The sequence below is a fragment of the Baia soyae genome, assembly GCF_004341445.1.
Classification (GTDB): Bacteria; Bacillota; Bacilli; order Thermoactinomycetales; family Thermoactinomycetaceae; genus Baia; species Baia soyae.
On sequence record NZ_SLXV01000021.1, the window covers coordinates 1 to 49834 of the forward strand.

Sequence of the window (49834 nt, forward strand, 5' to 3'; positions counted from 1 at the left end):
CTAAACGCATGTATCGGTAGGAAACTGAGGGCAGAACCTCAGGTGAGATCAGAGTCTCACAGCTACTGAAGCGACTTCGTGTCGCACCCTATTTTCCCCGGTACCCCTATTGCGATTACATCCCTTGCATTCCTATTTTCTACTATTTTTTCATCCCCTATGATCAGTACCGCTATCTCTATGGTGCTTGTAGTAGCTGGATCTGTTTTACTACAAATGTCACTAAAATTATCTTTTCTGAAATACTTTATTAGTACACACCTAAGCTTCATTAACACATGGCTAGAAGCCAGCAATTTCAGAGCCAGTGACTTCTATCTATTGACTGGTTCTAATATAACAATGACTGGTAGTATCATCATTCTCCTAGCTTGGGTGCTTGTTCCGACTATCATAGCTGTTATCCATTTCCGAAAAAAAGATATATTGAACGCATAGTACTCACGAAGCATTTCCTAGTTCATAAAAGGAGATGCTTTTTTTCTTTTGCACAAAAATGATCTACTTCTCCCCTCCACTTTCTGTTACGCTAAATACATCAATAAACTGTCGGCAGATACATAGACCGGGGATTGCTGCAATAGTAGTTTTATTACATGGTTAGTTATCCTTGACCTAAACCGACCAACAACAGCATATCCATTTCATATCCATAACCTAAGGTGATCATATGCCCCCTATCTTTCGTTCCCGAAAACTACCTGAAGCAGTAAATCAACGCATCTCTCGCTTTCCCGAAGATGTACAAGAATTCTTTCATGAAATGGTCAGCGCAGATCGCTCTCCCTTGACTGTTGCTAACTATGCCTACGATTTCACTCTCTTTTTTGACTTCCTTCATGAACGAGAATTAGAGCTAAAAGACGTCGACAGCCAAACCCTAAAAAGGTTCTTTCGTCACATCGAAAACGGCTACGAACGCAGTGTCATGATAAAAGTAAATGATGAATGGATCGAGCGAAAACATTACCGAGAGAATTCCCGCAGTGGAAAGCAGCGCAAAAGAGCCTCCCTTCGCTCCCTATTTCGCTATCTAATAAGGGCCAAGCTACTAGAGCGCGATCCGATGGAAGAGTATGAAGATGCCTCGCTCAAAGCTCGCTCGAAGCAAAAAGTACCTGTATTTCTCACCCAAGAAGAAGCACTTCGCCTTGTGAAAGCCGTTCAAAGCTATCATGCCAAGAAAAAGAAAAAAAATTGGATGGAACTTAGAGACACAGCGATCCTACTCTTATTACTAAATACAGGCATGCGGGTGTCAGAGCTCATCTCGCTCAATCTGAACAGCATCCAGAGTCAAGGAAGCCAATACCGTATCGTCGTAATCGGGAAAGGCGGCAAAGAGAGAATGCTAATGCTCAACCGAACTGCTACGGAGGCTCTAATTGCTTATCTGACTCTACGACCTGTAGATCGAGTATCGCCACTCCATGTAGAGGCGCTCATCCTTAACAAGAACTTCACACGAATAAGTCGAAAAGGGATCTCGGAAATATTAAAAAAATATGTGAAAGAAGCAAAACTACCACCAAAAGCAGCTACCATCTCGCCACATAAACTAAGACATACCTTAGCAACCCTTTTGCTATCAAACGGAGAAAACCTCCGCGTTGTACAGGAGATTTTAGGACATTCCAACATTCAAACAACTCAAATCTATACCCACGTGATTAATACTGAAAAAGATGAAGCATTAGAAAGGTTAGAGAATATGTTTTAATTCAGATGAAAATAACGAACCTATGTTTGTTCTCATCGCTCTTTTCATGTATACTATGGATAATGAAATCAGGAAAAAACAAGGGGGACGAGAGTTTTGAACAAGTTATCCTCTCGCCAACAAGCTATTTTAGATTACATACAAAGAGAAGTTCGAGAAAAAGGATACCCACCCTCCGTGCGGGAAATCGGTGAAGCTGTAGGACTTGCCTCTAGTTCAACGGTTCACGGACACCTATCTAGGCTTGAGAAAAAAGGATTCATCCGGCGTGATCCCACGAAGCCACGTGCAATTGAGTTACTGGTGAAGGAAGAAGCCGAAGCAATCTCTTCTACTCCTCTACCAGATACGATTATGATTCCGCTACTGGGGAAAGTTACTGCTGGTGACCCTATTACGGCTATCGAAAACATTGAAGAATATTATCCACTACCCAAACGCCTCATGAAAAATGTGGATGATCCGTTATTCCTGTTAACCATTCAAGGAAACAGTATGATTAACGCAGGTATTCTGAGTGGTGATTACGTGGTCGTACGCCGACAGCAAACAGCCAATAATGGTGAGATCGTGGTTGCCATGACGAGTGAGGGCGAGGCAACTGTGAAAAGATTTTACAAAGAATCTGATCACATTCGACTACAACCCGAAAATGATGAGCTAGAGCCGATCCGTCTTCCTCAGGTAACAGTACTCGGGAAAGTGATTAGCTTAATCCGCGAAGTTATGTAAAAAAGCACTGGCCATTTCTGACCAGTGCTTTTTTGTATGAGAAAACTAATCTGTCAATACTCCATGGAATACCACATCAAACTCTGCTTTGTTGTTATTTACTCGATAGTTGACAAAATAAGCTGTTACCGTTTTATAGCCACTCCAAGATTGGTTATTTAGATCGACCAGAACTTGATCCACTCGCTGATTCATTGCTGCCCAGTCTTGGTATTTACCCTTTGTGTTAGATAAAGTGTAGGTCCCACGAAGAGTAAATGTATTGAGATTATAAGACTGATTGGTACGAGTGACGACATTACTCAGATTTCCGACCGATTTTATCTTATTGTACACTTGGTTCCGGTCCATGTAAGGATGCTGTCTCAAATAGATATCTGATACATGCGGTGTAGGCAGTTGGTCTGTTTGATTGATTAGTTTCTGCATGTAATTTTGGTAGTTTGTATTTAGACTTTGGTCTTGGCTCAACTGATTAATATACCGGTCGTAAGCGCTTATATCTTGTCGGAAGATTGAGTTGTTGAGGTAATCTAACATAGGCAAATACGTGGTATACATATACGATTGGAAAGCAAAAGCATAGTTATAAAAATCCCACGATCCATACTTTGCGTGCAGGGTTTGTGAAACCGTATAGCGATCTGCTGGATTCTTAGCTAACTGTTTTACAATCGTTTTCCGTGGCTGAACTCCACTGGTACGAGTAGATCCTGCGAAAAACTCAGCGCTACCTTCTTCGAACCAAGTCAATCTCTCTCCTTCGTAGAAAGGCCCATCACCGAACATGCCAGGAATGGAATATCGCGCTTGAAAATAATGTGTTACTTCATGGCGAAATAATTCTTCTAGAGAATAGATGCTTTGTGCAGGTGTTCGCTCATACGTGAAGAAAGTACCTGCTGATTCGATATAAATACCACCGTTATTTGTGCTAAATCCATACAGTAATCGGTTTATTTTATACTCATCCGGGTTGCTGTAGATCACAATGGTCAAAATATCATCCGGATTCCCCTTCTCGATTTCAACATCTCTTCCCAGTACCCGATGAAACTGCGATTTTACTTCTTTAGACGCCCAGTACAAACGGAGTACTTTTTCTACAGTTACCTGTCCACCCGTCTTAAATACAACAGAGCCATTATCAAATGTGTATGACTTGGGTAAATAGTATTGTTTGGCATTGTCTAATATTTGGTTCAGATTGAGTTTTGTACCATCTGCATCTACACTGTTATACAGATTTTTAATTTGTACAGCGGCAGTTAGGTAAGGCTCACTACTTTGTGGATATTTCTTCATGGATGCTGTAATGATTTGGTTTCCTCTGTTTGGTTGGCTATGGAATTTACCCAGTCGGCTTACATAATAAATCCCATTGTTAATCAACCAGGCACTGTCTTTATTGAGATTGTTCAATAGAGCAAAGAGTCCCTCTTCTTCGATAAATGGATTGATTCTTCCATACCAAGGGGTCTGATTAGGCGGGACATTTTCATCATACATGTAAGTGTCTAAGTCAAAATCAATGTTGCTCATTAGGCTGTAGACAGCGTTTCCTTTTGAGTACTGAGGCAGATAGGTATTGATATTAGCTCGATATTGAGAGAGAATCGGAACAGCAAAATTTACAGTCTCCACATCGCTTGATGCATTACCAATTAACATTCCATATGAAGCGATAACCTGATCTTGTGCAGTAGTCCCAAGTGTAAAGTTCGAATTATGGGCAATTGATTTTAAAGCTGGCAAGCAACGATCATGAAAAGTGCGTTGATCCAAATAGCTTAACTCTGTATGATAAAATCCTAGGAAAAAACCTGACCGTAGCACTTCTACCAAAGTAGGAATGCCGAGATTATTTTCACTTGTAAACTGTGTGCCCTTTTGTCCGAGAGCATTTATAATAGCTTGAACACGTTCTGGGTCACGATAAAACTGGTACGAGTCTTGGTTAAACTCAAATAGGTCTGGGATTTGGCTCCAAATGATGGTGCTCAACAGGTTAATTAAGTCATTGTTGTTCAGGGTAATAAGGTAAGACATTGGATAGTCAGCTTGAGTTTTGACTGCTTGAGTAGTTGGTTTTTGAGGTGGTCGTAGGGACAGGTCTTGGGATTTTTGTTGGTGAGTGGTAGTGTGGTCTAATGGTAACTCGGTTGACTCTGGTATTTTCCCCATAGGAGCCTTTTTTTGCGAGTGGCTTACTTTTACCTTTCCATTTACAAACTGCCCCCAATTGCAATACACAGGAGTAATCATCATCATAAAGGCAATGAATAGTGAGACATAAGCACGTTTCTTCATTTTGAGTCCCCCTAAAATGTATTAACCTTCATTTTCATTCTAATATTAATTTTCTGATAAGTAAATATTATTTGTATATTAAGTCTTTTGTTACTCCTATCCTTTATGTACAAACTTAGACTTTCCCTATAGGTGAATATGATAAGCACCTTGTATTCTTTGAGAATACAAATAAAGAAAACATTTTTCTGTGATTTAGAGAGATTCTCATTTCTACAAAAAAGGAAAGATGTTTATGTTGTACTTCGAACATACCATTATCGACACTCAGGAAGGTCTTTGTAATCAGTTGATGTCAGTCATTAGAACGGTAGGGGAAGCCTTATTTTATAGAGGGATTGGCTTTGATACTTGTGTTATTCTAGGGAAAGCCTATACTAGAACTTCCGTCAACTTTGATTCCCCACCCTTTTTTGCTGAGATTCCAATTGATTTATTTATTGATATGACCGACTTAACAAATGTACTTAATTCTGTAAACATTCGTCTTATACGATCAAGAGCAGAGGTTGTATCTCCGTGCCAAGGTATTATCGAGTGTTGGAGACCTCCTTTGAGGGACATGTCTGCTGTGGAACACAGAATTTTAGGTCAGTTTATAGCACATCATTTTCCTTTCGCAAAACAAGCCCTTTCCTTCGCTCATTTTCTTACTCACCTAATATCCTCTATTCATCCGAAATGGGAAGCGATTCACTATAGAGTAGAAAATGATTTGCGTGTCATGATCCCTTCAGAAGTTTTAGATCTCCATAAAAATAATCAAATGCAAAGTACTCTGACCACGATTCATAATGCTCCGGACTTGTCTGCTATTTATCTGGCTTGTGGGCTTCAAGAACAAGAGTATAATGATGTAGTAAATCAAATCAAAATGTACTATCCTAATTTAGAAGTATTTAATAAAAGACAGATTCTAAAAGGGTTCCCGGAAATAGAACAGCAATTTAACGCACTCACATTGGAAGAACAAGCACTAGTAGATTGGTTGGTTTGTCAAGCGGCTCCTTCGTTTAGCGGATGGTATAATTCCTCGTTCTCCTATTTGGCTGCTTATCTACGTCATTATCGATTCATTCACCCGACTACGACAAAGTTAGGCCCCGAAACAACTGGGGTTTGGGATGTGTGGTTTCCTCGTATATGAAGCGAATCTTACTTCTATAAAAATGCATCTCTAAATGGTTTCTTATTTTAGAGATGCATTTTTATATCAAAAGTCCATACTCGATCCATCTATAATAGATGAAAAACAATTCGAACCATCGTACCCTTCCCAGCTGTCGATTCTAGCTCTACACCATGGTGTAACTTGTTACACACCTCTTTTACCAAATACAGCCCCATCCCGGTTGATTCACGGTATTTCCGCCCATTTTCTCCAGTGAAATAGGGGTCAAATACCCTCTTCTGATCTCGAGTTGGAATCCCAATGCCGTAATCTCGAACCTCTAAGACTAGATTTTTTCCTCTACGATAAGAAGAAAACTCGATCTTTTCTCCTGTCCCTGCGGAGTAACGAATGGCGTTTATTGTTATCTGTCCGATCATGAATGAAAGCCATTTTGCGTCTGATTCCACGATGATATTCTCGTCTATCCTATTGTTAGGGTATACATCATTTCGAATGAAGGATCGTTTATTATCATGAATTACTCTACTAACCAATGAGTGTAAAGGGATTCGTTCAACATGAAAATCTTGCTCAAACACATCTAATCGGGATACATAGAGAATCGTTTCCAATCCTTTTTCCATGCGGTCTGCTTCCTCACGAATACTCTCAAAAATGGGATCGATTTTCCCCTTCAGTGTTAAGTGAATGACTGATAACGGTGTTTTCATCTGGTGAACCCACTGATTGATAAAAGTAAGGTGTTGTTCTTGCTTGCTCTCATATCGGCGGATTTTTTCCTGATAAAAGCGATATTGAGCGCGAAGAAGTGTCTGGATCGCTTTTGCGAGCGGTGACCAATTTCGGGTTAGAACAAACTCATCCCAATTATGAAAAGGATTGGATAGCCTGCGATAAATAGAACGGTTCGTGATATAGCGGAAAAAGAGATAAATCGTTAATAGGAAAAAGCCAAAAAAGACGGAATAGAGCGCTGTTAAATGGTTTCGATAACCATCTAACCAGTAGATGGAGAGTACGAAAAAGAGTTGAATGGCATTAAAAATAATGAGAGAGAGATGATCTCGTATGAATAGTCTCATGTCTCCTGCCCACTCTCCCATGTAACTTTGATCCGATAGCCTGCCCCTCTTATGGTTTCTAGGGCATTCTCTGCTCCGATTTCCTGCAACTTCTTTCGGAGTCGGTTGATCCATACGTTTAAGGTATTGCCATCAACAAACTGATGACTGTCCCAGACGGCATCCATCAGGTGTTCTCTCCCTACTATTTGATCTGGATTCTCAAGAAAAATCTCTAATAAAGCCCCTTCTTTATGACTTAAATCGATCTCCTGTTCTTTTAGCTTCAACCTTAACGTATCAGGATAATAGACCAGTCCGGATAGCTTTAGAGCCCTCCTATCCCTTTTTTCAGCAAATCCCATCCGTCGAAAATGATTTTCGATCTTGGCGACGACGATCTCAGGGTAAAAGGGTTTGGTGATGTAATCGTCTGCTCCATTTTGTAGGGCCATTAGTTGGTCCATTTTGTCTTCTCGTGCGGATATAAAGAGAATCGGACAAGTGGAGATGGCACGTATTTGACGACACCAATAAAATCCGTCAAAAAGTGGGAGATTTACATCTAATAACACCAGATCTGCTTCCGCTTCTTGAAATGATTCAAGGATTCGCTCGAAATCGATTACCACGACTACACGGTAGCCATATTTTTCGATGTAGGATTTTAATAGTGAGCTAATTTTTGGATCGTCTTCAACGATAAAAATAGTACGAATGGGTATTCCTCCTAACGCTTAGAGCACCTCAGTGTTAGTGTGTACTGAGGTGCTCGTATTTATTTTCAGTGGTTTCTGTAGTTTTGTTTTCCTTATGAATTCATGGACTCAACCATCACTTTATCCACTTGCCGTAGATAGAGCATGCGAACGATTAAAAAATAGATTAATTGCACAGCTAGGAAGCCAGCAATCGTTACCAGTGAAGCGGGAAGCATATTTTGTGCTTCGATGATATCAGCTATCTGTTTCTTCAGTATTTGCATCACTGATATCGTAACAAGTCCTGCAATGACTGTTGGAATGAAGAACAACATAGCAATCTGAATCGTACATGTGCGCCTCATCTCTAGTACGCTTAAACCAATCTTAGAAAGCATATTATAGAGTCGTTGATCCTGATTTAGATCTATATATAGCTTGAAATAAAGGAAGCTAGCAGTAGCAATTGAGAATACAGCTACCATAAATACTCCAATAAAGCTAAACATACTACGTGTCTCTTGTATTTTAAGGTAAACGCCTGCCCTTGTTTCAGTAATACCATTAATGCCATGGTCCAACTGGAAAAGCTCTTCTAGCTTCTTGCTCAATTTCCCTTCTTTCGAGTCTGAGCTTGGAAATCCCTGATGAGACCAGCTTGGAATGGAGTAAAACGTAGAAAGATGCTCTCTTCCCTTTCCCTTTGGTTTTTTAATTAGTCTTTCTTGCAAGCGTTTAAAGGTTTCATCGCTCACAACAACTAATGAAACAACACTGTTCAATCTTTTGTCGATTTGTTGTACGATTTTCAAATCGTATTGCGCTAATTCTTGCCCTAGTAATTTGAATTTGGATTGTTCTAATTTTGAATCGATAAAGATAGCTTCTCCATATTGGAGCTTAGAAGGAACCTTCTCTCCAAATAATGTAGCTACCGCACGGTATTCTGATTCTTTTACTACTTCCAAGTCTAATATGTTCAAGTCTTCCTTAGAAATATATGGCACAATCGATCGAAAGATTGTTTTCTCGTATTTGAGTCCTGCTTTTTCTAGCTCTTGATCTATTTTCTTTGTATTCGATTCCCATTTCTTGTACTCACCCTCCGTGTAAGTTTTAAAATCCTCAGGTGGATTACTACTATGGTCAATGGCTAAGGGAGTTTCTTTATATCCATCTCTAGCTTCATATCCTAAAGCATAAACAAAAGTAGCCGCAACGGAAGCCATAGTAATGACAATGGTAACCATAAAGAACATCCTAGCATTATCCTTTAGTTTGTAAGCCATCTCGGAAATCCATAACATTCTTGTCCCTCTCCAGAAGAAGGAGCGATTTCTTTTTAGTACTCGTATTACATATACACTTAGTTGGGTGAAGAAGAAATACATGCCAATGATCCCTAAAGTGGCAGGCCATAGTAATGCGTCAAATGTATTTATTTTTTTTGTTAGCAAGAAAAAAGCAGTTGTGATAAAGCCAATGGATAATAAAACGAGTAAAATATGTGCTCTTGGTTCTTTTTTTGGTTTATTGGTTCCCATTAATAATTCCAAGGCTTTTTTCTGTCGGACGAAAAACAAAGTGAAGAAAGAAATAACAAGATATAGTGCTAAGAAAACACCAACCGTAAGTCCAATGGCTGTTATAGGAAAATAAAATGGGAGCTTTACCTCTATAACTTCTGTTCCATAAAGGAGAAGGAGTTTCGCACATGCAAGCCCACAAACAATCCCTGTGACAATAGCACCAAGGCCGATTAAGATATTTTCCAAGAAGATGAGACGATTAATCTGTTTCCGTTTTGCTCCTAGGATGGTTAAGATCCCAAACTCTTTATTTCTCGATTTTAGAAAAGCGCTAATCGAGTAGAGTACGAATAAAAAGGAGAAAACGAAAATGATATAAGCAGCGCCTTTCATCATGATTTGAGTCGTTTGTCCGAGTTCGGATTTGGTTAGACTTGGATGATAGATGAGCAAGGCATAGCTAAAGAAAATCATGACGGCAAAGGCACTGCTTAAGAAGTAAGCGGAGTATGCACGTAAGTTTCGTTTGACATTATTAAACGCGAATTGACGAAAGTTCATGTGCATTTCCCCCTAAAAGCGACAACATATCAATGATTTCTTGGAAAAACGTTTGTCGATTCTCTCCCCTAACAATCTGGTTGACTAGTTTTCCATCCTTAATAAAGACGACACGATGGCAATAGCTGGCGGCTTGTGCATCATGGGTAACGAGCATGGTAGTCGTTTTATCCTCTTGATTGATTGACTCCATCATCTCCATCACCGTACGGGCTGACTTAGAGTCTAAGTTTCCTGTTGGCTCATCGGCTAGTAATAACGATGGGGAGTGAATGATTGCTCGAGCGATGGCGGCACGTTGGCGTTGTCCCCCGGATACTTCGTAAGTGCGTTTCTTTAGGATCTCGGTAATACCAAGTTTCTCAGCTACTTTCTGTAGTTTCTGATTCATCTCCCGTATTCCTTTGGTGTCTAAGGTCAACGGTAGCACTATATTCTCCGCAATCGTTAGCGTGTCTAGCAGGTTAAAATCTTGAAAGACGAAGCCTAATTCCCGGCGACGAAAGACTGCAAGATCGTTTTTCTTTAGAGAGAGTGGCTTTTTGCCGTTAATATAAATTTCTCCTGATGTCGGAGTATCAATCGTGGATACCATATTAAGCAAAGTAGTCTTCCCACTCCCAGACGGCCCCATAACTCCGACAAATTCTCCCTTTTCAATCGTTAAGTCAATCTCAGAAAGTGCTTTGTGTGTAACCTTTCCACCACTATATACTTTCGTTAACTTTTCTACTTTTAACATATCCATTTGTTTCTTCCCTTTCTGCTTGTACGTTATGAAATCAGTCTAGCAGACGAGATCAGGTGAACAAATTGAATTAGCTTACAAAAAACCTTACATTCATGTAAGATTTCCTGTAAGCTCTTTACCATTTTACCCAACTTCTAATCGATCACGTGGTTTTAAGTCTTTCCATTTGAAAGAGCGACGTTGGATTAAGATACTTCCCATTAAAGTAAGCGCTAAGAAGCCAAGTATCGCTACAAAGTAACGAAGCATTTCTTCCGGACGATTTAAAGCGATAATATTACGTAGCCCATTCACTCCGTGGGACATGGGAAGGAATCCTGAAATTTTCTGCAAGGGTCCTGGGATTAGCTCCGTTGGGAATGTGCCCCCACTTGAGACTAATTGTAAAACCAAGACCACAATCGCTAATAGTCTTCCTGGTCCATCGCCAAACGTGCCAATGAAAAAGCCAATGACGGTTATGGACATCAAGGAGATACAAATTAAAAAGAGATAGTACGAAATCCCAAGTTCAATCGGTAAGCCAAGTCCATAATGAACAATGCTTCCTGTTAGGAGTGCTTGGAAGATTCCAATCGGGTATAGGGATAGGAACTGTCCAAGAGGAACCAAGCCTAATCGATAAGGACCAAACTTCCATCGCTTTTCATTGATCGGGAGAACAAAAAACAGCATGATGGCACCAATCCATAAAGAAAGAGGTAAAAAATAAGGTGCAAGCCCGACACCGTATTCCCCTACTTGATGAGTACTCTTATCTTCGGTGTCGATTGGATCTGATACGATCTCAGCTAATAATTTGGAATCTGCCTCAGAACCAGTTGAAGCTTCATTCAGCTTTCGGGCTAGTTGTTGATTGCTATCTGCTACTTTTTGCATGTTTGATACAAACTCAGGTAGCTTTTGGTTCAGCTCGTTTAGTCCATTGGTTAACTGAGAGAGGGCATTTTCTAGATCGTCAGCCCCTTTGTGAAACCGGATTAATCCTTGGTATAGCTTATCGGTTCCATTGGCTAACTCCCTGATTTTCTCGATATCTTGCTGTAGATCTTGAAATTTTTGCGAGACCTTCCCAGCATGTAGCGGGGATAGTCTCTGTATTTCTTGCACACGGGAACCGATCTGCTCCACTTTATCTACTAGTTGCTTGGTTCCATCATTTACTTGTCTGGCGCCATCTTCTAGTTGTCCAGCAGATTGTTGGAGGGTTCGTGTACCTGATAAAATTTTGTTTGCTCCCGTTGATGCTTTTGTGATCGCTTCCTGTATACGATTGCTACTTTCATACAGCTTTTTGGTTCCATCTGCAATCTTCCCTGCTGCATCAGCCGCTTTGGTAACCCCTTCCTTTGACTCATTGATCAGGTCAAAGATATTTGATATATATTCTTGCGTAAATTTCTTACCAATCCCCGTACTAAGCTCATTTTCAATCCTTATCGCGATCTGCCCAGCCACATAGTTCTTTCCTTCATTTCGGATGAAGTCCAACTTTGCTTTTTTGGGATTGGAAGTGGAGATGGATAGGGAGAGTTCTGTGAAATCAGAGGGAATGATAATTGCTAGGAAATACTTATCTCCTTCCACTCCCACTTTTGCTTCGTTTCGATTCACCACATGCCAATTTACATCGATCTTTTCCTTTATTTCATCTACCAACTCATTGCCGAGGTTTTCCTTCTCCCCTTTGTAGACCCCGCCCTGATCTTCGTTCACAAGGGCTACAGGGAGTTGATTTAGAGAACCGTACGGATCCCAAAAGGCATAGAGATACAAACCACAATATAGCAGTGGAACGAATAAAATGGCTAGGATCGCTAATCTCCCGAGGCGATTCCTCCATATACGCTTCCACTCCGCTTGAGCAATATACCAAGAGATCATAGCCGGTCCTCCTTCTTAATGGAAAGATCAATTTTCGTCTGATGCTCATTCCATACTTCCCGTCGCAATGTGGTTAGTATCAAAATCAGTTTATCCCGCTGCACGATCGGTTGCAGGACCGATGAAAATTGACTCCATTCTTCATCAGTCAATCCAAGCTCTGGATGATCTAATAGTAAGATGGGAGGTTGATGAACCAACGCCGCAGCAATCGACGCTTTTAATTGATTGACGGGGGATAGATCTACATATCGATCCTTTCGTACACCATCTAAATCCCAATCGTCCATAACCTTTTCGAGGAGCATTTTCTTATGCTTTACTCGAAACAAGTTTGCTTGTAAAAGGAGCATCTCCTCTACTCGCAGATATGGAATAGGCTCATAAATACGGTGAATGGAAGCAATCCCGATATGCGCCGGGGAGATTTTCTCTTTTTTTTCCTCTTCCACCATCCAGACTGCACCTTGCTCCGGTTTTAGATACCCACCTAACATCAATAAGATCGATGTACTTGTGATCTGCTTTCCACTATAAATACTAATGCTCTCTCCTGGCACAAAGGAAGCGTTCCAGCTCGATATAATTTCGTCTCCATGATTATGTAAAGTTACTTCTTCTATTTGTAAGCTACACATGTCTCCAACACCTAAAGTTTTTTTTAGTGTTTGTTAAAGACATGCAAACCATACTCACAAAAAAAGAAGCATTTCCTGTTCTCTTACAACGAGGAAATGCTTCACAAGGTCCACCTATTTATTTTCTAATACAAAACGTTCAATTCGGTCTAATCCTTCTTGGAGCTGTTTTAGGGAAGTAGAATACGAAATTCGCATGTGATCGTCAGAGCCAAAACCAGCTCCCGGAACAACAGCAACCAATTCCTTTTCTAATAATGCGGTTGCCCAATCATCCGCTGTTTGGTACTTTTTAGATGCATCTAACGCTTGACGAATATTTACATAGGCGTAGAATGCTCCTGGAGGTTTTTGGCAGACAAATCCCGGGATCTTGTTTAATCGACTAACTACGTAATCTCTTCGCTCTTTAAACGCTTTTTTCATCTCTTCGACAGGTTCTAGAGATCCATTAAATGCTGCGATTGCCGCATACTGAGCGATGGAAGTAGGATTTGAAGTGCTATGACTTGCTAAATCAGTCATGGCCGTAATGATATCTGATGGGCCTGCCGCAAATCCGATCCGCCAACCGGTCATTGAGTATGTTTTGGAAACGCCGTTTATGATAACGGTTCGTTTATAGAACTCTTCTCCTAAACTAGCCATACTCACATGATGCAGACCTTCGTCATAGATGAGGTGTTCATAAATTTCGTCCGAAACAATCAAGAAATCGTGCTTGATTGCCACTTCTCCGAGTCCACGTAGCTCATCTGCCGAGTACAGCATACCTGTAGGATTGGAAGGACTATTAATGATAACAGCTTTGGTACGGGATGAGACTGCTTTCTCAAGCTCGGCAGGTGTAATCTTAAATTGATTCGCTTCTTCTCCTACGATGACAACCGGTACTCCACCTGCTAACTTGATTTGCTCCAGATAACTAACCCAATAAGGAGATGGGACAATTACTTCATCACCGGGATCTAAAATAACTTGGAACAAATCATATAAAGCATTTTTCGCACCTACGGTTACGGTTACTTGGCTGGTAGTATATGTTAATTCATTTTCTCGTTGTAGCTTTTCTACGATGGCTTTTTTTAATTCAGGAATACCACTAGAAGGCGTGTACTTGGTCAATCCTTGATCCATTGCTTCTTTTGCAGCATGGATAATATGTGTGGGAGTATTAAAATCTGGCTCTCCAGCCCCTAAACCAATGACATCATGGCCTTGTTGTTTTAAAGCTTTTGCCGTTGCCGTGATAGCGAGTGTTGGGGATGGTTCAAGCTGTTGAACTCGTTTTGATAGTTTCATGTACAAACCCTTTCTATCTAGTAAGAATAGAACTACATCACTATCATCATAACATTGTCTAACGAGAAGAGACCAGATTTTTTGCGTCCCGTGCAATCATTAATTCTTCATTTGTCGGCACGACTAAAACATCGATTTTAGACTGTAGAGTACTAATTTTTCGCTCTTCTTTTCGGCGAACCGAATTTTCTTCTAAGTCGATCTCCACACCGAGATAAGATAAACCCGAGCATACTTTTTCACGGATCAGAGAAGCATTTTCTCCTACTCCAGCTGTAAAGATGAGGGCATCTGCTCCATTTACCGCTGCGAAATAAGCTCCGATCATCTTGCGAAGACGATATACATACATCTCAATGGCTAGTTTTGCTTGTGGATTCCCATCAAACATCGCTTCTGTTACTTCCCTCATATCGCCAGACAAACCAGATACCCCCAAGAGACCACTATGTTTATTTAACATAGACTGAACTTCTCCAAGTGTAAGATCCTCTTTTGCCATCACAAATGGAACAATTGCTGGATCAATATCTCCAGATCTCGTACCCATCATCAGCCCTTCTAGAGGAGTCATTCCCATGCTGGTATCGACCGATTTCCCATATTCAACAGCAGAAAGGCTCGCTCCATTACCAATATGTGCAATGACAAGTTTCAAATTATCAAGCGGCCGCCCGAGAAATTCTGCCGCCTTTTGAGCTACATATTTATGTGATGTACCGTGAAATCCATAACGCCGGATCCGATGCTTTTGATATAGGACACGTGGGATTGGATACATAAATGCATAGTCAGGCATAGTTTGATGAAATGCGGTATCGAAAACAGCTACGTGGACTGCGTTTGATAATTGAGCTTGAGCCGCATCGATCCCGAGTAAATTGGGAGGATTATGTAACGGTGCTAGATCAATCGTTTTTCGAATTGCTTGACGGACCTCGCTTGTAATGACGACAGATTCGGAAAAAAACTCTCCACCGTGAACCACACGATGACCGACAGCCGATATTTCATCCGCACTTTGAATTACGCCATGCTCTTCTGACATGAGCAACGATAATACTTTGTTTAATCCATCGCGATGGTCTAATATCTCAGATGTTAGGACTAATTCCTCGCGATCAGGTGTTTCTTGTTTAATAATCGCGGCATCAGTTCCGATTTTCTCTACGAGACCCGAGGCCAATACCGACTCATCAGTCATCTCAAACAATTGATATTTAATAGATGAACTTCCACAGTTAATAACGAGTACCTTCATGATACAGAGCCCTCCCCATCACTCATTCGAATACCCTCTTGATCATAACGGAAAAAGCCTTCTCCCGTTTTAACGCCGAGCTGTTTGGCTCGCACCATCTTCTTCAGTAAAGGTGCTGGGCGAAACTTAGGCTCTCCAAACTCTCGGAATAATTGTTCTAGCGCAGCTAACACGGAGTCGAGTCCGAAGCGATCTGCCATTTCAAATGGTCCTGCATGAAATTGATATCCGAGCTTCATAGCACGATCAATTTCTTCTACTGTCGCTACCCCTTCCATTAAGATATTTGTTGCTTCGTTAATCATGAGTACAATCATTCGTGTCGTCACAAAGCCAGGTGATTCAAATACTTCTACTGCGGACAAGCCCCATTCGGGAAGCAGTTTGCGAACCATATTCACGGTTTGATCGGATGTTTTTAGCCCTCGAACCACTTCTACAACCGGAATAGTAGGAACGGGATAAACAAAATGTAGGCCAATTACTTTCTCTGGATATTGAGTCATGGCAGCAATCTCCGTCAAACTAAGTGTGGATGTATTGCTTGCAAACACCACTTCCGGTCTACAGAATTGATCACAAAGCTGATAAATTTCTTTTTTGATCTGCATGTCCTCGTCCACAGATTCGATTACAAAATCTGCGTCTCTTAACACATTTGGGTCGGCTGAAAAATGCATATTGGATAAAATAATTTTCTTCTCGGCCTCTGTAATTCCCCATTTAGCTAATTTACGATCGAGACTATGAACGACAGAACGTTTCGCTTGTTCTACCGCTTGTGGGTCTTTTTCTAAAATAGTAGTCTCAAACCTCTTGGAGGCTAATAATTCTGCGATTCCAGCACCCATCACTCCTCCACCTACGACGACTACTTGTTGAATTTGATCCACGTCATTACACGCCCTTTCCTATAAAACCGTGTTTTATTGTACCAGTTTTTTTTCCTTCTGGGATAATAACCCTCGAAATTCATCTCCCGATAATGTTTCCTCTTGTAAAAGGATGCGCAAGAACTGTGGGAATAATGAGCGGTAGTGTAGTAAAAGACTTGTACATTTCTGTTCTAGTTCCTGTAAGATTTGACTAATCTTTATTTGCAATTGTTCCTTAGGAAGCAGGTTTATGTCGATAATGCCCAGATCTGTAAATCCAGACTCCACAATCGCCTTAGCATATCGATTACATTGTTCATAATCACTTCGAGCACCTGTTGACTTATGTCCTAAGATAATGGATTCCGCTACTGCACCAGCTAATCCGATTAAAATCTGATGCTCCAAATGTTCTTGGGTATAAAGATGGCGATCTTCTCCAGGATGATGCCTGACATATCCTAATGCTTGCCCTCTTGGCGACAATGCTACGTGAGCAACCGATCCAGGGTTAACTACTTCTGCCATGATGGCGTGGCCTAATTCATGAATAGCAACTCTTTCCTTCTCTTCTTCACTGGTTTCGCGATCGATCTTCTCACCCATCATCACTTTGTCGATTGCTAACATCAAGTGTTTTTGTGTAACCTCTTTCTTTTTTTCCCGCAGTGCATAGATGGCCGCCTCGTTACTCAGACTCTCCAGTTGAGCTCCAGAGAAGCCAAACGTCTCTTCCGCTATTTTTTCGAGCCCTACATCGTCAGCTAACGGTTTTTCATGAGTGTGAAGCTCCAATATTTTCAAACGGGCTGATCGATCAGGTAGATCAACCGTAATAAGACGATCAAATCGCCCAGGACGAAGTAATGCATCATCCAATAAATCCTTTCGGTTGGTAGCAGCCATCACGAGGATCTGCACCTCTACATTCGTTGTAATTCCATCCATTTCGGTTAATAACTGATTCAACGTTTGATCGTATTCTCGTTGTTGGGATCCATCTCGTTTCCCACCGATGACATCTATCTCATCAATAAATAGAATCGCGCTAGAGACTCGCGCTTTTTTCGCTGCTTTTTTCGTTCGCTCGAATAATTCTCGGACCCTTTTCGCTCCCACTCCCACATACCGCTCAACAAACTCAGAGCCAGAAGCATGAATAAAAACAGAGTGAGTATAATGCGCTGCCGCTTTAGCGAGTAGGGTTTTACCGGTTCCAGGAGGACCGGATAACAAGATTCCCTTTAACTGGCGAATTCCGTAATACTCTGTTTGCTTAGGTTCGATTAAAAAGTCGAGCGCTTCTTGAAGCTCTTTTTTGGCATGTGATTGTCCGCCGATATCTTCAAAGCGAGTTTTCGGGATATCTAATGACTGATCTTGTGAATGGCTCTGGCTCCCAATCCAAGATTGTGGCCAATTCTTTTCTTTTAATAAGGGTGCCAGTAGAATGCCGAGCAGAACGATACCTAAAATCACTAATGCAGGAATCTCTACTCCCAAGTAAGCTAAGAAAAAAAGGACGGCAAAACCAGAACCAAATAGCCATGCTTTGGTGTTAGTCAAGTTTCTTTCCCTCCGGCTGGATCGGAACCATTTCAACAGTAAAACGTTTTCCATCCATAAACGATATATACAAATAGTCTTCGTCAATTCGCGATAAACTATCTATGCCTTTTTCGTGTGCCTCTTTTTCAGTTACCGCTGGGATTTCTCCATATTTCTTATGGGCAATGGCTTCCTGTATATGAAAACGACTTACTTCCCAAGCTTCTTTGGTCAATGCGTTTGGTTGGTTTTTCCAAGTTACGTTTAATTTTTTATCACCGATTATCTTCTGTAATGTATGATTCATCTCTGGAAATTTTTGCACGAATGTGTCTGCATCTATAATTGTTAATTGGACTGAAACTACACTTGGTTGCACATCAATATCTGTTACTGTTACGAAACTCTCACCCGACTCAAATACGCTATTAATTGGTTTTTGAAGCGTAAGCCAAGTACTAAGTTTCCAAGCTCCAAATAGAACAAAAAGCGTAACAACACAACTGATCACGATTGTTTTCCATTGCTTCCTTGGCATCTTTACGCCTCCTTCGTATATCAATATCACATACGAAAGTATATCATATTATTATACAAACCTAAGTATGGAAAGATTGGTAAAGAAAAATAAAAAGCCCATCATCTGGGCTTTTTGTGTAAAATGTACTAATCATAGAGCCTCGCCATCTGGTGATACTATCAGTACATCGCAAGGGAGGTGAAGCAGTGAACGTAAGACAAAGTTCGGACTGGCTTACTGATTTACTGCAAGTTCATCTATCACCCGATGAACTGCAACAAGTAAATACCTTTTTACATGCTGAAACTTGGGCATCCCCCTCAGCCCTTCAGCGAAATTGGTGTGATCAAAGGGAAGAACTTCCTTTGCGTTTTCATCTAGAAATTGACATGAAAGTATAAGTTGGTATTATTTTAACAATACATCTCCTGCCTATACCTACCACCCCAAGTAATTTCCCTGCCATCTTCTGGCAGGTTCTTTATCCCCGTAAATTTTCAAAAGCTTGATTCGCTTCGAAAATTACTTTTTCTGCGTCAATTGTAAGCATTTCACGATTTTTCATGAGTGGTCTTCCTTGTACATACACGTCCTGTACATCGGATCTCGTTGCAGAATAAACGATGTGTGAAAGCACATCTGTACGAGGTTGCATATGGGCTTGTGTTAGATCTAGGGTAATAAAATCAGCTTGCTTGCCAACCTCTAGTGTGCCAATTTCTTTATCTAGAAATAGTGCTTCTGCACCATATACCGTTCCCATTGCTAGTGCCGTTTCTGCCGGAACAGCTAGAGGATCTTGAAGATATCCTTTATGAATCAGCGCAGCTAGTTGAATCTCTTCTAACAAATCCAGATTATTATTACTTGCAGCACCATCTGTGGCTAAGCTAGGCCGCATTCCGTGAGCAATCATCTGAGAAATCGGGGCAATGCCGCTACCTAATTTCAGATTGCTCCCCGGATTATGGGCAATCTTAACATTCTTCTTTGCAAGAAGTGCTATCTCTTCTTCTGTTAGGTGAACAGCATGTGCAACGAGGGATGGGACATCAAAGAAGCCTAATTGATCTAAGTGTTCTACTGGTCTTGCTCCATACTCACGCACATTTAGCTCAACTTCTGCTTTTGTTTCCGACATATGAGTGTGAATCGGAAGGCCCAACTCTGCTGCTTTTTCTACAAATTGGCGAATGAAATCAGGACCACATGTATACGGAGAATGGGGTGCCATCATTGTTGTGATTCGACCATCCGCAGCACCATTCCATCGGGTTGCAAAAGAAGCTGCTTCCTCTAGTTTACTTTTACGGAGAGCATCATCGCCAAATCCAATGCACCCACGTGTGAGACGTGCTCGTAACCCAGTCTGTTCTACCACATTCGCAACTGCATCCATGTTATCGTACATGTCTAAAAAGGTAGTCGTTCCACCTTGAATCATCTCGAGTGCCGCTAGATGTGCTCCTGCGGACACATGTTCAGCATTCATTTTTCCTTCCATGGGCCATATTTCATTTTCAAGCCATTGTTGTAAAGGGAGATCATCTGCATACCCACGTAATAATGTCATTGCCAGGTGACCATGTGTATTCACGAAGCCAGGTAGTATTACTTTCCCTTTGCAAGATACAACCTCGTCATATTGACTTTGTTCTTCTACTGTTAACGCAGAACCTACATATGTAATAATCCCATCTTCAATCGCCAAGTTGCCATTTTGAATTGCTTGTGCGCCATCTTCCATGGTAATAACAACGGCTTCTGTAAATAACGTTTTCATTAATTGTCCCCCTGTAAACATTTATATGATTATTGTCTTTCTACAAAACTTAGTATATCATCCAAACTTTCTTTAGGTCCTTGAACCATAGTTGCAAATAGGTCCCCCTTTTGTTGAATTCGTTTGATCATCATAGGAAGTGTAAATTCTGTCGGGCATGATAAATATGCTAACTCATCCCATTCTAACGGAGCTGATACAGTAGCAGAAGATCGGGCTCTCGGGGAATAAGGAGCAATTAATGACTTTTTTGTCCAATGTTGCAGATAATCCACATACACTTTATCCCCGCGATCTTTCACCAATCGCTCTACCGTAATCAATTTTGGGAATCGCTCTGCTAAGTACCTTGCAATGAATTGGGTTACTTTTCGAGTCTGATCAAATGTATATCGATTTTCAATGGGAATATAAACTTGAAGTCCAGTAGCCCCGGATGTTTTCGGAAATGCATGTAGTCCCAGTGACTGTAAAACCTGATGAAGTTGTAAGGCTGTTTCCTGTACAGGGCCAAATTCAGATGTACTTGGGTCTAGATCAAATACCACTTCTGTTGGTGCATTCATATTCGAAGCATAGTGAAAGGATACATGAAATTCCAGACACGCCAAATTGGCTAGCCACGCTAGAGTAGGGAGATTATTCAACAGAATGTATTCCGTCTCATCTACCCACACAGTGTTTACAAAATCAGGTCTCTTTTTCGGACAATTTTTTTGATAAAAATGTTCTCCATCCACTCCATCCGGATATCGAATGGTAGTTAACAAGCGATTTTGTGTATAGGGTAACAGGTACGGCCCGATCTGGGTGAGATAAAGAAGATAGTCCCACTTGGTAATTCCCGATTGTGGAAACAAAAGTTTATCTGGATTCGAGAGTTCGATTTCATACCCGTCTATTTGAATGGTTTGTTTGATCTTTTTACCCATAAATGCCTCCACATCTGCCCATTTATCACCGGATTACGTACCAGATTTAGACTCTTGTCATAGTGTAAAACAAGACATCAAATCTCAAATGACAAGGAGGTAGTCCTATGCCACCACGTCCTCCGTATGCACCTTATCCTCATCGTCCACCTTATCCTTATCGCCCGGGGCCATATCGTCCAGGTCCTTATCCTTATCCCCCGGTTCCATTACCAGTTCCATTACCTATCCCGCCCTTGTTACCACCATTCGTCCCTCCATATGCCCCATTTTTACCTCCCATAGTTGTCTTCTAATCTTGTCTTGGTTTCAAATAGCGAACTTATCAGTTCCGCTATTTGAAACCAAGACATTTTGCTGAACGCATGGTTCCATCTGGCGTCCACTCTAGAAACTCAATCTCCACTTGCAATACAGGTGGGGTCCATATGACCTCTTCCTGAATTTGCGGAGGTTTTGCTAGAATCGATTTCGAAATGGCGATCTCCCTTGCCCAGTTGGTAATTAACTGTTTTTCTTCTACAGACAATCCGGACGATACTTTTCCGATATAACGGTACTCATTCTCATTTTTTATAACCATTAATACAGAATATGCTAAGTTGGATTTAATACTTACTCCAATGACAGTTCCCGTAATGTATTTCCAGTTTTTATATTTCAACCAAGTCGGATGTTTTTCTTCAAGGTGGTAAAGCCCCTCCCTTTCTTTACAAACAATTCCCTCCCAATTATTTGCTCGTGTTAACTGAATCAATTCTTCTGGTTCATCATACGTGGGGCAAACTTGTATGTATTCTCCGTGATGAAATTCTCTTTCTAATATTTTTTGCCTCTCCCATAGAGGTTGATCTGTTATCCATTTTCCTTGCCAACATAAAAGATCAAAAACAATGTAATACACAGGATTGGTAAGTGTAGCTGTTTGTATCCGCCAGGCTTCTTTTAATCGATCCCGTTTCATTACTTGAAAAAAGTCTGGTTTTCCTTCTTTCCATGCTATTATTTCTCCATCTATTACGGATTTTGTTTGTGAAGCAAACTTGTTTACAATTTCTTGTTTAATTTCTACATAGACATTGGTTCGATCTTGGCCTTTTTTTGTATACATTTGCACTTGGTCATTTTCAATTTCAGTGATTAACCGAACCCCATCCCACTTCACTTGATACACATGATCAGGGTTAGGCGTTACTTCTTGAATTAACACTGGCTCCATGGGTCGTATCATTTCATATACCTCCACCCTCGTTTCTAAAATATAGTATGCGAATGCACGTAGAAATCCAATCAAAATAAGCGCACTAAATGGCTTAGTCACAGGGTTCCTGCTCACGCCAAATGAATTACAGTTAGTGAGTGCAAATCGACCTGGTTCTTCTGTATTACTCAAGTTTTTTCAACATGAAGCTAAATTTCCTAGCAAAAAGCAAGATGTACCTAAGGTGGTTGTCGAATGTTTAGCTAAACAATTAAGTGTTTCGCCTAAACTATTTGATGAATATCGTTGGGGAGGCAAGGAGAAGTCGTATACCCGGCATCGCAAAAATATAAGGGATTACTTCGGTTTTAGAGAACTGACTGGAAAAGATAATGAACACTTGGAAAAATGGTTAGGAATACCCTGATGCTTCAAGAAATCCTCTATAACAATGATAAGTATTGGCTAAAGAGGATGACCCCAGAAGATTTCAGAGGACTAACACCTCTGTTCTATAATCATGTCAATCCATACGGCACTTTCCAACTTCATATGGATGAAAGGATACCGATTAAATTGGCTGTTGCTTAACAAAATATACATTGAATAACGTCCGAGCTACACTAATTGATTTTTAGCTTCTCCAAGCCTGCCAATCAAGAGCGGGCTTTTTCGTATGGGCGCACACAGAAATGAATACTTCTTTTGACAAGGTATATAAGCATATGATTATATATGAATGAGGTGATGAATACATGTTGGACTGGGAGCAATTAGCTGAATGCCATAAAGCTCTAGGAGATAAGACCCGATTACACATCCTTTCCCTATTAAAAGTAGAAGAGTTATGTGTCTGTGAGATCGTGGAGGTTCTTCAAATAACGCAACCTGCCGTCTCACAACATATGCGAAAGCTCAAAACAGCAAAATTGGTAAGGGAGAGACGAAGTGGACAGTGGGTATTTTACTCCCTAGATGGTTCCATCTATCCATTCTTTGAATCGATTGTACAGACATTCCCAGACGTACAGCATGAGATAGAGGAACTAAAGAAGATGGGGCTCAGAGTTCTTTGTAATTAAATTTGAACCATCACCTTACATTCATCCACAATTTGATGAAGGGTTGGGATTTGATGAGTGGTGTCATGAGAAGACTATCTTTTTTGGATCGGTATTTAACTTTATGGATTTTCCTTGCAATGGGTATAGGAATTATATCAGGTTATTTATTTCCTAGCATGGTCAAGACATTAACTAAGTTCCAAGCTGGAACGACATCCATACCTATTGCGATTGGATTAATCCTGATGATGTATCCCCCTCTAGCTAAAGTTCGTTATGAGGAACTTGGGCAGGTCTTCCGTAACTTCAAAATCCTTGCATTATCGCTAATTCAAAACTGGATCATCGGCCCTATTTTGATGTTTGGATTAGCGATCTTGTTTCTCAGAGATCAGCCTGAATATATGGTTGGACTCATTCTCATTGGGTTGGCTCGGTGTATTGCAATGGTTATTGTTTGGAATGATTTAGCAAATGGAAATCGTGAGTATGCTGCTGGACTAGTAGCTTTTAATTCTATCTTTCAAATCCTCTTCTACTCCGTATTCGCTTACTTTTTTGTTACGGTAGTGTCAAAATGGTTGGGGCTAGAGAGTGCTGTAGTAAGTATCACGATGGGTCAAGTAGCTGAAAGTGTGCTGATTTATTTAGGTATTCCTTTCTTCGCTGGCATGATTACCCGTATCACATTGGTTAAAGCCAAAGGACGTGAATGGTACGAAACAAAATTTATTCCTGTGATTAGTCCGATCACATTAATTGCATTGCTATTAACCATTGTTGTCATGTTTTCGCTGAAAGGTGATCTAGTGCTTCAATTGCCTCTAGATGTCGTACAAATAGCAATTCCACTATTTATTTACTTTGTAGTCATGTTTCTCGTTTCGTTTTACATGGGGAAAAAAGTAGGAGCAGATTATTCTCAAACGGTTTCTCTCTCCTTTACGGCAGCTAGTAATAATTTTGAATTAGCGATTGCAGTAGCAATTGGAGTTTTTGGGATTCATTCAGACGTGGCCTTTGCAACTGTCATTGGACCACTCGTTGAAGTACCCGTACTGATTGGCTTAGTCAATGTTGCTTTCTGGTTTAGACGGAAATACTTTCAACAACAGTAGAAATCGTAAGGAGTCTTGGACATGAACAAAAAGAAGCTGATCTACTTTCTATGCACAGGGAACTCTTGTCGTAGCCAAATCGCAGAAGGATTCGGCAAAAAATACTTAGGTGAACGTTTTGACGTATACAGTGCTGGAATCGAAACACATGGCTTAAATCCAAAAGTGGTGAAAGCAATGGCAGAGGTAGGCTTAGACATCTCCAATCAAACTTCTGACATCATCGATCCAGTCTTACTAAATAAAGCAGATTATGTTGTCACTCTTTGTGGCGATGCCAAAGATAACTGCCCGGTAATCCCTTCGCATGTTCAACGAGCTCACTGGGGTTTTGATGATCCGGCAAAAGCACAGGGAACGGAAGAGGAAAAGTGGATCGTGGTCCAAAGAGTCAGGGATCAAATTGAAACTCGTATCAAACAATTTGCTAAAGAAACCAAATAAGGAGAGTGAAACCATGATTCGACGAATGCATATCGCCTTAAACTGTACTGATTTAGATAAATCTCTCCAGTTTTATCAAAATTTCTTTGGTCAAGAACCCGTAAAAGTAAAGGATAACTATGCGAAATTTGAACTAGAGGAACCTGCTCTACATTTCTCTCTAAATGTACGTCCCTATGAAAAGAGCGGGGTACTCAATCATTTAGGATTCCAAGTTGCTAACACAGAAGAAGTACTGGAAATGGGAGAACGTCTCCGACAAGCTGGATTATTGCTGACAGATGAGATGAATACAACCTGCTGTTATGCAGTTCAAGACAAGGTTTGGGTTTATGATCCAGACGGAAATGCGTGGGAAATTTTTTACACGAAAGAAGACTCTGAATTTGAATCTGCTGGTGACCAACTAGATTTATCCCTTTGTTGTGCACCTCCCGAGCCAGTTATGATCGAATTCAACACTTTTAAGAAATAAGCAAGATTTTCGCTTAGGTTCATCTCCATCAAATTAACTGACTACTTCCTTAACATGAGGGTAGTAGTCAGTTAATTTAATGGAGATGAAATCGAAGCATGTATAGAAGCCTATTAGACGGTTTGCTAAGAAGAGAAATAAGGGGATATTTTATGAAAAGCTCTGTACTTGAAATCTTACGAGTCGCAACACGTCTAGGCCTCACCTCTTTTGGAGGACCTATTGCTCACTTAGGATATTTTCGAGAAGAATATGTTCATCGTAGAAAATGGCTGGATGAAAAAACATATGCTGATTTGGTCGCTCTTTGTCAATTCTTACCCGGTCCGGCGAGTAGTCAGGTAGGCATCGCCATTGGAATGATTCGTGGAGGCTTCGCTGGAGCATTAGCTTCATGGGTTGGGTTTACTTTCCCTTCTGCTCTCGCTCTTATCATTTTTTTCTATGTATTCCAGCAATCTCAACTTCAAGAAGCAGGTTGGCTTCATGGATTATTAGTCGTTGCAGTGGCAATTGTTGCTCAAGCCGTATGGGGAATGGCTAGAAATTTAGCACCAGACCGTTCACGAGCCACCATGGCCTTTCTCGCCGCTGCAGGTGCAGTCATTTGGCAAACCGCTTTAAGTCAAGTACTCATTATCGTGTTGGCCGGGCTTATTGGATGGTGGTTATTGCCCAATAAGTCGGTTTCCGAGCCATCATCGATTCAAATTTCCTTAAGTCGGAAAGTGGCTTTATTTGCTTTGGGATTATTTTTTGCCCTCTTGCTCCTTCTTCCTTTGATGCGACAATTAACTTCGGCACAGTGGCTGGCGATATTGGATAGCTTTTACCGAACGGGTTCATTGGTATTTGGGGGTGGCCATGTTGTTCTTCCTCTTCTTCAAACAGAAGTTATCCCTTCTGGATGGGTAAGTCCGAATCAATTCCTTACAGGCTATGGAGCAGCGCAAGCTGTCCCAGGACCTCTTTTCACCTTCTCCGCTTACCTAGGAGCGGTCACTAATGGATGGCTAGGTGCTCTGCTTGCAACGATTGCCATTTTTCTCCCCTCATTTTTGTTGATAGTTGGGACATTGCCCTTTTGGGATTGGATTCGTCGAAAGCCAAAGCTTCAGGCAGTATTCAGTGGAATCAATGCCGCAGTAGTAGGGATTTTACTCGCTGCTCTATATGATCCTGTATGGACAAAAGCAATTCAAACTCCCCTCGATTTTAGTCTTGCTTTAATCGCTTTTGGATTGCTAACCATCTGGAAGCTTCCTCCTTGGACGGTTGTAATATTTTCGATAGTATTTGGGGCTATCCTTTATTAGACATTATATGGAAGTTCAACCCCCTACAAGTGATCTATTGAGATTCCCGCTCTTTATTGCTCCATGTATCTATACAGTGTTGACTTACTAATTCCTGTTTCACTTTTTATTTCGTCTAGACTATACTTTTTGCTTTGATACATCTGAATAGCACGCTGAACGTTCTCATCAGGTTTTTTAGGTCTCCCACTTGTCACTCCCTTTTGTTTAGCTTCGTGTAAGCCTTGTTTTGTCTTTTCACTTATCACATCACTTTGAAATGTTACAAGATGCTTTACAATCTCACGCAGTGTATGCCCGAGCTGGCGGCTTGTATCGATATCTTCAAAGATGGACCAAAGAAAAGCTCCCTTTGTCTCAATAAGCTCTAATAGTTCCATGAGATGACGTGTTGAATCAGCTAAAGCAAATAATTTGGTGATGACAATCTTATCGCCTGAATGAAGGTTATCTATCATTTCCTCCAGCTTTTCTCGATTCTTAGCAGTTGCATGCTCTTCTAAAACGAATGTCTCACATTTAGCTTTTGTTAAGCACTCTAATTGTTGTTTACACTTTATATCGTCTTGATAGGGTCTCATATATCCAATCCACATGATATGCACTCCTATATAAATTACTTATATACATAATCATCCATATAACCTTTCGTCTCAAAATGGTTCTTTTTTGGGAAAGGGGTGATATACTAATTTATTATCGGACTTTAGAATGAAAGGTGCAATGAAAGTGGTAGAGAAAATAAAAAAAGAATGGTTTTCCAATGTAAGAGGAGATGTGCTTGCTGGAATCTTGGTCGCATTAGCACTCATTCCAGAAGCAATTGCTTTCTCTATTATAGCAGGTGTGGACCCAATGGTTGGGTTATACGCATCCTTTTGTATTGCTGTTATCATTTCGTTTGTTGGAGGACGACCAGGAATGATTTCCGCGGCAACGGGAGCGATGGCACTACTCATGGTTCCGTTAGTGAAGGAGCATGGGCTAAACTATTTACTAGCAGCAACGATACTGACGGGAGTTATTCAAATCTTATTTGGTGTATGTAAAGTAGCTAAGGTGATGAAGTTTATTCCACGTGCTGTGATGATTGGATTTGTCAATGCACTAGCCATCTTAATCTTCATGGCTCAAGTTCCTCATTTTATTGGCATTTCTAACATGACCTATATTTTTGTTGCAATTACATTGCTCATGATATATGTGATTCCACGGTTTATAAAGTCCATTCCTTCACCGCTTATTGCTATTATCTTACTCACGACCGTTGCTATATTTAGTGATATGGACTTACGAACGGTTGGGGACTTAGGTGCCATGAAGCAGTCTTTACCTCCCTTTTTCATCCCTGATGTTCCCTTTAACATGGAGACATTAGCTATTATTTTCCCCTACTCTCTTGCATTGGCCATTGTAGGATTGTTAGAAACACTGCTAACCGCATCGATTGTAGACAATATGACAGATACAGATAGTAATAAAAATAAAGAATCTCGTGGACAAGGAATAGCTAATATCATCACAGGATTCTTTGGAGGCATGGCTGGATGTGCCATGATTGGTCAATCTGTGATTAATGTAAAATCTGGAGGGCGTGGTAGACTCTCTACCTTTGTAGCTGGTATGGGCTTAATGTTTCTAATCATTGCTCTAGGTGATATCGTAATACAGATACCGATGGCGGTTCTCGTGGGAGATTATGGTGTCCATTGGAACTTTTGACTGGAATTCTTTCTCCTATTTAAAAAGAGCACCAAAAAGCGATGCCATTGTAATGTTAGTGACAGTAGCGATTGTCGTTTATACACACGACCTATCCAAAGGGGTTATAGCAGGAGTTATTTTAAGTGCCATCTTCTTTGTGTCTAAAATCTCTAAGATGAAGGTAACAAAGCAACAATCTGATTCTGATATCCAGTACACGGCTGAGGGGCAACTCTTTTTTGCTTCTGTTGAAAGCTTCTTACAGTCATTTGATCTTACCGTACAACAAGCACACATCGTAATCGACTTTGCCGATTCCCATGTCTGGGATGATTCTGCGGTAGGTGCGATTGATAGAGTGGTCATTAAGCTTCGTGAAAATCAGAATACCGTGGAGATCCGAAACTTGAATGTACCTAGTAAAAGACTAGTTGATAAGTTGGCTGTTTCCAACGATGCAAGTGCAAAATTATCAACTCATTAGTAGTGTAATATAACAATTTATGGATAACTGAAAAATGAGCAAAGGGAGTAACTAGAAGTTACTCCCTTTTACATGTTAGGATTAAATTGCAATATTTTTGGTAGATTGGTACTAAGTATGACTTCTTTCACTTAAATTTTGTTTATCCGAGAATATTCTTTTTAGCAACGGCGGCGTTATGAGAGTTGTAAGGATTACAACCGTAACAATGGCTGTGAAATACTCTTGCTTTAGCAACTGTGACTCCAAGCCAATCGCCGCTATAATAAGAGCAACTTCCCCTCTTGAAACCATTCCAGCGCCAATTCCTAAGGAAGAACGATTGTTAAACCCTGTTATCCTCGCACCAAGACCAGCCCCAAATAACTTAGTTATGGTTGCAATGATGGTAAGAACGATAATAAACCATAGTTGACTTCCCACGCCATCAAAGGAGACTGACAAACCAATGCTTACAAAGAATACTGGAACAAAAAAGGCATAGGCAATTGGCTCTATTTTCTGTTCTACTGATTGTTTGAAAGGAGTTTGTGAGATAGCGATTCCTGCTGCGAACGCTCCAATAATAGCGGCGACTCCAAGGGATTCTGCTAAGTAAGAGAAAAAGAAACAAATGACTAATGCCGTACTAACGATCGATTCAGACACCCGCCAGGAACTAAACTTCCTCATCATCCATGGGACAACCTTCCATCCCACTAAACCTACAGATACGAAGAAAATCAATTTCTTTAAAAATACCATTCCAAGACTGACATCTCCCGTAGTAAGCAAACTCATCATGACTGCTAAAGCAACCACGACTAAAATATCGTCTAATACCGCTGCACCTAAAATAGTAGTACTTTCCCGGCTCTTTAACTGACCTAATTCCTTGAGGGTCTGAGCAGAAATGCTAACAGAAGTGGCGGATAACAATAAACCTAGAAAAAAAGCATGAGAATGACTCAATCCAAATCCTAATCCAGCGAAATAGCCTCCTAAAAGAGGGAATATAATACCGCCTACCGCGACAGCGAAGGAAGAATTACGGTTCTGATTCAACGATTTAATATCCGTCTCCAAACCAGCAATAAACATCAGTAGGATAACCCCGATTTCACTAATTTGCTCGATCATTTCCGAGTCTTCAATCCAACCAAATACAGCTGGACCAATAACAATACCAATAACGAGCTTTCCTAGCACAGCTGGTTGACCAAGCTTTATACTTAGCTCACCAGCTATTTTAGTGGCGAGTAAAATAATTAGGATCTTTACAAATAACATATTGCACACCCCGATTCAAAGTTAACGAAACAAAACAGTCAGCGAAATATCCCATTATGTCAAATCTGTAAACTTATCCAAGTCCCGATTTGCGCCAACCACAACCAATACATCTCCTGCTCCAAGGACTTTCGCCGGATTCGGAGAAATATCAATTTCCTCTCCAGTTCGAATGGCGATTACGTTTAGATTGTATTTAACACGTAAGTCGATTTCCCGTAAATTTAAATTGACCATACAACGAGGAACTTTTATTTCTTCAACACTATAATCATGATCGAGTTTAAGGAAATTGAGTACATTAGGCGACATAAGATGATGAGCAATACGTTCTCCCATGTCCCGTTCAGGAAAGACGACCATATCTGCTCCAATTTTATAAAGCACTTGAGCATGACGTTTATTTAGTGCTTTTGCCACAACTTGGTTGATACCTAATTCTTTTAGGATGAGAACGGTTAGGATACTTGCTTGAATATCATCGCCGATTGCCACGATGACCGTATCAAAGTTACGAATCCCGATCGCTTTAAGAGCTTCTTCATCTGTAGAATCTGCGATCACCGTGTGGGAAACTTGATCTACTAACTCTTCAATGAGGGATTCATGGATATCAATTGCTAATACTTCATTTCCTTCTCGATATAAAGTCGTCGCTACACTCGATCCGAAACGTCCTAATCCGACTACTGCATAATTTTTTTCTTGCATAATAGTTCTCCTTTGTCTGCATCTAATATTATCCGATCATGACATTTCCTTCTGGATAGCGATAGAGATCACGCTTCCGATTTTGAGCCAAAGCAAAAGCAATTGTGAGTATCCCAACTCGTCCAGCAAACATGGTAAAGATCAAAATCATTTTGCCCGCTATAGACAGGTTAGGAGTCAAACCCATGGATAAACCAACCGTTCCAAAGGCGGAGGTTGCTTCAAATAAAATCGCCAAAAAGTCATTACCTTTTTCGGTAATAGTCAAAAGCATCGCAACACCTATCACAATGGCAAAACCACAACTCGCTACTGCTAATGAACGATAGATCAAATCATATGGAATTCGGCGTTTATAGAAAGTAACATCCTCTTTTCCTTTAATTTGTGACTTTACAGCACCTAATAGAACAGAGAAAGTACTGGTTTTAATTCCGCCCCCCGTTGATCCGGGAGACGCTCCGATAAACATCAGAACGATAATGAGTAGTAGTGATGATTGAGTGAGATCGGAGATGTTCAGAGTATTAGATCCAGCAGTACGTGGTGTAATAGCTTGATAAAAGGAACTGATTATCTTCCCTGTACCAGAAAGAGGTTGCAATGTCTTTGGGTTGGTATATTCAAACGAAAATATAAAAATAGTCCCCATGAGGATTAAGACCATACTGGCTATTAGAACCATCTTGCTATGTAGCGAAATTCGTTTTGTTTGACGGTATTCGTACAACTCATTCAGTACAATAAAACCGATGCCACCTAAGAAAATAAGAGTGCAAAGAATGATACTCACGTAAGGATCACTTGCATACCCAGTAAACCCTTGAAAGCCTCCCATAATATCGAATCCTGCATTATTAAAATTAGAGATGGAGTGGAAAAGACCGAAATATAGTGCCCGATCCAGAGGCATATCATTAGCAAAGCTTACAGATAGCAATAGAGCGCCTACAGCCTGTATAACGAACGCAAAGAGGACAATCCGTTTCACTAGTCTAACAATGCCTTCTACTGACGGTTTGTTTAGTGCCTCTTGTAATAATAAACGATCCTGAAACGAAACCCGTTTCCCTAATAAGACTGCAAAAAAGGTAGCAAATGTCATGAAGCCCAGCCCACCTACAAGGATAAGGATTAAGATAACAATCTGCCCGAAGAGAGTAAAGGTATCCCCTGTGTCCACTACCACAAGCCCCGTTACACAAGTAGCCGAGGTAGCGGTAAATAGAGAATCAATCCAAGCAAGTCCTTGTCCGTCTTTTGTGGCTAGGGGTAAGGTAAGAAGAAATGAACCCATGAAAATGATTAAGAAGAAGCCTAGTACTAATACCCTTGATGGACTCAAATATTTTCGTTTCTGATTCATGATCAAACATCCTTATCTTTAAAATGGTACCTATCATCGACATAAAGTATTATTTATCACTTCCTCTCTTAATACGCAAAAAGAGTCTGCATGCAAGGCTTTACTACCTAAAAATAGGCAGAAAAGTTCCTTGTGTGACAGACTCCTCCGAGTTCAAATGTATTCATTTATATAACCATTATAATCCATATACATGAAGTGAGTAAAGGTAGATTCATTTCATGAACTACTTATTCTAACTGTCTATCTCAAACGGAATTTTTTATTTTTATCTAACGGTTTGTGTCCAGAAAAGTTCCAGTTTCTGGACACGCCCAAAAGCAACTAAAAATTTATAAAGTGGTTTGGCGGAAGCTCTTCAGTATGTTCGATCTGGAGATACTTTAGTAGTATGGCGTTTAGATCGTCTAGGACGCACCATGAGGAATCTTATACAGATTGTCAATGATCTAAACGATCGAGAAATTAGCTTTCATAGTCTTCACGAGAATATCACTATAGATCGCTCTAATGCTACAGGACAGTTGATGTTTCATCTCTTTGCGTCTTTTGCTGAGTTTGAGCGAAACTTGATTCGTGAGAGAACAGAAGCTGGACGGATCGCCGCCCGTGCCAGAGGCAGAGTAGGCGGACGACCCGAAAAATTTGATAAAAAAGAGGAAGAGATGATAAAAACACTCGCTTCCAATGGAACGCCCATTAAGGATATTGCCCAAATGATGGGTATCTCTAGAACTACCGTATATCGCTATTTAGATAAATAATATTCCTTATTAGGGTTACTTTGCGGTCTACAGTAGGAACCCTGTGACTAAGCCTAAATGGTAAGTCGTTTTACCATTTAGTGCGCTTATTCGTCTCTTTCTTTATCCTCGCAAATTCTCAAAAGCTTGATTCGCTTCGAAAATTATTTTTTCTGCGTCAATTGTACGCATTTCACGGTTTTTCATGAGTACTCTTCCTTGCACATACACGTCTTGTATGTCCGTTCTAGTTGCAGAGTAGACAATGTGCGAAATCACATCTGTACGAGGTTGCATATGTGCTTGTGTTAGATCTAGGGTAATAAAATCAGCTTGTTTACCAACCTCTAAGCTACCAATTTCTTTATCTAAAAATAGGGCTTCTGCTCCATAAATCGTTCCCATTGCTAGTGCCGTTTTTGCAGGAACAGCTAGAGGGTCTTGATGCTGTCCTTTATGGATTAGTGCAGCTAGTTGAATTTCCTCTAACATATCCAGATTATTATTACTTGCTGCCCCGTCTGTTGCTAAGCTAGGTCGCATTCCGTGAGCAATCATCTGAGTAATAGGTGCAATGCCACTGCCTAACTTCAGATTACTCCCTGGATTATGGGCAATCTTAACATTCTTTTTTGCAAGAAGTGCTATCTCTTCTTCTGTTAGGTGAACAGCATGTGCAACTAGGGATGGGATATCGAAGAAGCCTAATTTATCTAAGTGTTCTACAGGTCTTGCTCCGTACTCACGGACACTTAGTTCAACTTCCGTTTTTGTTTCGGACATATGAGTATGAATGGGAATATTAAGTTCCACTGCCTTTTCTATAGACTGGCGAATGAAATCAGGATCACAAGTATAAGGAGAGTGCGGCGCCATCATCGTCGAGATTCGACCATTCGCAGAACCATTCCATTTTTCGGCAAAAGAAGTGGCTTCTTCCAGGTAACTTTTACGAAGAGCATCATCGCCAAAGCTAAAGCAACTACGTGTGAGTCGTGCTCGCAATCCTGTTTGCTCCACTACATTTGCAACAGCATCCATGTTATAGTACATATCTAAAAAGGTAGTCGTTCCACCTTGAATCATCTCAAGTGCCGCTAAATGCGCTCCTGCGGATACATGTTCAGCATTCATTTTTGCTTCTATTGGCCATATTTCATTTTCGAGCCATTGTTGCAGAGGGAGGTCGTCTGCGTATCCGCGCAATAACGTCATTGCCGAGTGGCCATGTGTATTCACAAAGCCGGGCAGTATCGCCTTTCCTTTGCACGATACAATTTCATCGTATTGGTCTTGTTCCTCTTCTGTCAACGCAGAACCTACATATGTAATAACTCCATCTACGACTGCTAAATTACCATTTTGAATAGCCTTTGCGCCATCTACCATGTCAATAATAACGGCTTCTGTAAATAATATTTTCATTATTGTCCTCCTCCTGATTATAATTATTATTTTGCGAAATTAAATTTTGTAAAATAATACCACAGCAAATTGTTAGTGTCAATATCTGAGATAATGTCAAAAAAAAACGATTTTTCACTATAATCAGCAAAAAAACGAGTTTTTTTATTGAAATATAAATAGTTCTCTCCTGAAATGTCGTTTATGCCTAATAATGCATACAGGATAACTCACTAGTAAATACTTAAGATAATATCATAACGAATGTAGAAAAAGGATTTGAGGTAATGTAACAATGTTATCTATTGATGAGATCAATCCGAAAGCATTTGTAAGCCAAATCGTAGATACCCTTCAATATCCTCCAGACCTAGTTAACCACATGTTTGTTATATCACCCAATCTTCATGCCCATTGTGTTTTCATTGAAACATTAGTCGATAGAAATAAGATTGAACGTGAATTGCTTCATTTCTTATCCAAAGAATATATAAGCGATGAGTTGGAATCGTCTGAGGATATCATAAACGCACTACAAAATCGAATTCCGATTAGCTCTATTTCAGAAACCACAGACTTGAATCGCTGTATTCAGAAATTGTTGAGTGGATGGTGTTTACTAGTTACTTCAGGAACAAGGAAAGTTTTGTTGCTGGATACATCCAAGACACATCATCGAAATATATCCGAACCACTAATGGAGTCTACTGTTCACGGGCCACAGGAAGGGTTTACGGAGGAAATTGAAATCAATCTCTCTCTCCTTAGAAAGAGAATAAAAAACACTCATTTGCGAATTGAACAGTTCATCATTGGAACAGAAACAGAAACAAGAGTTAGATTAATATACCTTGAACATCTCGCCCCCTCAGAAGTAGTAGATGAATTTCGAAAGCGTATCCATTCGATCCAGGTTGACAGCGTTTTGGATACTGCCTACATAGAAGAATACATTCAGGATAAAACGATATCCCCGTTTTCTACTTTACTAAAAACAGAACGGCCTGATGTTCTGGCGTCTCATCTATTGGAAGGGAGAGTGGGGGTGCTTGTTGACGGAACTCCAGATGCATTAATGGGACCCGTCACCTTTTTTCAATTTTTTAGTGCACCGGAAGATTACTATCAAAAACCTCATATCGCTACTCTCCTTAGATGGTTACGGATGTTTTCTTTCATTCTCGCTATATTTATACCCGCACTCTATATTTCGATCCTAACTTATCACCAGGAGCTTCTCCCCCATTCTCTCCTCATCAATCTTTCGGCCCAACGCGAAGGTGTTCCTTTTCCCACTCTGTTAGAGGCCATTATCATGATGATCACGTTTGAAGTGTTACGCGAAGCAGGTCTTCGTATGCCCCGAATCGCAGGACAGGCCATCTCTATCGTTGGTGCGTTGGTATTGGGAGAAGCTGCTGTTGTAGCAGGTCTCGTGGCTGCGGCAATGGTTATTGTGGTAGCCATTACGGCGATTTCCAATTTCGTGGCGCCTTCTTATAGCTTTGGAATTACCCAGCGAATTCTCCAATTCTTTTACATGGCACTCGCGGGTTTCATGGGGTTGTTTGGTGTGTTATGTGGTGTACTGTTTACTGTTGTACATCTTGCTTCGATTAAATCGTTCGGTGTTCCTTACCTCTCTCCAGTGGCTCCTTCTAAATTTACAGACTGGAAGGATATCTTTGTCAGAGTACCTCGACCATGGAAAAAAGCTTATTCTCAAGGAAATCCAATAAAAAGAAAGCGAAGAAAAAGAATATGAAGGAGTTAAAAAAGCTTTTCAAGCTCATGATGACTGGGGTTTGTTTATGTTGCATGACTGGGTGTTGGGATAAGATTGAAATCAATCAATTGGCAATTGGCGAGCTGGTAGGAGTAGACCAAGATCAGGAAACAGGTAAGAAAACCGTTTACTACCAAATTGTGAATCCTAGCGCGGTTGCTACTCAAAAAGGTGGAGGTATCAAGGCTCCCGTGTACACGTACTGTGTTCAAGCTAACAGCATGTCCGAATTAGGAGCAAAAACGGCTAATCTTTTACCAAGACAACTATTTCCTGATCACTATCAATCGGAAATAGTGACCGAACGATATGCTAAGCAAGGTTTGAATTCGCTCATTAATTTTTTTGAGAAACAACACAGTAGACGTTCCAGCCTTTATTTATTCGTTACAGATTCACCACTCTCTGAAGTAATGCTGACATATCTTCCACTAGAAAGATTGCCTGGGCGCTCTCTGCGATCTATCGTGGAAATCCAATCCCGTGCCACCGGTAGGTTGAGTAAAAAGGTACGAATAAAAGATTTAGCCGAAAATATGGAATCCTCTATGCTTACCGTTCTGCCAATGCTACGTCTAAACGGGTCTCCATCCCCCACTACGGATCGATATGAACAGATTGCAGCAAATGAAGGAAATCTTATCTTTAGCGGAGGGGCTGTGTTTAAGCATGACCGAATGATTGGCAAGTTACCATTAGATCAAATGGGTTACTATACGTTGTTAAAAGGAGATAGTGAGGTATTTATGGAGTCGATGATGGTACAGGGTGATCGTAGGGTAGATGTCCAAGCATTCAAACCAAAAATCCAGAAACAATTGGAAATCGTTTCTGGAGAACCTGTTTGGAACGTTAATATCAGTACACGTCTCTCCATCTTGAATAATGAGCAGACAAAAGGATTAACTTTGGAAAATTTGAATGTGATCAAAGAAAGATTTAACCAACAGGTACTCCGAAAGGCAACTACATTTTATCAGGAGTCGATAAGGAAAGAATGGGACTTATTTGGCTTGGAGGAAAAAATGATGTATAAGGGAGGGGAAGATTGGAAAATCATACAAAATAAGAAAAATGCTTGGCTCAAAATAAAGCTTCAGCTTTCCGTTACAAGTGAAATTCATGATGTTGGACAAACCATTAATCCGTATATGGGGGACAATGATGGAAACAGCAAGAATTAGCCCTTGGCAATTTTTTATCTTAGCACTCGGATATCTATTAGGAACATCATTCTTTTTTCGCCTTGGAGGAATCATTTCCATTTCGAGACAAGATGCATGGATGACTCCTTTATGGACGGGTGCAGTCGGTATTTTATTGTCCCTTATCTGGATTAAGCTTACCACCTATTATCCTGGAAACTCAATCATCCAAATCTGCGTTCAAGTTGCTGGGAAGGGAATCGGTGGGCTAATCGCACTACTGTATATTGGATATTTTGTACATCTTTCTGCCTTAATCACCCGGAATTTAGGTGATTTTATGAAGATAAACCTAATGCCACGAACTCCTATAACGGTATTTCATGTCATGTTCCTCCTCATCATTTGCTACGCTGTTACAAAGGGAGTCGAAACCATTTCTAGATCAACCGAATTTTTATTTCCTATTGTTACTGTGGCCTTTCTCTTTATATTTTTTATTGCCCTTTCAGAGTGGAATTGGGATCGGTTTCAAGGAATGTTTCAAACGAATATATGGTCGACCCTGCATAAGAACAGATCTGTAATTGCCTTTCCTTTTCTGGAATCGTTTGCCTTGGTGATGTTATTTCCCTATGTTAAAAGCAAAATTAAAAGAAGCTTTATCCTAGCAAATATCATTACTGCATTATTTCTCAGTGTGGGAGTTTTTTTTACAATAGGAGTACTTGGTGTTACCCGAGCTACCCACGAAACTTACTCTTTGTTTGTAATTGTACAAGAGATACACTTAGGAACTTTTTTCGAGCATATGGAATCAACGATTGCACTTATTTTGCTTATTGTTATTTTTATTAAGCTGAGCATTGCGTACTATTGTGCAGTAGCAGGATTATGCCAATTGTTCCATGTGAACAACCGATCGTGGCTTGCGATTTCTCTTATTTTATTGGTTTCTGGACTTTCATTAGGATTTAACAATATTCTAGAAAATATGACATTTAACAGACAGTACTATTTCGAATATATCTTCCTCTTCGCTGTCCTTCTCCCACTATTACTTCTTTGCTTAACATGGATTAAACAGGGTAAGGAGAAGAGAAAGGCGGTTGGTTTTTGATTATGGTATGGATCATCCTTTTTATTACAGTAGCTCTAGCACTTAGTATTTTTGTAATGGTTAAGCAAAAAAGAAGTGTAAAAGAAATTGGATTGGTTGTGACGATCGTTTCGCTTGGCTTCGCTGATTGGATCAGCATCTTCTTAGAAAGAAAATTTAATCCCAATCAATTAATTGTAAACTTAATTGATTGGGTCGTTTCTTTTTAACGTTAATCAATCGTTAACGGAATTGATTGTTGATAAGATCGCTTATTAAATTGTGTCTTGAGAATTAAACAGGAAGTTAAGAACAATCGAATTAGCTTAAAGAAAACTTACAATTATTTAAGGTTTCCTTATCGTCAAACAAAAGGAAGACAAGCCCTTTTAAAGGCCTGTCTCCTTCTCGCTCTTCTTCTGCTGAATTTGTCGCAAAATCTCTTTCTTCAATAAGGGCTGCGGGTCTTGCCAATATGCAGGCTTCATCACTTTTCCATCCGATTCTCGATAGCGTGGCTTCCCATCTTCCCACAACTTCGACATGTTAGCACGATGAACGATGTCAAACAGCTCACCTGGGTCTACTCCCATCTCTACCAGCGTCCCTAAAGAAAAATACATCAAATCAATCATCGCGTCCGCTTGGTCTTCCAATGTTCGAGATTCAACAAACTCCTGTAATTCTTCCTGCATAAAGCCAATTCGTTGTTTTACTCGATCGTCAGGAAGTAACTGCGGTTCCTCTGGTGCGGCTAATCCAAAGGATTTGTGCCATGATTTTACTTGTTTCCACGATTCTCTCATAATCTCTCACTTCTCTGTCTCTACATTTTGATTACTCGTCTGGATCATAAAATATGAACTGAACAAAGTAGTCTTACATATAATGGCCCGTTCCCTGCTCCAATTAACCTTACATTTTATTAATGTTCCTGAAAGGTAAATCCATATTTTCTATCTATCATGACGACTATACTAATCCATAATAAATTAATAGAGAGGGTCGCCACAATAAAAATAGAATGTCTAACTAAAATTTAACACGACTCGGTGATGATGGAAATGATCATTATTGACATGGTGTCGTTGTTTGGGGGTAATACACATGAACTTTCGTCAATTCGCGTTTAATAACGTTAAAAGAAATGCTCGGGCTTATTCAGCATATTTTCTAAGCAGTTCATTTGCAGTGATGATTTTTTTTACCTATGCGATGTTTCTCTTTCATCCTGATATAGAAAAGTCTTTATTAGGAAATGATGCCAAACTGATGATGAAAGCAGCCGAATATGTGATCTTTCTCTTTTCCTTTATATTTGTACTTTACTCAAACAGTGCCTTTTTAAAAGTTAGAAAAAAGGAGTTTGGTCTGTTAACCATCTTAGGTTCAGAAAGTAGCCAGCTAAAGCGCATGATCTTCCTTGAGAATATGATTATCGGCCTCGCATCAATCATTACAGGAATAGCGTGTGGAATACTTCTTTCAAGGTTTTTTCTCCTCTTTGGGGCTAGAGTTGTAGAGATTAAAGAATTATCGATGTACTTACCATGGAAAGCGATGGGTTTAACAGCAATAGCTTTCTTTGCACTCTTTTTAGTCGTTTCTTTCTTAACTCAGTTTTTTGTCCGACAAAATCAAGTACTTGATCTATTACAAGGAACGAGCAAGCCGAAGCCAGAACCAAAAGCATCGATATGGTTGTCTCTCTTATCGGCTTCTTCTTTTGTTGGAGCCGCCTACTTAATGACACAAAAAATATCAGAATCGACGGTTCTTTGTATCTTTATTCTAGGGATGATTGGTACCTACTTCTTCTTTACACAACTGAGTGTATGGATTATCCGTTTATTCAAGAAAAATCGTGTCTTCACTTGGCGGGGAACCAATCTGTTATGGGTTTCCGAAATGGCTTATAAAATGAAAGATAATGCGCGGATGTTCTTTATGATCACCATTGTCATCGCAATGTCCTGTTCAGTAATTGGAATTGTTTTATCTTTGGATCAACAGGGTAAGCGGATATTCAAAGAAGATCCATTTGCACTTACTTATATAGCAAAATCAAAAAAGGATTCGCAGGCGGAAACTACCCAGATTGATCAGGAATTAAAGTCTGCTAGTGTAGGGTTTGAAAAAATAGAGCTAATCTCTACCAGACCTAAATTTAGAGAAATCGATTCCCGCTTTGCTATGATCAAACAGTCTAATTATGAACATCTAGAAAAATTTCTTCATTTGAAGAAATTTCCTAATCTACAAGTTGGGGAAGCGTTTGTTATTACCGACAAGCTAAAGAATACAAAACAGCTCACTCTCGCAAATGGGAAAGGAACTCTCCAAGTGGTTGACCAATTCGAAAAAATAGTCACAAGAGATGTTGCGAATCTCATAATCGTTTCTGATGAAACCTATAATCAGTTTAAGTCTTTTATCAAAGAAAAAGAGGCTTTTAGTAAGAAGGACGAAGATCTAAGGACCTTCTATTTTGTTCCCGAATGGTCAAACACAAAATTACCAGGTTCTAATTCACTAGAATTAAATATTGGAAAAAAATTGATTGAATTGACAGAGCATCTAGGAGCATCAGGGGAAGGGTGGAATGGATTTCTTAGTTCACGTGCAGTAGACTATGTAGAGTTTAGACAATTTAAGAGTATGATTATTTTTATTGGTGTATTTATTGCATCCATTTTCTCCCTCTTTACCGCTAGCTTTCTGTATTTTAAACTTTATACCGAGCTAAATCAGGATCGACATATCACACATGGGCTGTCCAAGATCGGTTTAAGTGAGAAAGAAATGAAGCGATCAGCTACTATTCAGATTTCTGTTCTCTTTTTTCTCCCGATGTTGGTTGCAGCTTTGGAGACGATTATAGGCCTAGAAACTTTAAAAAGCCAACTTTCTCTAGGGGATACATTAATCCCCACTCTGACCGGGATCGGAGCATTTTCCGTTGCACAGTTTGTTTATTTTTTGATCGTTCGAGCTCGGTATCTAAGCCAGTTGAAACGAGTAATGGTGTAGGCATTATCAGCCAGTTTTTTCAAAAGGGGGCCTCAACAGAAAACGCGCTTTTCTGTTGAGGCCCCCTTTTATATCGTTTCAGGCTTCATTCGTTTTCCATCGATTCTTGATCACATGGCTTGTTTTGATTACTTGCCTGGATCATAAAATATTTAACTGAACGAGTAGTCCCCAGTATAATGGCCCGTTCCTCTACTCCAATATTAAACTTTTTCGTCGATAAAATCAGAAATAATGGCCCGAATGACTTGAATGCCATATTTATCATACAAATTGATTCGTTGATCGTCTAACCTCAGCTTTCATACACCGCCTTCTCCGATTCCTCTAAAAATGGAATAAGATGTAATTACAGTATATGACAACTAACAAAATTGGACAATATTCCCTATTGTGAAATAAGGGAGATCAACCCATATTTTTTTCTATTCGGAACTCTGTGTTTAAATTTTTTACAATGATGTCAAACTGCTTACTATATGGATGCATAAATCGTTGATACTGAATTCGGCGCTCATCATGAGACCGTTTCAGATATTGGAGATCAGTTCCTCTTTCAACTACATCACGGTCCATTCTCCTTAGTAACTCGGTTTGCTCATCGGTATAAAAATAAATCTTTAAATCAAATAAATCGAGGTTTATAAACGCCATACTCATTCCTTCTACTATGGTTACTCTCTTTGTTGAAGAGATTCGTTCACTTCTCTGGTAATGAGCATCAATCGTATAAAAGTCCGTCCCTGCACGAACCATTTGGATATCTCGTTCCAAAGCAGTCGAAAAATGAGCCTCTGGATGACAAGCAGTCATTTTATCTTGATGCTCTACGTTTTGATAAGTGTATTGAATCCTAGTATGCTTGCGAATATTGGAACCAACAATATAGGGATCCGTGTTTATATAATTGACTTCATCTCGCTCAAGTTGACTGATCAGTTTGTGAGCAAACGTCGTTTTTCCAGCGGCACCATGTCCGGAAATACCTATAATCATTCGATTATTCGTTGTGTTAATTCTATCTACAATCTGTTGTAGTAATAATTCCATCCCCGCACCCTCCTTTATCGCAATAGGCCAATATCATACCATACTCGAATTGAGTAGTGGGATAAAATAGAAAGCCACTCGAATCTCTTTCATTCAAAAGAGTTCGGGTGGCTTTAGACGAATCCTGCTCTTACAAATCTCCAAAGTCAAGATTGCTTGCTTTCGTATAATTGGTTACTTTTTGTTCAAAGAAGTCTGTTTTGGTAGCGTTAAGGTTTGAGAAACTTTCTACCCACTTCATCGGATGAGTTTGAATTTCAGGATACAAAACCTCAAATCCTAGACGGCTCAAGCGTTCATTGGATAAGAATTTGATGTATTTCTCCAACACCTCATTGTTAATCCCTTGAATCTCGTTGTTGGTAATATATTTGCCCCACTCAATTTCATGTTCAACTGCTGTTCTCGTCATCTCACGTAATTCTTCAACAAACTCTGGTGTAAACAACTCAGGATTTTCTTTGCGAAGCTCTCGGATCATGTTTTGGAATAAAACAACATGAGTCAGTTCGTCACGTTGAATGTATTTGATGATCGTCGCAGTTGCAGTCATTTTTCCTTGTCTCGCCAGTGCATAGAAGAAGGAAAATCCACTGTAGAAATAAAGAGATTCTAACAAGAAGTTAGCCATACATGTACGGATAAATTGACGATCATCTTTTTGATCTACAAACTGTTGGTACAAGTCGGCAATAAAGCGATTTCGCTTCATCAAATGCTCATCGTTCCGCCATTCGTCATAGATACTCTCTCTAGTCTCCGGAGAACATACGCTATCTAAAATATAGCTATACGATTGCGCATGAATCTCCTCTTGAAAAGCTTGAACGTTTAACAAGGAAGAAACCTCTGGTGCCGTAACATACTCATTAATGTTTGGCAGATTTTCTCCTTGAATCGAATCAAGGAAATTCAGAAACGAAATCGTTTTATCAAATGCTCGACGTTCAGCTGGACTTAGTTCCTGAAATTCTTTAGCATCTGAGGCAAGTGGGATCTCCTCTGGAATCCAAAAATTGTTTAGCATCGTTCGATATAACTTATGAGCCCAGTCGTACTTAATACGGTTCCACTCTCTCAAGTTGGTAGTATTCCCGTTAATTAGGCGCTGTGTCCCTCTTTGTCCATCTTCATTAAAAATCTTCTTCCGCTCTAGTTGCACGTTTGCGTTCTCCTCTCGTTACGATGAACAACTTACACATTCTTCTACTTCTACAGATTGGTTACGAATGTAGTAAATCGTTTTCACACCATTTTTCCAAGCTTCCATATAAAGCTCTAAAAATTCTTTCGCGTTTGTTTCAGGGGTGATATATAGGTTAAACGATTGAGCTTGGTCGATATGGCGCTGTCTCATTCCAGCGGCACGGATGCTCCAACTCTGATCAATTTTATGCGCTTCTTTGTAGTACCAAGTTGTCTCCACCGACAGATTAGGAGCTGTCTGCGGAATGGATGCCCCTCGTTTTTCTTCCACGAAAAACTTCGCATACACAGGGTCGATTCCTGCAGTAGAGCCAGCAATCAAGGAAGTGGAACCAGTTGGAGCAATCGCCATGACCCAAGCATTACGCATCCCGTGCTCGGCCACTTCTCGTTGTAGCTCTTCCCATCTTTCGCTATTATAGCCACGTTTCTCAAAATAGACTCCTGATTCCCATTCACTTCCATAGAAGGCCGGATAGGATCCTTTTTCTTTAGCATGTTCCATCGAAGCACGAATCGCTTGATACGCAATCTCTTCAAATAATCGATCAGCTTCTTCCACATGATCTTCCGATTCCCACATAATTTTCTGTTGGGCTAAGTATTGGTGATAACCACTTGTTCCTAAGCCCACAGCACGATACTTGTGATTCGTAACTTCCGCTTGCTTGACAGGATACATATTTAAGTCAATTACATTATCAAGCATCCTCATCTGTACCGGAATAATTCGGGCAAGGTCCTCGTAGCTTGCTACTTTCCCTAGGTTAATAGAGGAAAGATTACATACTACGAAATCCCCAGGCTTTTGCTTCGTAACAATCATTCCATCCTCGATTTCTTCACTCATCCACTCGGTTGCAGACATATTTTGGCAGATTTCCGTACAAAGATTAGAGGAGTATATCATCCCTTTGTGTTTGTTCGGGTTGGCTTCGTTCACCAAATCACGGAAGAAAATAAACGGAGTACCTGTTTCAAAAGCACTAACCATTACCCGTTTCATAATGTCAATCGCAGGAATCTCAACTGAATCAAGGGACGGATGATTTTCACATGCTTGATAACGTTTCTCAAATTCAGCTCCAAAAAAATCTTCAAGCGAGTATCCCATCACTTCTCTTACTTCGTGTGGGTCGAATAAGCTCCATACACCTCGCTGTGCTACACGCTCCATAAATAAATTCGGAACACAAACGCCTGGGAAGATATCATGCGCCTTTAAACGATCATCCCCATTGTTTGTTTTTAGATTGAGGAAATCAAGAATATCGGAATGCCACACATCAAGGTAAATAGCAAACGCTCCCCGACGAACTCCTAACTGATCAACCGCAACAGCCGTATTATTGTAATTTCGAATCCATGGAATGACACCACCTGATGCACCTTTATGTCCACGGATTTTAGAACCTTTGGCACGGACTTTTCCTAAATAAATCCCAACTCCGCCACCATACTTGGAGACTTGAGCTGTGGAAGAGTTTGTTTCATAGATGGACCACAAGGAGTCATCTACTGTATCGATAAAGCAGGAAGAAAGTTGATGAAGCGGCTTTCCAGCATTCGCTAATGTGGGAGTAGCAACTGTTAATTCAAGTCTGGATAAAACCTCATAAAATTTCTCCGCCCACATCACAGGGTTCTGCTCTTTAGAAGCCAAATGCATCGCGATAATCATAAAGCGCTCTTGAGGTAACTCCATTACCTTCTGCTGGAAGTTACGTACTAAATAGCGATCCGCAAGAACTTTTAAGCCAATGTAATTAAAGAGCTCGTCCCGTTCAGGTTTCATAACAGAAGACAGATAAGCAATCTCTTCCTTACTATAGTTTTCCAATAAGTATGTACCGTACAAGCCTTCCTCCGTTAGGGAGCCAATGAGCGAATAGAAATCCCCATACTTCTTAGAAGCATCAAATTGACGATTTTCACCCGCTTGTCGATAGAGAAACATTACTAAAAAACGAGCAGCCACAAACTGCCAGTCCGGCTCCTCCACACTCGTTTTTTCAACCGCTACTTGAATTAGCAACTGAATTTGCTCTTCTAGCGACATATTTTCTCTTAGCTGTGAGCGTGTCTCTTCTTCTAAGCTAGTAAAATCAAGGTGAGTAAAGTCACGTTCCACCTCTGTTAACCAATTTCCAATTTTCAGGTTTACCTCTAACCCCTTTATTTCAATCATACATCCACATCCGATCCATATATAGTGACTATTTGAGTATACCTGACACTATATATTGTGCAAGCTAATTTAGAACGCAAAAAAATAAGTTATCATTCATTATCTCGGAATTTCCAATTTGAAACGCTCAATCTCTCCATGTAGCGCACAATTTTGCGAGTTGACGAGAGTGAAAAAAAGAAACCCTTTATATAGTTAACTAAATATCTAATCATAAGTATTTATTTTATATAAAGTACACAAAAAATCTTATAAAAACACATACTCAGGGGCTATCCTAAAGTAGATTTTCTCTCTTTAAGATAGCCCCGCTTTATTCAAATATAAAATCGTAGCTGTATAGAATAACAGCCTAGAAATAATTCTTCATAGGTCCGTTATCTTTATAAACTCTTGCTCCAGTCGTCCACTTGGCTACCTTCTAAGTAACGTTCACAATCAAGTGCCGCCATACAGCCTGTTCCAGCCGCTGTAATCGCCTGACGATAAACATGATCCTGCACATCTCCACAAGCAAATACTCCAGGAATATTTGTACGTGTTGTACCAGGTTGTACTTTAATATAACCTGTCTCATCGGTCGCTAACTGATCTGGTAAAAAGCTGGTATTTGGAGTATGACCGATCGCAACAAAAATTCCATCTGTCTCGATGATCTCTTCCTTACCTGTTTCGTTATTCTTCACTTTCAAACCTGTAACACCTTGATCCCCCTTCACTACTTCAAGAGGAGTACAGTTCAGGCTCCATGTGACCTTCTCATTTTCTCTAGCACGATCTTGCATGATCTTGGACGCCCGAAGCTCTTCCCTACGGTGTACCACTCGAACTTCAGAAGCAAATTTCGTTAAGAAGTTCGCTTCCTCCATAGCCGAATCTCCTCCACCCACTACAATAATTTTCTTGTCGCGGAAAAAGAAGCCGTCACAAGTAGCACATGTGCTGACACCCATCCCAATGCTTTCTTTTTCATTTGGAATCCCTAATAATTTAGCGGAAGCACCTGTTGAGATAATTAAAGTTTCGGTCTCTACTACTCTCTCTTCGCCGATATGTAATGTAAATGGTTTTTTAGACAGATCGACTCGATTCACCCATCCGCGTTCAAAACGTGCACCAAAGCGTTCCGCTTGTTTACGCATGTTCTCCATTAGTTCTGGCCCCATAACTCCTTCAGGGAATCCAGGAAAATTCTCAACTTCCGTCGTGGTGGTTAATTGCCCACCTGGTTCTGGGCCCTCAATTACAAGTGGATTCATGTTTGCACGAGCTAGGTAAATCGCTGCTGTTAATCCAGATGGACCTGTTCCAAGTACAACTACTTTATTCATTTAAAGTCCCTCCATTTTCATCTAACTCACTTAGATTAGACTATATATTATTAAATAATAACTCTAGTTTACCAGTTACAAGCCTTCATGGGTAGTCTGACTACTTATTTTCTAGTATGGATTTTCAAGTATCGATCATACCTTTCAAGAGCCACATATTTTCCTAAAAAAAATACAAACTAAAAAAAACAGTACTAGTTAGGAGAATATCATGTTCAAGATTTATTTTAAACGATTTCGTTGCCATGAAGAAACCGATGAAGTGGGTGAAGATGAACCTTATCTCTTTGTAGCTGCCATTAACTTAGCAGCCACCGTCACTATTGCAGGATTCCCAGTCCCACTTCCTGCTTATGAAGTGGTTAGATATGGTCCGTATGGAGGTGTAGATGGAGCCGAGACACACGCTGCCGGTGACATCTCTCAATGTTTTTGGGGTTTAGATAATCGATCCACCCCCTTAGACAACCCGGATCAAGTGATTTTTATCTTTGCACTTATGGAAAACGATAACGGTAACGCCGAAGCCCTACGTGATTTTGTCAAGGGAACCATTAGTTCAACTCTCTTTGGAAGTCTGAATCTAAGCCGTCCAGATCGGGTTACAAAGCTTATCAGAGACATAACTGGAATCTTAAAAACCCCTACATCAATAGGACTTAACTTAGACGATGTTATCTCTGTCCAAGAGCTACGTTTTACCCGTGACGAGTTAAATGCTGCAAATCCATCCGTCTTTGAAAAAAGTGTTCGAGTCCAAGGTGATGGAGGAGATTACACACTGACTTTTGAAGTCGTTCGAACTTCCCATGACATATTTGGAGCTATCTTTGGAAAATGGGCGAGTCTAGTCAGCTTTTTGGGAGATACATTAGATGTTGAACTTCCAACCTTCGATAACACTGGACGATTCCAGCAGTTTGTATGGGGAAATGTTTCATGGCATCCAGAGATCGGGGCATTTTCTGTTAGGGGAGATATTAGTGCACGCTGGATGCAAATCGGTCGAGAGCAATACGGTTATCCCATTACTGATGAGCTTGGAACTCCAGATGGACGAGGACGATTTAACCATTTTCGAGCTCTACATTTACCGGATAAACCTGAGTCATCCATTTACTGGACACCTGAAACAGGTGCGCAAGAAATTTATGGAGGGATCCGTGTGAAGTGGGCTGAATTAGGGTGGGAAAGAAGTCCTCTGGGCTATCCAGTTAGTCCTGAAGAAGACCGACCTGGTGGAGGTCGTATGCAACGGTTTGAACATGGCACGATCCATTGGACACCAGAAGGTGGAGCCGTAGTAGGCTAACAAACTCATTTCCTCTAACATAATGTGCGCTCCCTTCATTCCAGAAGATGGAGCGCACATTTTTAGTATACTTAGTAACAAAAATAAAAAAGCCCACAATGGGCTTCATGGACATCACCTAGCTCTTCTACGATTGGCTAGAATTTGTTTGTAAACTGTAGGGCTGAGTCGTTTAAATAACGAACTTCCTGGAGTGATATTTACTTCATAAATCCAGATCTTCCCGTTAGGAGTAATGGCTAAATCGACACCAAACTCTCTCCAAGAAGGATATGCTCTAGAAATCGATTTTACTGATTCTGCGGCAATCTGTTCAAGCTGACTTTGCGTTTCCACACTTTTTTGTTGAGAGTAACCTAATTTGGAGCGTAATAACGTAGGAACCAAGATGGTAACTCCTCCACTCGAACCATTTGTAACGACTCCTAGTGAAGGGGCTTGCTTTCCAATTAGCCCCATGCAAGTCCAAATTCCATTTATACGAATGAAATGTGCCCTAATATCAAAGGCTCGACCTGACTTCATGACACTATTAATTCCTTGCTGAACGAGGTAGGTTCTTCCTCTCATTTTTCTAGCTAAAATCCGTTGATATGCCGCTTGAACACTTGCTACTGTCGCTTTCCCCTTTAAATCTCGATCTTTAATCAGAAATTGGCCATTTTCTAGTTTTTCAATCCTTATGACACCTTTTCCTTGGCTAGAATCATTTGGCTTCACATAGATCAAATTATACTTCTGACACATTTGTTTAAAGGTCTCTAGAGAGAAGCGGAGTGTTTCCGGAAGATGAGAAGCAGTCGCGGAATTCCGACGAAGTATCCCATGATTGCCAATCTTACTTATCACTTTCCCGTACCTCATAATTCATCCCCTCTTTCTGAGATAGTATAAGTTATGCGAAAAGGGATGAAACTCTTGTACACTAGCATATTCCATTGATAGATAGGTTATTATTTTTAATAGATAGATAGATTTGAACAGATGAGAAAACAAAAAAGCCAAGGATCAGAAGTGAACTGCACCCCAATTGTTGGACACGAAAAATCTACCAATTGGAGGTGCTTTTTCTATGACTAAGTATTCAATAGAGATTAGATTGGAAGCTGCTAGAGCCTACCTCGACGGAGTCGAGTCGTATAAAG

At 40.3% G+C, this 49834-nt stretch carries 42 protein-coding genes and 2 pseudogenes; 18 read left to right on the forward strand and 26 right to left on the reverse strand.

Translation table 11 applies throughout. The annotated features are described in order from the left end of the window. Positions 1–670: 670 nt before the first annotated feature. Positions 671–1720, forward strand: coding sequence for a tyrosine-type recombinase/integrase (locus tag EDD57_RS07975; RefSeq protein ID WP_131848931.1), 1050 nt, complete (start codon positions 671–673; stop codon positions 1718–1720). Between the two features lie 96 nt (positions 1721–1816). Beyond that, the gene (lexA, locus tag EDD57_RS07980; protein WP_131848932.1) at positions 1817–2452 is read left to right on the forward strand and encodes a transcriptional repressor LexA; all 636 of its coding nucleotides are present in this window, start codon (positions 1817–1819) and stop codon (positions 2450–2452) included. Between the two features lie 45 nt (positions 2453–2497). Here lexA and EDD57_RS07985 read toward each other — a convergent pair whose 3' ends face one another. Further along, positions 2498–4762, reverse strand: a complete 2265-nt coding sequence (locus EDD57_RS07985; RefSeq protein WP_131848933.1) for a collagenase — start codon at positions 4760–4762, stop codon at positions 2498–2500. Positions 4763–4997: 235 nt separating this feature from the next. Between EDD57_RS07985 and EDD57_RS07990 the strand changes: the two genes are divergently transcribed. Continuing rightward, positions 4998–5909: an O-fucosyltransferase family protein gene (locus tag EDD57_RS07990; protein WP_131848934.1), complete on the forward strand. Its 912-nt coding sequence runs from the start codon at positions 4998–5000 to the stop codon at positions 5907–5909. Positions 5910–5998: 89 nt separating this feature from the next. On the opposite strand, the gene EDD57_RS07995 is transcribed toward EDD57_RS07990, so the two are convergent. The 11 genes from EDD57_RS07995 to EDD57_RS08045 form a co-directional block, all read right to left on the reverse strand. After that, positions 5999–6979, reverse strand: a complete 981-nt coding sequence (locus tag EDD57_RS07995) for a sensor histidine kinase (protein ID WP_131848935.1) — start codon at positions 6977–6979, stop codon at positions 5999–6001. After that, complete coding sequence (locus EDD57_RS08000; protein ID WP_131848936.1) at positions 6976–7677, reverse strand: response regulator transcription factor; 702 nt, start codon at positions 7675–7677, stop codon at positions 6976–6978. Before EDD57_RS08000 ends, EDD57_RS07995 begins: the two co-directional genes overlap by 4 nt. A 92-nt stretch (positions 7678–7769) precedes the next feature. Beyond that, entirely contained in the window at positions 7770–9749 is a 1980-nt protein-coding gene (locus EDD57_RS08005) for an ABC transporter permease (RefSeq protein ID WP_165873717.1), read from the reverse strand. Next, positions 9724–10497 (reverse strand): ABC transporter ATP-binding protein, encoded by a 774-nt coding sequence (locus tag EDD57_RS08010; protein WP_131848938.1) that lies wholly within the window; start codon positions 10495–10497, stop codon positions 9724–9726. The genes EDD57_RS08005 and EDD57_RS08010 overlap by 26 nt, the downstream gene beginning before the upstream one ends. Before the next feature lie 126 nt (positions 10498–10623). After that, the gene (locus tag EDD57_RS08015; protein WP_131848939.1) at positions 10624–12384 is read right to left on the reverse strand and encodes a YhgE/Pip domain-containing protein; all 1761 of its coding nucleotides are present in this window, start codon (positions 12382–12384) and stop codon (positions 10624–10626) included. Further along, positions 12381–13022 carry an ATP-binding cassette domain-containing protein gene (locus EDD57_RS08020; protein WP_131848940.1) on the reverse strand — a complete coding sequence of 214 codons (642 nt, stop codon included), beginning with the start codon at positions 13020–13022 and terminating at the stop codon, positions 12381–12383. Before EDD57_RS08020 ends, EDD57_RS08015 begins: the two co-directional genes overlap by 4 nt. Before the next feature lie 114 nt (positions 13023–13136). Next, positions 13137–14324 (reverse strand): pyridoxal phosphate-dependent aminotransferase, encoded by a 1188-nt coding sequence (locus tag EDD57_RS08025; protein WP_131848941.1) that lies wholly within the window; start codon positions 14322–14324, stop codon positions 13137–13139. A gap of 58 nt (positions 14325–14382) precedes the next feature. Next, on the reverse strand, positions 14383–15585 hold the full coding sequence (locus EDD57_RS08030) for an acetate/propionate family kinase (protein WP_279388947.1): 1203 nt from the start codon (positions 15583–15585) through the stop codon (positions 14383–14385). After that, entirely contained in the window at positions 15582–16478 is an 897-nt protein-coding gene (locus EDD57_RS08035; RefSeq protein WP_279388948.1) for a 3-hydroxyacyl-CoA dehydrogenase family protein, read from the reverse strand. Before EDD57_RS08035 ends, EDD57_RS08030 begins: the two co-directional genes overlap by 4 nt. Before the next feature lie 33 nt (positions 16479–16511). Continuing rightward, the gene (locus tag EDD57_RS08040; RefSeq protein WP_243649494.1) at positions 16512–18026 is read right to left on the reverse strand and encodes an AAA family ATPase; all 1515 of its coding nucleotides are present in this window, start codon (positions 18024–18026) and stop codon (positions 16512–16514) included. Next, on the reverse strand, positions 18019–18546 hold the full coding sequence (locus EDD57_RS08045) for a hypothetical protein (protein WP_131848944.1): 528 nt from the start codon (positions 18544–18546) through the stop codon (positions 18019–18021). Before EDD57_RS08045 ends, EDD57_RS08040 begins: the two co-directional genes overlap by 8 nt. Positions 18547–18734: 188 nt before the next feature. On the opposite strand from EDD57_RS08045, the gene EDD57_RS08050 reads away from it, so the two are divergent. Further along, the gene (locus EDD57_RS08050) at positions 18735–18929 is read left to right on the forward strand and encodes a hypothetical protein (RefSeq protein ID WP_131848945.1); all 195 of its coding nucleotides are present in this window, start codon (positions 18735–18737) and stop codon (positions 18927–18929) included. Between the two features lie 80 nt (positions 18930–19009). On the opposite strand, the gene EDD57_RS08055 is transcribed toward EDD57_RS08050, so the two are convergent. The 3 genes from EDD57_RS08055 to EDD57_RS08065 form a co-directional block, all read right to left on the reverse strand. Then, a complete protein-coding gene (locus EDD57_RS08055; RefSeq protein WP_131848946.1) occupies positions 19010–20311 on the reverse strand; it encodes an amidohydrolase in 1302 nt (433 codons plus the stop codon). 29 nt (positions 20312–20340) lie between these two features. Further along, complete coding sequence (ligD, locus tag EDD57_RS08060; protein WP_131848947.1) at positions 20341–21243, reverse strand: non-homologous end-joining DNA ligase; 903 nt, start codon at positions 21241–21243, stop codon at positions 20341–20343. A gap of 334 nt (positions 21244–21577) precedes the next feature. Further along, the gene (locus EDD57_RS08065) at positions 21578–22474 is read right to left on the reverse strand and encodes an ATP-dependent DNA ligase (RefSeq protein ID WP_131848948.1); all 897 of its coding nucleotides are present in this window, start codon (positions 22472–22474) and stop codon (positions 21578–21580) included. Between the two features lie 97 nt (positions 22475–22571). On the opposite strand from EDD57_RS08065, the gene EDD57_RS08070 reads away from it, so the two are divergent. The 6 genes from EDD57_RS08070 (at position 22572) to EDD57_RS08095 (ending at position 26861) form a co-directional block, all read left to right on the forward strand. After that, positions 22572–22871 (forward strand): DUF4158 domain-containing protein, encoded by a 300-nt coding sequence (locus EDD57_RS08070; RefSeq protein ID WP_279388949.1) that lies wholly within the window; start codon positions 22572–22574, stop codon positions 22869–22871. A 328-nt stretch (positions 22872–23199) separates the two neighbouring features. Continuing rightward, positions 23200–23526: an ArsR/SmtB family transcription factor gene (locus EDD57_RS08075; RefSeq protein WP_131848950.1), complete on the forward strand. Its 327-nt coding sequence runs from the start codon at positions 23200–23202 to the stop codon at positions 23524–23526. Positions 23527–23579: 53 nt separating this feature from the next. After that, positions 23580–24626, forward strand: a complete 1047-nt coding sequence (gene arsB / locus EDD57_RS08080; protein WP_131848951.1) for an ACR3 family arsenite efflux transporter — start codon at positions 23580–23582, stop codon at positions 24624–24626. A 21-nt stretch (positions 24627–24647) separates the two neighbouring features. Beyond that, positions 24648–25070, forward strand: coding sequence for an arsenate reductase (thioredoxin) (arsC, locus tag EDD57_RS08085; RefSeq protein ID WP_131848952.1), 423 nt, complete (start codon positions 24648–24650; stop codon positions 25068–25070). A gap of 16 nt (positions 25071–25086) precedes the next feature. Then, the gene (locus EDD57_RS08090; protein ID WP_424205623.1) at positions 25087–25545 is read left to right on the forward strand and encodes an ArsI/CadI family heavy metal resistance metalloenzyme; all 459 of its coding nucleotides are present in this window, start codon (positions 25087–25089) and stop codon (positions 25543–25545) included. A 152-nt stretch (positions 25546–25697) separates the two neighbouring features. After that, positions 25698–26861, forward strand: a complete 1164-nt coding sequence (locus EDD57_RS08095) for a chromate transporter (protein WP_131848954.1) — start codon at positions 25698–25700, stop codon at positions 26859–26861. A gap of 53 nt (positions 26862–26914) precedes the next feature. On the opposite strand, the gene EDD57_RS08100 is transcribed toward EDD57_RS08095, so the two are convergent. Then, the gene (locus EDD57_RS08100) at positions 26915–27457 is read right to left on the reverse strand and encodes a recombinase family protein (RefSeq protein ID WP_131848955.1); all 543 of its coding nucleotides are present in this window, start codon (positions 27455–27457) and stop codon (positions 26915–26917) included. A 133-nt stretch (positions 27458–27590) separates the two neighbouring features. Here EDD57_RS08100 and EDD57_RS08105 point away from each other — a divergent pair. Continuing rightward, positions 27591–29049, forward strand: a pseudogene (locus EDD57_RS08105) (SulP family inorganic anion transporter). Positions 29050–29160: 111 nt separating this feature from the next. Here the strand turns inward: EDD57_RS08105 and EDD57_RS08110 are convergent. From EDD57_RS08110 to EDD57_RS08120, 3 genes are read right to left on the reverse strand one after another with little or no spacing between them, the layout of a single operon-like run. Beyond that, entirely contained in the window at positions 29161–30318 is a 1158-nt protein-coding gene (locus EDD57_RS08110; protein WP_131848956.1) for a cation:proton antiporter, read from the reverse strand. 54 nt (positions 30319–30372) lie between these two features. Beyond that, positions 30373–31029: a potassium channel family protein gene (locus tag EDD57_RS08115; protein WP_131848957.1), complete on the reverse strand. Its 657-nt coding sequence runs from the start codon at positions 31027–31029 to the stop codon at positions 30373–30375. A 28-nt stretch (positions 31030–31057) separates the two neighbouring features. After that, positions 31058–32395 (reverse strand): TrkH family potassium uptake protein, encoded by a 1338-nt coding sequence (locus EDD57_RS08120; protein ID WP_131848958.1) that lies wholly within the window; start codon positions 32393–32395, stop codon positions 31058–31060. A 341-nt stretch (positions 32396–32736) separates the two neighbouring features. Here EDD57_RS08120 and EDD57_RS08125 point away from each other — a divergent pair. Then, positions 32737–33159 (forward strand): annotated as a pseudogene (locus EDD57_RS08125) (recombinase family protein); the annotation flags it as partial. Between the two features lie 102 nt (positions 33160–33261). Here the strand turns inward: EDD57_RS08125 and EDD57_RS08130 are convergent. Then, complete coding sequence (locus tag EDD57_RS08130) at positions 33262–34563, reverse strand: amidohydrolase (RefSeq protein ID WP_131848959.1); 1302 nt, start codon at positions 34561–34563, stop codon at positions 33262–33264. A 274-nt stretch (positions 34564–34837) separates the two neighbouring features. On the opposite strand from EDD57_RS08130, the gene EDD57_RS08135 reads away from it, so the two are divergent. The 4 genes from EDD57_RS08135 to EDD57_RS08150 are packed head-to-tail and all read left to right on the forward strand — an operon-like array spanning position 34838 to position 38802. After that, positions 34838–36307, forward strand: coding sequence for a spore germination protein (locus EDD57_RS08135; RefSeq protein ID WP_131848960.1), 1470 nt, complete (start codon positions 34838–34840; stop codon positions 36305–36307). Beyond that, the gene (locus EDD57_RS08140) at positions 36304–37512 is read left to right on the forward strand and encodes a Ger(x)C family spore germination protein (RefSeq protein ID WP_131848961.1); all 1209 of its coding nucleotides are present in this window, start codon (positions 36304–36306) and stop codon (positions 37510–37512) included. The genes EDD57_RS08135 and EDD57_RS08140 overlap by 4 nt, the downstream gene beginning before the upstream one ends. Beyond that, positions 37493–38593 carry a GerAB/ArcD/ProY family transporter gene (locus tag EDD57_RS08145; RefSeq protein WP_165873720.1) on the forward strand — a complete coding sequence of 367 codons (1101 nt, stop codon included), beginning with the start codon at positions 37493–37495 and terminating at the stop codon, positions 38591–38593. The genes EDD57_RS08140 and EDD57_RS08145 overlap by 20 nt, the downstream gene beginning before the upstream one ends. Continuing rightward, the gene (locus tag EDD57_RS08150) at positions 38590–38802 is read left to right on the forward strand and encodes a hypothetical protein (protein ID WP_131848963.1); all 213 of its coding nucleotides are present in this window, start codon (positions 38590–38592) and stop codon (positions 38800–38802) included. Before EDD57_RS08145 ends, EDD57_RS08150 begins: the two co-directional genes overlap by 4 nt. Before the next feature lie 159 nt (positions 38803–38961). Here the strand turns inward: EDD57_RS08150 and EDD57_RS08155 are convergent, their stop codons facing one another. Beyond that, positions 38962–39378 (reverse strand): pyrophosphohydrolase domain-containing protein, encoded by a 417-nt coding sequence (locus tag EDD57_RS08155; RefSeq protein ID WP_131848964.1) that lies wholly within the window; start codon positions 39376–39378, stop codon positions 38962–38964. Between the two features lie 301 nt (positions 39379–39679). Between EDD57_RS08155 and EDD57_RS08160 the strand changes: the two genes are divergently transcribed. After that, the gene (locus EDD57_RS08160; protein WP_131848965.1) at positions 39680–41602 is read left to right on the forward strand and encodes an FtsX-like permease family protein; all 1923 of its coding nucleotides are present in this window, start codon (positions 39680–39682) and stop codon (positions 41600–41602) included. Positions 41603–42010: 408 nt separating this feature from the next. Here EDD57_RS08160 and EDD57_RS08165 read toward each other — a convergent pair whose 3' ends face one another. The 4 genes from EDD57_RS08165 to trxB all read right to left on the reverse strand — a co-directional run bounded on the left by EDD57_RS08165 (position 42011) and on the right by trxB (position 47377). Further along, positions 42011–42652, reverse strand: coding sequence for a uridine kinase family protein (locus EDD57_RS08165; protein ID WP_131848966.1), 642 nt, complete (start codon positions 42650–42652; stop codon positions 42011–42013). 130 nt (positions 42653–42782) lie between these two features. After that, positions 42783–43814: a ribonucleotide-diphosphate reductase subunit beta gene (locus EDD57_RS08170; RefSeq protein ID WP_131848967.1), complete on the reverse strand. Its 1032-nt coding sequence runs from the start codon at positions 43812–43814 to the stop codon at positions 42783–42785. Positions 43815–43832: 18 nt separating this feature from the next. Beyond that, positions 43833–46046: a ribonucleoside-diphosphate reductase subunit alpha gene (locus EDD57_RS08175; RefSeq protein WP_131848968.1), complete on the reverse strand. Its 2214-nt coding sequence runs from the start codon at positions 46044–46046 to the stop codon at positions 43833–43835. A 383-nt stretch (positions 46047–46429) separates the two neighbouring features. Continuing rightward, positions 46430–47377, reverse strand: a complete 948-nt coding sequence (gene trxB, locus EDD57_RS08180) for a thioredoxin-disulfide reductase (RefSeq protein WP_131848969.1) — start codon at positions 47375–47377, stop codon at positions 46430–46432. Between the two features lie 211 nt (positions 47378–47588). Here trxB and EDD57_RS08185 point away from each other — a divergent pair, with 211 nt between their 5' ends. Further along, on the forward strand, positions 47589–48689 hold the full coding sequence (locus tag EDD57_RS08185; RefSeq protein WP_131848970.1) for an LGFP repeat-containing protein: 1101 nt from the start codon (positions 47589–47591) through the stop codon (positions 48687–48689). A 114-nt stretch (positions 48690–48803) separates the two neighbouring features. On the opposite strand, the gene EDD57_RS08190 is transcribed toward EDD57_RS08185, so the two are convergent. Further along, positions 48804–49553: a YheC/YheD family protein gene (locus tag EDD57_RS08190; RefSeq protein WP_131848971.1), complete on the reverse strand. Its 750-nt coding sequence runs from the start codon at positions 49551–49553 to the stop codon at positions 48804–48806. Between the last annotated feature and the right edge of the window lie 281 nt (positions 49554–49834).

Coding starts and splice junctions, on each gene's coding strand:
- EDD57_RS07975 (WP_131848931.1), top strand. CDS start 671: ATGCCCCCTATCTTTCGTTCCCGAAAACTACCTGAAGCAGTAAATCAA.
- EDD57_RS07985 (WP_131848933.1), bottom strand. CDS start 4,762: ATGAAGAAACGTGCTTATGTCTCACTATTCATTGCCTTTATGATGATG.
- EDD57_RS07990 (WP_131848934.1), top strand. CDS start 4,998: ATGTTGTACTTCGAACATACCATTATCGACACTCAGGAAGGTCTTTGT.
- EDD57_RS07995 (WP_131848935.1), bottom strand. CDS start 6,979: ATGAGACTATTCATACGAGATCATCTCTCTCTCATTATTTTTAATGCC.
- EDD57_RS08005 (WP_165873717.1), bottom strand. CDS start 9,749: ATGAACTTTCGTCAATTCGCGTTTAATAATGTCAAACGAAACTTACGT.
- EDD57_RS08010 (WP_131848938.1), bottom strand. CDS start 10,497: ATGGATATGTTAAAAGTAGAAAAGTTAACGAAAGTATATAGTGGTGGA.
- EDD57_RS08015 (WP_131848939.1), bottom strand. CDS start 12,384: ATGATCTCTTGGTATATTGCTCAAGCGGAGTGGAAGCGTATATGGAGG.
- EDD57_RS08020 (WP_131848940.1), bottom strand. CDS start 13,022: ATGTGTAGCTTACAAATAGAAGAAGTAACTTTACATAATCATGGAGAC.
- EDD57_RS08025 (WP_131848941.1), bottom strand. CDS start 14,324: ATGAAACTATCAAAACGAGTTCAACAGCTTGAACCATCCCCAACACTC.
- EDD57_RS08030 (WP_279388947.1), bottom strand. CDS start 15,585: ATGAAGGTACTCGTTATTAACTGTGGAAGTTCATCTATTAAATATCAA.
- EDD57_RS08045 (WP_131848944.1), bottom strand. CDS start 18,546: ATGCCAAGGAAGCAATGGAAAACAATCGTGATCAGTTGTGTTGTTACG.
- EDD57_RS08055 (WP_131848946.1), bottom strand. CDS start 20,311: ATGAAAACGTTATTTACAGAAGCCGTTGTTATTACCATGGAAGATGGC.
- ligD (WP_131848947.1), bottom strand. CDS start 21,243: ATGGGTAAAAAGATCAAACAAACCATTCAAATAGACGGGTATGAAATC.
- EDD57_RS08065 (WP_131848948.1), bottom strand. CDS start 22,474: ATGATACGACCCATGGAGCCAGTGTTAATTCAAGAAGTAACGCCTAAC.
- EDD57_RS08075 (WP_131848950.1), top strand. CDS start 23,200: ATGTTGGACTGGGAGCAATTAGCTGAATGCCATAAAGCTCTAGGAGAT.
- arsB (WP_131848951.1), top strand. CDS start 23,580: ATGAGTGGTGTCATGAGAAGACTATCTTTTTTGGATCGGTATTTAACT.
- arsC (WP_131848952.1), top strand. CDS start 24,648: ATGAACAAAAAGAAGCTGATCTACTTTCTATGCACAGGGAACTCTTGT.
- EDD57_RS08095 (WP_131848954.1), top strand. CDS start 25,698: ATGAAAAGCTCTGTACTTGAAATCTTACGAGTCGCAACACGTCTAGGC.
- EDD57_RS08100 (WP_131848955.1), bottom strand. CDS start 27,457: ATGTGGATTGGATATATGAGACCCTATCAAGACGATATAAAGTGTAAA.
- EDD57_RS08110 (WP_131848956.1), bottom strand. CDS start 30,318: ATGTTATTTGTAAAGATCCTAATTATTTTACTCGCCACTAAAATAGCT.
- EDD57_RS08115 (WP_131848957.1), bottom strand. CDS start 31,029: ATGCAAGAAAAAAATTATGCAGTAGTCGGATTAGGACGTTTCGGATCG.
- EDD57_RS08120 (WP_131848958.1), bottom strand. CDS start 32,395: ATGAATCAGAAACGAAAATATTTGAGTCCATCAAGGGTATTAGTACTA.
- EDD57_RS08130 (WP_131848959.1), bottom strand. CDS start 34,563: ATGAAAATATTATTTACAGAAGCCGTTATTATTGACATGGTAGATGGC.
- EDD57_RS08135 (WP_131848960.1), top strand. CDS start 34,838: ATGTTATCTATTGATGAGATCAATCCGAAAGCATTTGTAAGCCAAATC.
- EDD57_RS08140 (WP_131848961.1), top strand. CDS start 36,304: ATGAAGGAGTTAAAAAAGCTTTTCAAGCTCATGATGACTGGGGTTTGT.
- EDD57_RS08145 (WP_165873720.1), top strand. CDS start 37,493: ATGGAAACAGCAAGAATTAGCCCTTGGCAATTTTTTATCTTAGCACTC.
- EDD57_RS08155 (WP_131848964.1), bottom strand. CDS start 39,378: ATGAGAGAATCGTGGAAACAAGTAAAATCATGGCACAAATCCTTTGGA.
- EDD57_RS08160 (WP_131848965.1), top strand. CDS start 39,680: ATGAACTTTCGTCAATTCGCGTTTAATAACGTTAAAAGAAATGCTCGG.
- EDD57_RS08165 (WP_131848966.1), bottom strand. CDS start 42,652: ATGGAATTATTACTACAACAGATTGTAGATAGAATTAACACAACGAAT.
- EDD57_RS08175 (WP_131848968.1), bottom strand. CDS start 46,046: ATGATTGAAATAAAGGGGTTAGAGGTAAACCTGAAAATTGGAAATTGG.
- trxB (WP_131848969.1), bottom strand. CDS start 47,377: ATGAATAAAGTAGTTGTACTTGGAACAGGTCCATCTGGATTAACAGCA.
- EDD57_RS08185 (WP_131848970.1), top strand. CDS start 47,589: ATGTTCAAGATTTATTTTAAACGATTTCGTTGCCATGAAGAAACCGAT.
- EDD57_RS08190 (WP_131848971.1), bottom strand. CDS start 49,553: ATGAGGTACGGGAAAGTGATAAGTAAGATTGGCAATCATGGGATACTT.